Source organism: Pseudomonas sp. JL23 (assembly GCF_056933585.1).
This window is the reverse complement of sequence record NZ_CM167795.1, coordinates 6,730,418-6,786,279: the sequence shown is the minus strand read 5'-3', so window position 1 is coordinate 6,786,279 and position 55,862 is coordinate 6,730,418. Positions and strand designations below refer to the sequence as shown.

General features: G+C 60.3%; 54 protein-coding genes (2 of these 54 running past the window's edge). 26 read left to right on the top strand and 28 right to left on the bottom strand.

What is annotated here, in order from left to right:
- On the top strand, positions 1-766 hold the 3' portion of the coding sequence (locus AC1Z24_RS31035; protein ID WP_259100930.1) for an acetyl-CoA carboxylase biotin carboxylase subunit. 650 nt of this gene lie to the left of the window's left edge; only the last 766 of its 1,416 coding nucleotides appear in the window; its start codon lies off the left edge, out of view; it ends in the stop codon at positions 764-766.
- Positions 767-777: 11 nt separating this feature from the next.
- Positions 778-2,586 carry a sodium-extruding oxaloacetate decarboxylase subunit alpha gene (gene oadA, locus AC1Z24_RS31030; RefSeq protein WP_483744011.1) on the top strand — a complete coding sequence of 603 codons (1,809 nt, stop codon included), beginning with the start codon at positions 778-780 and terminating at the stop codon, positions 2,584-2,586.
- A 130-nt stretch (positions 2,587-2,716) separates the two neighbouring features.
- Here oadA and AC1Z24_RS31025 read toward each other — a convergent pair whose 3' ends face one another.
- From AC1Z24_RS31025 to AC1Z24_RS31015, 3 genes are read right to left on the bottom strand one after another with little or no spacing between them, the layout of a single operon-like run.
- Positions 2,717-3,394 carry a GNAT family N-acetyltransferase gene (locus AC1Z24_RS31025; protein WP_483744010.1) on the bottom strand — a complete coding sequence of 226 codons (678 nt, stop codon included), beginning with the start codon at positions 3,392-3,394 and terminating at the stop codon, positions 2,717-2,719.
- 11 nt (positions 3,395-3,405) lie between these two features.
- Positions 3,406-3,852 carry an N-acetyltransferase family protein gene (locus AC1Z24_RS31020; protein WP_483744009.1) on the bottom strand — a complete coding sequence of 149 codons (447 nt, stop codon included), beginning with the start codon at positions 3,850-3,852 and terminating at the stop codon, positions 3,406-3,408.
- Between the two features lie 14 nt (positions 3,853-3,866).
- Complete coding sequence (locus AC1Z24_RS31015; protein ID WP_483744008.1) at positions 3,867-4,493, bottom strand: FMN-binding negative transcriptional regulator; 627 nt, start codon at positions 4,491-4,493, stop codon at positions 3,867-3,869.
- 90 nt (positions 4,494-4,583) lie between these two features.
- Here AC1Z24_RS31015 and pdxR point away from each other — a divergent pair, with 90 nt between their 5' ends.
- On the top strand, positions 4,584-6,146 hold the full coding sequence (gene pdxR / locus AC1Z24_RS31010; protein WP_483744007.1) for a MocR-like pyridoxine biosynthesis transcription factor PdxR: 1,563 nt from the start codon (positions 4,584-4,586) through the stop codon (positions 6,144-6,146).
- Positions 6,147-6,271: 125 nt separating this feature from the next.
- Here the strand turns inward: pdxR and tkt are convergent, their stop codons facing one another.
- From tkt to AC1Z24_RS30975, 7 genes are all read right to left on the bottom strand, one after another.
- On the bottom strand, positions 6,272-8,347 hold the full coding sequence (tkt, locus tag AC1Z24_RS31005) for a transketolase (protein ID WP_483744006.1): 2,076 nt from the start codon (positions 8,345-8,347) through the stop codon (positions 6,272-6,274).
- A gap of 224 nt (positions 8,348-8,571) precedes the next feature.
- Complete coding sequence (locus AC1Z24_RS31000; RefSeq protein WP_483744005.1) at positions 8,572-9,672, bottom strand: polyamine ABC transporter substrate-binding protein; 1,101 nt, start codon at positions 9,670-9,672, stop codon at positions 8,572-8,574.
- 27 nt (positions 9,673-9,699) lie between these two features.
- Positions 9,700-10,731, bottom strand: coding sequence for a histone deacetylase family protein (locus AC1Z24_RS30995; protein WP_483744004.1), 1,032 nt, complete (start codon positions 10,729-10,731; stop codon positions 9,700-9,702).
- Between the two features lie 144 nt (positions 10,732-10,875).
- Positions 10,876-11,868, bottom strand: a complete 993-nt coding sequence (locus AC1Z24_RS30990) for an AraC family transcriptional regulator (RefSeq protein ID WP_483744003.1) — start codon at positions 11,866-11,868, stop codon at positions 10,876-10,878.
- A 94-nt stretch (positions 11,869-11,962) separates the two neighbouring features.
- A complete protein-coding gene (locus AC1Z24_RS30985; protein ID WP_483744002.1) occupies positions 11,963-12,958 on the bottom strand; it encodes an asparaginase in 996 nt (331 codons plus the stop codon).
- A 155-nt stretch (positions 12,959-13,113) separates the two neighbouring features.
- Positions 13,114-13,857, bottom strand: a complete 744-nt coding sequence (locus AC1Z24_RS30980) for an aspartate/glutamate racemase family protein (protein ID WP_483744001.1) — start codon at positions 13,855-13,857, stop codon at positions 13,114-13,116.
- The gene (locus AC1Z24_RS30975) at positions 13,832-15,289 is read right to left on the bottom strand and encodes an alanine/glycine:cation symporter family protein (RefSeq protein WP_483744000.1); all 1,458 of its coding nucleotides are present in this window, start codon (positions 15,287-15,289) and stop codon (positions 13,832-13,834) included. The genes AC1Z24_RS30980 and AC1Z24_RS30975 overlap by 26 nt, the downstream gene beginning before the upstream one ends.
- Positions 15,290-15,478: 189 nt before the next feature.
- Here AC1Z24_RS30975 and AC1Z24_RS30970 point away from each other — a divergent pair, with 189 nt between their 5' ends.
- Entirely contained in the window at positions 15,479-16,291 is an 813-nt protein-coding gene (locus tag AC1Z24_RS30970; RefSeq protein ID WP_483743999.1) for a helix-turn-helix domain-containing protein, read from the top strand.
- A gap of 198 nt (positions 16,292-16,489) precedes the next feature.
- Here the strand turns inward: AC1Z24_RS30970 and AC1Z24_RS30965 are convergent, their stop codons facing one another.
- On the bottom strand, positions 16,490-17,914 hold the full coding sequence (locus AC1Z24_RS30965; RefSeq protein WP_483743998.1) for an aspartate ammonia-lyase: 1,425 nt from the start codon (positions 17,912-17,914) through the stop codon (positions 16,490-16,492).
- Positions 17,915-18,216: 302 nt separating this feature from the next.
- On the opposite strand from AC1Z24_RS30965, the gene AC1Z24_RS30960 reads away from it, so the two are divergent.
- The 6 genes from AC1Z24_RS30960 to AC1Z24_RS30935 all read left to right on the top strand — a co-directional run bounded on the left by AC1Z24_RS30960 (position 18,217) and on the right by AC1Z24_RS30935 (position 22,704).
- Positions 18,217-19,116: a LysR substrate-binding domain-containing protein gene (locus AC1Z24_RS30960; RefSeq protein WP_483743997.1), complete on the top strand. Its 900-nt coding sequence runs from the start codon at positions 18,217-18,219 to the stop codon at positions 19,114-19,116.
- A gap of 158 nt (positions 19,117-19,274) precedes the next feature.
- Entirely contained in the window at positions 19,275-19,832 is a 558-nt protein-coding gene (locus AC1Z24_RS30955) for a M12 family metallo-peptidase (RefSeq protein WP_483743996.1), read from the top strand.
- A 213-nt stretch (positions 19,833-20,045) separates the two neighbouring features.
- Positions 20,046-20,537 carry a 5-(carboxyamino)imidazole ribonucleotide mutase gene (gene purE, locus AC1Z24_RS30950; protein WP_259100904.1) on the top strand — a complete coding sequence of 164 codons (492 nt, stop codon included), beginning with the start codon at positions 20,046-20,048 and terminating at the stop codon, positions 20,535-20,537.
- Positions 20,538-20,546: 9 nt separating this feature from the next.
- Positions 20,547-21,629, top strand: coding sequence for a 5-(carboxyamino)imidazole ribonucleotide synthase (locus AC1Z24_RS30945; protein ID WP_483743995.1), 1,083 nt, complete (start codon positions 20,547-20,549; stop codon positions 21,627-21,629).
- Positions 21,630-21,841: 212 nt separating this feature from the next.
- A complete protein-coding gene (locus AC1Z24_RS30940) occupies positions 21,842-22,087 on the top strand; it encodes a GlsB/YeaQ/YmgE family stress response membrane protein (protein ID WP_259100902.1) in 246 nt (81 codons plus the stop codon).
- An 83-nt stretch (positions 22,088-22,170) separates the two neighbouring features.
- A complete protein-coding gene (locus tag AC1Z24_RS30935; RefSeq protein ID WP_259100901.1) occupies positions 22,171-22,704 on the top strand; it encodes a DUF3299 domain-containing protein in 534 nt (177 codons plus the stop codon).
- A gap of 10 nt (positions 22,705-22,714) precedes the next feature.
- Here AC1Z24_RS30935 and AC1Z24_RS30930 read toward each other — a convergent pair whose 3' ends face one another.
- Together AC1Z24_RS30930 and AC1Z24_RS30925 are read right to left on the bottom strand one after the other, a co-directional pair.
- A complete protein-coding gene (locus AC1Z24_RS30930) occupies positions 22,715-23,623 on the bottom strand; it encodes a D-hexose-6-phosphate mutarotase (protein WP_483743994.1) in 909 nt (302 codons plus the stop codon).
- Between the two features lie 18 nt (positions 23,624-23,641).
- Positions 23,642-24,043: an acyl-CoA thioesterase gene (locus tag AC1Z24_RS30925; RefSeq protein WP_259100899.1), complete on the bottom strand. Its 402-nt coding sequence runs from the start codon at positions 24,041-24,043 to the stop codon at positions 23,642-23,644.
- A gap of 480 nt (positions 24,044-24,523) precedes the next feature.
- Here AC1Z24_RS30925 and AC1Z24_RS30920 point away from each other — a divergent pair, with 480 nt between their 5' ends.
- The 8 genes from AC1Z24_RS30920 (at position 24,524) to AC1Z24_RS30885 (ending at position 35,073) form a co-directional block, all read left to right on the top strand.
- Positions 24,524-25,810: an MFS transporter gene (locus AC1Z24_RS30920; RefSeq protein ID WP_483746753.1), complete on the top strand. Its 1,287-nt coding sequence runs from the start codon at positions 24,524-24,526 to the stop codon at positions 25,808-25,810.
- A gap of 154 nt (positions 25,811-25,964) precedes the next feature.
- The gene (locus AC1Z24_RS30915; RefSeq protein WP_259100898.1) at positions 25,965-26,936 is read left to right on the top strand and encodes a phosphate ABC transporter substrate-binding protein PstS family protein; all 972 of its coding nucleotides are present in this window, start codon (positions 25,965-25,967) and stop codon (positions 26,934-26,936) included.
- Between the two features lie 183 nt (positions 26,937-27,119).
- Positions 27,120-29,405: an ABC transporter permease subunit gene (locus AC1Z24_RS30910; RefSeq protein WP_483743993.1), complete on the top strand. Its 2,286-nt coding sequence runs from the start codon at positions 27,120-27,122 to the stop codon at positions 29,403-29,405.
- A gap of 69 nt (positions 29,406-29,474) precedes the next feature.
- Entirely contained in the window at positions 29,475-31,091 is a 1,617-nt protein-coding gene (gene pstA, locus AC1Z24_RS30905) for a phosphate ABC transporter permease PstA (protein ID WP_483746752.1), read from the top strand.
- Between the two features lie 59 nt (positions 31,092-31,150).
- On the top strand, positions 31,151-31,984 hold the full coding sequence (gene pstB, locus AC1Z24_RS30900) for a phosphate ABC transporter ATP-binding protein PstB (RefSeq protein WP_259100896.1): 834 nt from the start codon (positions 31,151-31,153) through the stop codon (positions 31,982-31,984).
- A 70-nt stretch (positions 31,985-32,054) separates the two neighbouring features.
- A complete protein-coding gene (phoU, locus tag AC1Z24_RS30895) occupies positions 32,055-32,819 on the top strand; it encodes a phosphate signaling complex protein PhoU (protein WP_259100895.1) in 765 nt (254 codons plus the stop codon).
- A gap of 210 nt (positions 32,820-33,029) precedes the next feature.
- Entirely contained in the window at positions 33,030-33,917 is an 888-nt protein-coding gene (locus tag AC1Z24_RS30890; protein ID WP_483743992.1) for a response regulator, read from the top strand.
- Between the two features lie 259 nt (positions 33,918-34,176).
- The gene (locus AC1Z24_RS30885) at positions 34,177-35,073 is read left to right on the top strand and encodes a M23 family metallopeptidase (protein WP_259100893.1); all 897 of its coding nucleotides are present in this window, start codon (positions 34,177-34,179) and stop codon (positions 35,071-35,073) included.
- A 140-nt stretch (positions 35,074-35,213) separates the two neighbouring features.
- On the opposite strand, the gene AC1Z24_RS30880 is transcribed toward AC1Z24_RS30885, so the two are convergent.
- The 3 genes from AC1Z24_RS30880 to phoB form a co-directional block, all read right to left on the bottom strand.
- A complete protein-coding gene (locus tag AC1Z24_RS30880; RefSeq protein WP_483743991.1) occupies positions 35,214-36,554 on the bottom strand; it encodes a hemolysin family protein in 1,341 nt (446 codons plus the stop codon).
- A 121-nt stretch (positions 36,555-36,675) separates the two neighbouring features.
- Entirely contained in the window at positions 36,676-37,941 is a 1,266-nt protein-coding gene (phoR, locus tag AC1Z24_RS30875) for a phosphate regulon sensor histidine kinase PhoR (RefSeq protein WP_483746751.1), read from the bottom strand.
- A 99-nt stretch (positions 37,942-38,040) separates the two neighbouring features.
- Positions 38,041-38,730: a phosphate regulon transcriptional regulator PhoB gene (gene phoB / locus AC1Z24_RS30870; protein WP_259100891.1), complete on the bottom strand. Its 690-nt coding sequence runs from the start codon at positions 38,728-38,730 to the stop codon at positions 38,041-38,043.
- Positions 38,731-38,889: 159 nt separating this feature from the next.
- Here phoB and AC1Z24_RS30865 point away from each other — a divergent pair, with 159 nt between their 5' ends.
- On the top strand, positions 38,890-39,270 hold the full coding sequence (locus AC1Z24_RS30865; protein ID WP_413298290.1) for a COG4315 family predicted lipoprotein: 381 nt from the start codon (positions 38,890-38,892) through the stop codon (positions 39,268-39,270).
- 33 nt (positions 39,271-39,303) lie between these two features.
- Here the strand turns inward: AC1Z24_RS30865 and ubiA are convergent, their stop codons facing one another.
- A complete protein-coding gene (gene ubiA, locus AC1Z24_RS30860; RefSeq protein WP_483743990.1) occupies positions 39,304-40,194 on the bottom strand; it encodes a 4-hydroxybenzoate octaprenyltransferase in 891 nt (296 codons plus the stop codon).
- A complete protein-coding gene (locus AC1Z24_RS30855; protein WP_483743989.1) occupies positions 40,194-40,751 on the bottom strand; it encodes a chorismate--pyruvate lyase family protein in 558 nt (185 codons plus the stop codon). The genes ubiA and AC1Z24_RS30855 overlap by 1 nt, the downstream gene beginning before the upstream one ends.
- Positions 40,752-40,930: 179 nt before the next feature.
- Between AC1Z24_RS30855 and AC1Z24_RS30850 the strand changes: the two genes are divergently transcribed.
- From AC1Z24_RS30850 to AC1Z24_RS30830, 5 genes are all read left to right on the top strand, one after another.
- The gene (locus AC1Z24_RS30850; RefSeq protein ID WP_081564703.1) at positions 40,931-41,098 is read left to right on the top strand and encodes a rubredoxin; all 168 of its coding nucleotides are present in this window, start codon (positions 40,931-40,933) and stop codon (positions 41,096-41,098) included.
- Between the two features lie 26 nt (positions 41,099-41,124).
- Positions 41,125-42,273: an NAD(P)/FAD-dependent oxidoreductase gene (locus tag AC1Z24_RS30845; RefSeq protein WP_483743988.1), complete on the top strand. Its 1,149-nt coding sequence runs from the start codon at positions 41,125-41,127 to the stop codon at positions 42,271-42,273.
- Between the two features lie 188 nt (positions 42,274-42,461).
- Positions 42,462-42,737, top strand: a complete 276-nt coding sequence (locus AC1Z24_RS30840; RefSeq protein ID WP_003213368.1) for an HU family DNA-binding protein — start codon at positions 42,462-42,464, stop codon at positions 42,735-42,737.
- 247 nt (positions 42,738-42,984) lie between these two features.
- Positions 42,985-43,425, top strand: a complete 441-nt coding sequence (locus AC1Z24_RS30835) for a hypothetical protein (RefSeq protein WP_259100876.1) — start codon at positions 42,985-42,987, stop codon at positions 43,423-43,425.
- 826 nt (positions 43,426-44,251) lie between these two features.
- The gene (locus AC1Z24_RS30830; RefSeq protein ID WP_259101661.1) at positions 44,252-44,635 is read left to right on the top strand and encodes a helicase; all 384 of its coding nucleotides are present in this window, start codon (positions 44,252-44,254) and stop codon (positions 44,633-44,635) included.
- A 4-nt stretch (positions 44,636-44,639) separates the two neighbouring features.
- On the opposite strand, the gene AC1Z24_RS30825 is transcribed toward AC1Z24_RS30830, so the two are convergent.
- The 10 genes from AC1Z24_RS30825 to AC1Z24_RS30780 all read right to left on the bottom strand — a co-directional run bounded on the left by AC1Z24_RS30825 (position 44,640) and on the right by AC1Z24_RS30780 (position 54,476).
- Positions 44,640-46,598, bottom strand: a complete 1,959-nt coding sequence (locus AC1Z24_RS30825) for a DUF7844 domain-containing protein (RefSeq protein ID WP_483743987.1) — start codon at positions 46,596-46,598, stop codon at positions 44,640-44,642.
- A complete protein-coding gene (locus AC1Z24_RS30820) occupies positions 46,595-46,918 on the bottom strand; it encodes a DUF2388 domain-containing protein (protein WP_259100871.1) in 324 nt (107 codons plus the stop codon). Before AC1Z24_RS30820 ends, AC1Z24_RS30825 begins: the two co-directional genes overlap by 4 nt.
- Positions 46,919-46,954: 36 nt before the next feature.
- The gene (locus tag AC1Z24_RS30815; protein WP_483743986.1) at positions 46,955-47,260 is read right to left on the bottom strand and encodes a DUF2388 domain-containing protein; all 306 of its coding nucleotides are present in this window, start codon (positions 47,258-47,260) and stop codon (positions 46,955-46,957) included.
- An 85-nt stretch (positions 47,261-47,345) separates the two neighbouring features.
- Entirely contained in the window at positions 47,346-47,663 is a 318-nt protein-coding gene (locus AC1Z24_RS30810; protein ID WP_259100867.1) for a DUF2388 domain-containing protein, read from the bottom strand.
- Positions 47,664-48,034: 371 nt separating this feature from the next.
- Positions 48,035-48,250 (bottom strand): DUF1127 domain-containing protein, encoded by a 216-nt coding sequence (locus AC1Z24_RS30805; RefSeq protein ID WP_259100865.1) that lies wholly within the window; start codon positions 48,248-48,250, stop codon positions 48,035-48,037.
- Positions 48,251-48,569: 319 nt separating this feature from the next.
- Positions 48,570-50,063: a succinyl-CoA:acetate CoA-transferase ScpC gene (gene scpC, locus AC1Z24_RS30800; RefSeq protein WP_483743985.1), complete on the bottom strand. Its 1,494-nt coding sequence runs from the start codon at positions 50,061-50,063 to the stop codon at positions 48,570-48,572.
- Positions 50,064-50,245: 182 nt separating this feature from the next.
- Positions 50,246-51,700 (bottom strand): NAD(P)(+) transhydrogenase (Re/Si-specific) subunit beta, encoded by a 1,455-nt coding sequence (locus AC1Z24_RS30795; protein WP_483743984.1) that lies wholly within the window; start codon positions 51,698-51,700, stop codon positions 50,246-50,248.
- Entirely contained in the window at positions 51,700-52,020 is a 321-nt protein-coding gene (locus AC1Z24_RS30790; RefSeq protein WP_483743983.1) for an NAD(P) transhydrogenase subunit alpha part 2, read from the bottom strand. The genes AC1Z24_RS30795 and AC1Z24_RS30790 overlap by 1 nt, the downstream gene beginning before the upstream one ends.
- Before the next feature lie 11 nt (positions 52,021-52,031).
- Positions 52,032-53,144, bottom strand: coding sequence for a Re/Si-specific NAD(P)(+) transhydrogenase subunit alpha (locus AC1Z24_RS30785; protein ID WP_483743982.1), 1,113 nt, complete (start codon positions 53,142-53,144; stop codon positions 52,032-52,034).
- 429 nt (positions 53,145-53,573) lie between these two features.
- Complete coding sequence (locus AC1Z24_RS30780; RefSeq protein ID WP_483743981.1) at positions 53,574-54,476, bottom strand: LysR family transcriptional regulator; 903 nt, start codon at positions 54,474-54,476, stop codon at positions 53,574-53,576.
- 167 nt (positions 54,477-54,643) lie between these two features.
- On the opposite strand from AC1Z24_RS30780, the gene AC1Z24_RS30775 reads away from it, so the two are divergent.
- Together AC1Z24_RS30775 and AC1Z24_RS30770 are read left to right on the top strand one after the other, a co-directional pair.
- Positions 54,644-55,825 carry an acyl-CoA dehydrogenase gene (locus tag AC1Z24_RS30775; protein ID WP_483743980.1) on the top strand — a complete coding sequence of 394 codons (1,182 nt, stop codon included), beginning with the start codon at positions 54,644-54,646 and terminating at the stop codon, positions 55,823-55,825.
- Positions 55,826-55,835: 10 nt separating this feature from the next.
- A protein-coding gene (locus AC1Z24_RS30770; protein ID WP_483743979.1) for a CaiB/BaiF CoA transferase family protein crosses the window boundary here: on the top strand, positions 55,836-55,862 show its start. Its footprint extends 1,179 nt past the window's final position; the window shows 27 of its 1,206 coding nt (coding positions 1-27); the start codon lies at positions 55,836-55,838; its stop codon lies beyond the right edge, outside the window.

Sequence of the window (55,862 nt, the reverse complement as noted above, 5' to 3'; positions counted from 1 at the left end):
CGGCAACGTCGTGCACCTGTTCGAGCGCGACTGCTCGATCCAGCGCCGTAACCAGAAGCTCATCGAAATCGCCCCAAGCCCGCAACTGACCCCGGAACAGCGCGCCTATATCGGCGACCTATCGGTGCGTGCGGCCAAGGCCGTGGGCTACGAGAACGCCGGCACCGTGGAGTTCCTGCTCGCCGAGGGCGAGGTGTACTTCATGGAGATGAACACCCGGGTGCAGGTGGAACACACCATCACCGAAGAAATCACCGGCATCGACATTGTTCGCGAGCAGATCCGCATCGCCTCCGGCCTGCCGCTCTCGGTCAAGCAGGAAGACATTATTCACCGTGGTTTTGCGTTGCAGTTTCGCATCAACGCCGAAGACCCCAAGAACAACTTCCTGCCCAGCTTCGGCAAGATCACCCGTTACTACGCCCCCGGCGGCCCAGGCGTGCGCACCGACACGGCGATCTACACCGGCTACACCATTCCGCCGTACTACGACTCGATGTGCCTGAAGCTGATCGTCTGGGCGCTGACCTGGGAAGAGGCGATGGATCGTGGCCTGCGCGCACTGGATGACATGCGCCTGCAAGGGGTCAAGACCACTGCTGCGTATTACCAGGAAATCCTGCGTAACCCGGAATTCCGTAGCGGCCAGTTCAACACCAGCTTCGTCGAAGCCCATCCTGAACTGACCAACTACTCGATCAAGCGCAAACCCGAAGAGCTGGCCTTGGCCATCGCCGCTGCTATCGCCGCCCACGCGGGCCTGTGAGGAATAGAACAATGAGCAAGAAAATCTTCGTCACCGATACCATTCTGCGTGACGCCCACCAATCGCTGCTGGCCACCCGCATGCGCACTGAAGACATGCTGCCGATCTGCGACAAGCTCGACAAGGTTGGCTACTGGTCCCTGGAAGTGTGGGGCGGCGCGACGTTCGATGCCTGCGTACGTTTCCTCAAGGAAGACCCGTGGGAGCGTCTGCGCCAACTGCGTGCGGCCCTGCCTAACACCCGTCTGCAGATGCTCTTGCGCGGGCAGAACCTGCTGGGCTATCGCCATTACAGCGATGACGTGGTCAAGGCGTTCGTGGCCAAGGCTGCGGACAACGGTATCGATGTGTTCCGCATCTTCGACGCCATGAACGACGTGCGTAACCTGCGCGTGGCTATCAAGGCGGTGAAAGCTGCGGGCAAGCACGCCCAGGGCACCATCGCCTACACCACCAGCCCGGTGCACACCATCGAGGCGTTCGTGGCTCAGGCCAAGGAAATGGAAGCCATGGGTTGCGACTCGGTGGCGATCAAGGATATGGCTGGTCTGCTGACCCCGTACGCTACTGGCGAACTGGTCAAGGCGCTGAAGGCCGAGCAGTCCCTGCCGATCTTCATCCACTCCCATGACACCGCTGGCCTTGCCGCCATGTGCCAGCTCAAGGCCGTCGAAAACGGTGCCAGCCATATCGACACCGCCATCTCCAGCTTCGCTTGGGGCACCAGCCATCCGGGCACCGAGTCCATGGTCGCGGCGCTCAAGGGCAGCGAGTTCGACACCGGTCTGGACCTGGAGTTGTTGCAGGAAATCGGTCTGTATTTCTACGCCGTGCGTAAGAAGTATCACCAGTTCGAGAGCGAATTCACTGCGGTCGATACCCGTGTTCAGGTCAACCAGGTGCCGGGCGGGATGATTTCCAACCTCGCCAACCAGCTTAAGGAACAGGGCGCCCTGAACCGCATGAGCGAAGTGCTGGCCGAGATCCCGCGCGTGCGCAAGGACCTGGGCTACCCACCGTTGGTGACCCCGACTTCGCAGATCGTCGGCACCCAGGCATTCTTCAACGTGCTGGCCGGCGAGCGCTACAAGACCATCACCAACGAAGTGAAGCTGTACTTGCAGGGCGGCTACGGCAAGGCGCCGGGTGTGGTCGATGAAAAACTGCGTCGCCAGGCCATCGGCAACGAAGAGCTGATCGACGTGCGTCCGGCCGACCTGCTCAAGCCGGAAATGACCAAGCTTCGCGCTGACATTGGCACCCTGGCAGCGTCCGAAGAGGACGTGCTGACCTTCGCCATGTTCCCGGACATTGGCCGCAAGTTCCTCGAAGAACGCGCCGCCGGCACCCTGGCGCCTGAAGCCCTGTTGCCAATCCCGGAAGCGGGCGGTGTGGCCAAGGCGGGCGGCGAGGGCGTACCGACTGAGTTCGTCATCGACGTACACGGCGAAAGCTACCGCGTGGATATCACCGGTGTCGGCGTCAAGGCCGGTGGCAAGCGTCACTTCTACCTGTCCATCGACGGTATGCCGGAAGAAGTGGTGTTCGAACCGCTCAACGAATTCGTCGGCGGCGGCGCCAGCAAGCGCAACCAGGCCACCGGCCCCGGCCACGTCAGCACCACCATGCCGGGCAACATCGTCGACGTGCTGGTCAAGGAAGGCGACATGGTCAAGGCCGGCCAGGCTGTACTGATCACCGAAGCCATGAAGATGGAAACCGAAGTACAGGCCTCCATCGCCGGCAAAGTCGTCGCCATTCACGTCGCCAAGGGCGATCGGGTCAATCCGGGCGAGATCCTGATTGAGATTGAAGGCTGATATCGCCTTCGACAAACCCGCTAACGATTAACCTCTTGGGGAGCTTTGGCTCCCTTTTTTTTGTCGGCCATAGGGGAACTGTATCTAGCCGCACATCCATGATTTGGAATGATTGTTGTAGGAGCCGGCATCAAGCCGACTCGCGGCACTCTTCCAGGGTTCTGACCTGGCCATCCGACTGTTGGTTGTCCGCCGCCAGCCAGCGCTCGAAGCCTGCGGCAATCGTCGGCCATTCGCTGTCCAGGATCGAATACCAGGCGGTGTCGCGGTTCACGCCCTTGACCACCATGTGCTGGCGGAAAATCCCTTCGAAGCTGAAGCCAAAACGTTCGGCTGCGCGCTTGGAGCGGGCGTTGTTGCCGTTGCATTTCCACTCCAGACGACGGTTGCCCAGGGCGAACGACGTCTTGCCCAGCAGGTAGATCGCCTCGGTGCCCTTGGGTGTGCGCTGCATGGCGGCGCTGAAGGTGACGTGGCCGATTTCGATACGGCCGTGGGCCGGGACGATGGACATCAGGCTGATGATGCCTTCGCACTTGCCGCTGACCTGATCGATCACGCTGTAGAACCACGGGTCGGTGTCCGCCGCATGCCTGGCCAGCCAGGCATCGAAGTCGCTGCGCTGCGGGAAAGGTCCGTAAGGCAGGTAGTCCCAGAGCTTGCGATCCGAGTCCGGGCCTTCCAGTGCCTGCCACAAGTCATCGCCATGACGCGCCGGGTCGAGTTTTTCCAGGCGGATAAAGCGCCCTTGCAGGGTCTGGCTGTCGGGGAGTTGGGCGGGCTGCCAATGCAATTCGGTATTCGACATCGGTGGATTTCCTAGAGCATTTTGCGGAATTGGATATAGCCGGGGCGCTCGGCGATGCGTTCGTACAACTGGATGGCCGTGGCGTTGGTCTCGTGGGTCAGCCAGTGCACCTTGTCGCAGTTGTTGGCCTTGGCCGTCACGTAGACGTGTTCGATCAGCAGGCGGCCGACGCCGGTGCCGCGCTGGTCCGGGGCGACAATCAGGTCCTGAAGATAGCAGGCATTCTTGATGCTCCAGTTGGAGCGATGATAGATGAAGTGCACCATGCCGATGGCCTTGCCGTCGTGCCAGGCCAAGGCGCCATTGGTGGTTTCGCTCGGGTCGAGCAAACGCTGCCAGGTGCTGGCGCAGACTTCGTCGCTCAGCTCGGTCTTGTAGAAGCGCAGGTACGCCTGCCACAGCGGCAGCCAGGCAGCGTGATCCTGTTCGGTAACGGGGCGAATCTGAACATCGGACACAGTGCTTCTCCTTCCTATGTGTTCATCAATTTGGCGAGTTCAAGGTCGCGGGCATCGGCCGTGGCGATCAGGCCTGCGCGCACGCCGGCAATATCTTCGGCGCTGCGGTTCTGGCTGAGCTTGCGCTTGCCTTCCAGGCTGCTGATCGGCAAGGCGAAGCCGACGATGGCGCTGAGCATCTTGTCGATGTACTCGGCTGGCGCATCCGCTACCGCCCAAGGCTGCGCGCGGCTGCCTTCGTGTTTGTCGGTCAGGGCGCTGACCAGGTTGAGCAGGCGCCCGGCGTCGGTGAAGACATCGGCGCGGCCATAGGCGTGCACCGCTTGATAATTCCAGGTTGGCACCACTTTGCCATGCTCGGCCTTGCTCGGATAAAACGCCGGGCTGACGTAGGCGTCGGCACCGGCAAAGATCACCATTGCTTCGGCGCGGGTCTGCAAGGTGCGCCATTGCGGATTGGCCTTGGCCATGTGGCCGTAGAGCGTGCCGAACGGCCCTTGCTCGGGGCTGAACAGCAGTGGCAAATGCGAGGCCTGTATGCCGTTTTCGTCATGGGTGACCAGAATCGCCAGGCGCGTCTGTTCGATCAGGCCGTGCAGGCTGGCAAGTTCTTCATCGTTGAAGGCACTGGGTGTGTACATGAAATTATTCCTTGGCGAATGAGTGAATCCTAGGCAGCCTATTGGTTCGATGTAAGAACCATTAAGAGCCAATTTGATAGGGCCAATTTCATGCCTGAACCGCTACCGTCATTTCCTTTCAACCTGGCCGGGATCGAGCTGGATCGCCGCCAGGGCCTGAGCCGCCAGCTGTATCAGGCGCTGCGCCTGCGTATTCTTGATGGCCGTCTGAGCAGCGGCACACGTTTGCCCGCGAGTCGCGACCTGGCCGAGTCTTTGTCGATCTCGCGCAACAGCGTGATGCGTGCCTACGACCAGTTGTACGCCGAGGGTTTTACCGACGGCCGGATTGGCGATGGGACCTATGTCGCGCAATTACCGAGTCGGCAGATGGCGTTGGAAAAAGCTTCGCCGAAAAAACTATCCACAAAAGTGTCCACAGGGTTATCACCAGGCTTACCCACAGGTTTATCCACAAAATCGACGAAAATACCTGGTATTTCATCCAGTGAAGTTATCCACAGTCCGGCGCTGGAATTGCTGCAAAAGCACCATTTAAACCCTCCTCTGGGTGGGCCGCCCAAGGCGTTTCGGGTGGGTGTGCCTGCGTTCGATCTATTCCCGTTTGCCGTGTGGGGCAAGCTGCACGCGGCTTTCTGGCGCAAACCAGACCTGCATCTGCTGGGCTACGGTGAGGCGGCAGGAGATGCACGTCTGCGCGAGCTGATTGCCGTTTATTTGCGCAGTTCACGCGGGCTGACCTGCACGGCTGAGCAAATTGTGATCACCAGTGGTGCACAGCAGGCCATCAGCCTTTGTGCACAGCTGCTGGTGCAGGCCGGAGATGGGGTGGCTGTGGAAAACCCGGGCTACAGGGCAGCGGGTCATGCGTTCGCCATCGCAGGGGCCAGGCTGCAGGGCATCGCGGTGGATGAAGAGGGCATGCAGAGCGCGGAACTGGCGCGCAGCGACTGCAAAATGGCCTACGTGACGCCTTCGCATCAGTACCCCACCGGCGTGGTCATGAGCCTGGCCCGGCGCCTCGACCTGCTGGCCTGGGCCGAACGCACCAAGGGCTGGATCGTCGAGGACGATTACGACGGCGAATACCGCTACAGCGGCGCGCCATTGGCACCTTTGGCGGCGCTGGATCGGCATGGGCGAGTGCTGTATGTCGGCACGTTCGGCAAGATTGCCTTTCCGGCGCTGCGCCTGGGTTATCTGGTTTTACCTGAGAGGTTGGTCAAGCCGTTCAGTCAGCGTCGCGCCGTGGACATGCGCCATTCCGAAATCGGTACGCAACGGGTGATGGCCGAATTCATTGCCAAGGGCCATTTCCAGCGGCATATCCGCCGCATGCGCCGGGCCGCGTTGAGCCGTCGCAACGCCTTGCTGGCCGGATGGCCTGCGGACATTCGCGGTTGTGAGGTGATGCCCAAGGTGGTGGCGGGGCTGCACTGCGCGATGCGGGTCGAGAGCCTGGCGCGGGAACAGGAGCTGGTGGCCAAGGCCGCAGGTGCAGGCGTCGAGATCAATGCCCTGAGCGATTATTGGCTGCCCGATTCCAGCGAGCCTGTGGATAACCGCGCCGGGCTGGTGCTGGGGTTTGCGGCGGTGCCCGAAGCGGAGATTGCCCTGGCGTTGGCCAGGCTGAAAGAGGCCTGGCGCGATTGAGATTCGGTGAGAGGTTTTGTGGGACCGGCTTTAGCCGGGAAGTTTTGGGCATGACCAATACGTATCTATTGTCTGTCCTGTAGCTTTCCCGGCTAAAGCCGGTCCCACAGGGTACGGCCAACGGATTAACCTGAGATTTGTGCCTTCGCCACCTTCACAATGTTCTCCACGGTAAAGCCAAACTTGGCCTGCAGCTTATCGATGGGCGCCGAGGCACCGAAGGTGTTCATCACTACTTTGGCCCCAGTGTTGCCGACATAGCGATCCCAGCCCAGCGGCCCGGCCTGTTCCACAGCGACCCGTGCGCTCACGGCAGGCGGCAAGACGCTGTCGCGGTAGGCCTGGTCCTGTTGCTCGAACAGTTCCCAACTCGGCATCGACACCACACGCGCGGCGATACCTTCGGCCTTGAGATGCTCGTAGGCCTGCACCGTCATGCCGACTTCGCTGCCGGTAGCAATCAAGATCACCGCAGGTTCGCCCGCTTTCGCGTCGGCCAGCACGTAAGCGCCTTTTGCCAGCCCCTCAGCCGCAGCGTATTGCTGGCGGTCCAGGGTTGGCATGGGTTGCCGCGAAAGGATGATGCACGACGGCCGATTGGTTTGGGCCAGGGCCACTTTCCACGCCTGAGCGGTTTCATTGGCATCGCCTGGGCGCAGGGTCAGCAGGCCGGGAGTCGAGCGCAGTTGCGTCAGTTGTTCGATGGGCTGGTGAGTCGGCCCGTCTTCGCCGACGCCTATGGAGTCGTGGGTGAAGACGAAGATCACCGGTAATTCCATGATCGACGCGAGGCGGATCGGCGGCTTCATGTAGTCGCTGAACACCAGAAAGGTCGAGGCATAGGGCCGCACGTAGCACAGCGCCATTCCGTTGGCGATGGAGCCCATGGCATGTTCGCGGATACCGAAGTGCAGGTTGCGGCCGCTATAGTTGTCGGCGGCAAAACTGCCCGCGCCGTCGAAGGTCAGGTTGGTTTTGGTGGACGGCGACAAGTCCGCCGAACCGCCCAGCAGCCACGGGATTTGCTCGGCAAAGGCATTAAGCACCTTACCGCCGGAAGCACGGGTGGCGAGGCCCTTGGGGTCGGCTTCGAAGGACTGCATCGAATCCTGCCATTGCTCCGGCATTTCCCCTGCACGCATGCGGCGCAGTTCATCGGCCAGCTTCGGCTCGCTGTTTTCAAGCGCCTTCAGGGTTTGCTGCCAGCTGTCGTAGGCCTCGCTGTTGCGTTGCAGCAGGCTGTCGCGCAGGCAGGTGCGGGCATCGTCGGGCACGAGGAAGCTGGAATTTTCGTCCCAGCCATAGAATTGCTTGGTCAGCTTGATTTCATCTTCGCCCAGGGGCTCGCCGTGGGCGGCGGAGGTGTTGTGCTTATGGGGGGAGCCATAGCCGATCACGCTGTCGACCACGATCAGGGTCGGCGCGTCATTGGTGTGCTTGAACACCTCGATGGCCTTGGTCAGGGCCTCGGTGTCGTTGGCGTCGGCCACATGCAGGGTGTTCCAGCCGTAGCCCTCGAAACGGGTCTGTACGTCTTCGCTGAAGGCCAGGTTGGTGTGGCCTTCGATGCTGATGGTGTTGTTGTCGTAGATCCAGCACAGGTTGGCCAGCTTGAGGTGCCCGGCAATCGACGCCGCCTCGCTGGTGACGCCTTCCATCATGTCGCCATCGCCGCACAGCACGTAGACGTTGTAGTCGAACAGCGTGCGCTGCGGGCCATTAAAACGCTCGCCCAACCAGCGTTCGGCCATCGCCATGCCGACGCTGTTGGCGCAGCCCTGGCCCAGGGGCCCGGTGGTGGTTTCCACGCCCGTGGTCATGCGGTATTCCGGGTGGCCGGGCGTCTTGGAGTCCAGTTGGCGGAACTGTTTGATGTCTTCCAGGGCGACCGCCGGCTTGCCCGAAGGCTTGCCGTGCTCGTCGATCTCGACCACGCCGGCCAGGTGCAGCAGCGAATACAACAGCATCGAGGCATGCCCGACCGACAGGACGAAACGGTCGCGGTTAGGCCAGTCCGGATGCTCGGGGTGATAGCGCAGGAAGCGGTTCCACAGCGTATAACCCACCGGAGCCAGGGCCATGGGCGTACCGGGATGGCCGGAATTGGCCTTCTGCACGGCATCCATGGCCAGGGTGCGGATGGTGTTGATGCAAAGTTGGTCGCGTGCGCTGTGCTGTTCGATGGAAGAAGACGAACCCATTGAATTAACCCTCGGTGGCGTGGCGGTGAGCATCCAGATAAGAGTTGAGCACAGGCAGACTAGGTTGGTTCCGGGGAAATAGTCGCTGAGTTTCTGATGAGACCAAATCTGTGGGAGCGCGGCTTGCCCGCGAAGAGGCCCGTACAGCCTCCAGATTCTTTGAACCTTAAAGATCGTCTTCGCGGGCAAGCCGCGCTCCCACAGTATCTATGCTTGCCTTTTAATCAGGTCCCCGACTTGATCTTGGTCCACGCCCGTGTCCGTGCACGCTCGGCATCGTGGGGCAGGGGTTGCAGGGTGTAGAGGGTTTTCATTGCCTCTTCGGTCGGGTACAGGTTGGGATTGCTGCGGATCGCCGGGTCGACCAGCTCGGTGGCGTCCTTGTTCGGGTTCGGGTAGCCGACGAAGTCACTGATCGGCGCGATCACCTTGGGTTGCAGCAGGTAGTTGATAAAGGCGTGGGCGTCTTCGGTGTTTTTGGCGCCTTTGGGGATGGCGAGCATGTCGAACCAGATCGGTGCGCCTTCCTTGGGCAGGCGCATGTCCACGACTACGCCGTTCTTGGCTTCCTTGGCGCGGTTGGCGGCCTGGGAGAAGCTGCCGGAGTAACCGACGGCCACGCAGATGTCGCCGTTGGCGATATCGGCCATGTACTTGGACGAGTGGAAGTAGCTGATGTACGGTCGGATCTTCAACATCAGCGCTTCGGCCTTTGCGTAGTCCGCAGGCTTGGTGCTGTTGGGTGGCAGGCCCAGGTGCTGCAAGGCCAGCGGCATGATTTCCGACGGCGAGTCGAGCAGGGCGACGCCGCACTGCTTGAGCTTGCTGATGTTCTCTTCCTTGAAGATCAGGTCCCAACTGTCCACCGGCGCCTTGTCACCCAGCACGGCCTTGACCTTGTCCGGGTTGAAGCCGATCAGGATGGTGCCGTACATGTAGGGCACGGCGTATTTGTTGCCCGGATCGTTGGCCTCCAACAGCTTCATCAGCTTGGGGTCCAGATGCGAGTAGTTGCTCAACTTGCTGCGATCCAGGGGCTGGAACACCCCGGCTTCGATCTGCTTGGCCAGGAACACGTTGGACGGCACCACTACGTCATAGCCGGAGTTGCCGGTCAGCAGCTTGGCTTCCAGCGCTTCGTTGGTGTCGAAGATGTCGTAGATCAGGTTGACCTTGGCGTCTTGCTTGAAGTCCACCAGGGTTTGCGGGGTGATGTAGTCGAACCAGTTGTAGACGCGCAGCGTGCGCTGTTCATCGGCCTGGGTCGCGGCGCAGAACAGCGAGGCGCAGAGTACGGGAGCCATAAGACGCTTGAATGGATTCATCGTGTTCGCTCTTGTAATAAGGTCGGATCAGACGGTTTCGAAGCCTTCCAGCACATTCACGGCATTGATGCCGATTTCCTCGACGGCATAGCCGCCTTCCATCACGAACAGCGTCGGTTTACCGAGCCGGGCAATGCGTGCGCCCATGCTCAGGTAATCGGGGCTGTCCAGTTTGAACTGGGAGATGGGGTCGTCCTTGAACGTATCGACACCCAGGGAAACCAGCACCACGTCCGGGTCGTAGGCCTCGATCTGCGCGCAGGCCTGTTCCAGCGCCTGGCTCCAGGCGGCCCAGTCACTGCCCGCAGGCAATGGATAGTTGAAGTTGTAGCCCGCGCCCGGACCTTCGCCGAGTTCGTCGGCGTAACCGAGGAAGAACGGGAATTCGATGGCCGGATCGCCGTGGATCGAGGTGAACAGCACGTCGCCGCGTTCGTAGAAGATCGACTGCGTACCGTTGCCGTGGTGGTAATCAACGTCGAGGATCGCCACTTTCTTACGGCCCTGATCGAGGAAAGCCTGGGCAGCGATGGCGATATTGTTCAGGTAGCAGTAGCCGCCCATTAGATCGCCAGCCGCGTGATGGCCCGGCGGACGGCACAGGGCGAAGGCGCTGGCTAGACCATCCTGCTGGATGGCGTTCTGCGCGGTCAGGGCGACCTGTGCGGCGCTGTAGGCGGCCTGCCAGGTGCCTGCAGTGATCGGTGCCCCGGCGTCGAAGCTGTAGTAGCCGAACTCGCCGTGCAAGCTGGTGGGTTTTATCGAGCGCAGAGTGCGGGCCGGCCAGGTGAAGGGCAGCAGATCGCCCTCGCTGCCCATGGCGGCCCAGCGCTGCCAGGCGCCCTTGAAGAACTCCAGGTAGTCGGCGCTGTGCACCCGTTGTACCGGGGCCAGGCCGAAGTCATCAGGCGCCAGCACCGGGCCGAGATTGCGCGCCTTGACCCGTTCCAGCACATGGTCGGCGCGGGACGGCATCTCGAAGCAGGGCTTGAGTTGCCCGTCGATCAGCTCGCAGCGGCCATGGTGCAGGCGATGATCGTCCGAATAGATCGTCAGCATTTGTTGTTTTCCTCTTGGCTGTCGGTGTTCCATTTTTGGCGTGCAGGGACGCTGGCGGGAACGACGGGAACGGCCAAAAGGGGATTTATTCGGCCATAAAGACTGGCCGCATATCGCCTCTTAATGAGGCATCAGTGCCCCGTTTCAGGGCCTGAACTGGCTCGGCGCCACGCCGCTCCAGCGGCTGAACGCATGACGAAAGCTCGCGGTCTCGCTGAAGCCCAGCTCTTCGGCGATGCGGTAGATGGGCAGTTGGTCCTCTTGCAACATCTGCTTGGCGCGCTCGAAACGCAGCTCGTCGAGCAGTTCCTGATAGCTGCTGCCGTTGGCCTGCAGATGCCTGCGCAGGGTGCGTTCGGAGCAATTCATTTGCGCGGCCAGGGCGCCGAGACCGGGGGCTGAGTGCAACTGGCTGGCGATCAACTGACGGATACGCCCCAGCCAGGCCTGGCGCCCGGTGAACTCGATGTTCTGCCGACGACAGCGCTCGTGCATGTCGCGATGGGTGATGCGGTCGGCCAGTGGCAGGGGCTGGTCGAGCCAGTGGCGGGAAAAGGCAAAGGCGTTGTCGGCCTGCTCGAATTGCACGGTGCAGGGGAAGTTTTCGGCGTAGCGCTGTCGGTAGTCCGGGGCCGGATAAGCGAAACGTGCGCCGAGCAGGGGCAGGGCGTGGCCGAGCAGGTCGTCGCAGATGACTTTCAGGGAGGTCATGCACAGTTCGCTGTTGAAGGCGGTCAAGGCTTCGTTGTCGCGGTAGTCGCTGGCGCTGAGCCAGATCGTGTCGCCGTCTTCGATCAGACACAGTTCGAACAGGGTGCCGAGCAGCGCCGGGTAGGTCAGGGCCAGGCGCAGGGCGTCACCGAAAGTGGCACTGGTCAGCAGGGCGTAACCGAGAATCCCGTAGGACGACACATGCATGCGCCGTCCCAGCTCCAGGCCGATGTCCCGGCGCAAGGCCACTGCGTTGACGCAGACCTGCATTTCCTGGTGGGTGGCGATGCGGATATCGGCCCGGTCCAGCTCGGCCAGGCTGATGCCGCTGCCTTCAAGCAAGGCTTCGCGGGGCAGGCCTTCGGCGGCGAAGGTTTCCAGGACCAGGGAGACGGCGTTGAGGGTGGTCAGGTGGGAGTGCAGCATGGGGGTTATCCGGCGCGATTGGCCGGATAGGGGGGAGCAAATCTTGTGCCGCGTCGCAGCGCAAAGCTGTAGGACCGGTCCTACGGCACCTCACTCAGCGCAGCTCGCCGCACAGATCCAGTTCAACCAATCGCCGCACTTCTTCGGTCGGCAAGCCTGAACCCAACAACGCATGCAGTTTGCCGAACGCTGCTTCGCGGGTCATGCCGCCGCCGGACAGCACGCCGACGCCACGCAGGCGGCTGCCGGCTTCGTAGACGTCCAGTTCCACACCGCCTTCATGGCATTGGGTGATGGCGACCACCACCAGCCCCTTGTCCTGCGCGCGCTTGAGGCTGGCGAGGAAGTCCGGGTTGTCGCTGGGGCCGGTGCCGCTGCCGAAGCATTCGAGGATCAGCGCGTGGATGCCGCTGTCGACCAGGCCATCGACCTGTGCCGCAGCGATGCCGGGAACCAGTGGCAATACGCCGACACTGGCCAGGCATTTCGGTTGGCGATAGTCCAGCGCTGCCGGGCGGGCGATGACCGGTTGGCCATTGCGCGAGCGTTGCAGCGCGGCGAAGGGGTGACGGCCGAAGCTGCGGATTTTCGCGCAACGGGTCGGCGCCAGCAGTTCGCCGTGGAAATACAGATGCACACCCGAGGCCAGGCCTTTGCTCAGGGCCAGCAGCGAGCCGTTGACGTTTTCCCAGGCATCGCTGTCTGCCACACCGGCAGGCAGCATGGAGCCGGTGAACAGCACCGGCGCGCTCAGACCCAGCAACTGGAAGCTCATGGCCGCCGCACTGTAGGCCAGGGTGTCGGTACCGTGCAGGATCAGCACGGCATCGCAACCTGCATCCACGGCTTCGATCACCGCTTCACGCAGGCGCTGCCAGTAGGTGGGGGTCATGTTGGCGCTGTCGATCAGTGGCGCCATTTCGCGAAAGCGCCACTGCGGCACTATCAGCTCAGGCTGCGCCGCCAGTTGCTCGGCCATGCGCGCCTCGAAACCCGAGGCCGGGGCCAGGCCATTGGCGCTGGCCTGCATGCCGATGGTGCCGCCGGTATAGAGCACCATGACCTGGCGGGCGGGTGTGACTGGGTTCATGGGTGTCTCCTGGAAAGTTGAGCGATAAGCCTTGGCCCTGTTGGAGCGAGCGGGCGGCGTTCCGACTTGCCCGCGAATACGGTCTTTCGATCTCTAAATATGTGTCGGATGTAACGGCCTCTCGCGGGCAAGCCTCGTTCCCACGGTCCGGATCGTCATATACACCGATCCAACATCGCCTCAGCCACCAGTTGGGTGACATCCACCAGCGTCTTGTCGGTCACGATATCGGCCACCAACGGCAGTTCCGTACAGGCCAGCAGCACTGTAGCGGATTCGATGGAGGCCAGCAGTTCCGCGAAACGCGAGCGCACGCCCGGATCTGCTGCGCCGAATACCTTGATGTCGTAGATCAACTGATGCAAAGCCTCGCCCTGCACAACGGGCTCAAACTCGACCGCTTCGCGCAAGTCGCTGTAGGGCGACCACTCGCCCAGTTCCGCCACCGGGCGGGCACCGAGCAGGCAGACCCGTTCCACACCACTGCGTTGCAGGTAGTCGTGCAACACGTCACGGAAGGAGATGAACTCGCTTTGCAGTGGCAGTTCGCGGATGCGTCCGGCAAACAGGTTGAGGGTGTTGCAGGCGATGCTGAAGGCGGCGACCTGGCCGTCCAGCGCGAGAATGTCGGCGTGCAGGGCACGCCAGACGGTCTCGGCGGTTTTCTCCAGCTCCATCGACAGACCCAGTTCAGGGTCTGAAACGATGGTCACTGCCGGGGCGTCGATATCACCGCGAAACGCCGGGCCGAGGCGCCGACGGTTCTCTTGCAGCAGCTTGGCCCACATATCCATACCGGCTTCGGGGCCGGAGCCGGTGATGATGCCCAGACTTGGCCGTGCGACATAGTCGCAACGGCTCAGGTCAGTGGACTCAGCGTTGGGTTTGCGCGGCGCCATGAGGCTGCGACTCGGGCTGAGTGGTCGCAGCGGGTGCGCTCGGGTTGGCAGGCCAGGCTTTGAGGTCGATATCCAGGTCGGCGAACTTGCTGGAGTCGAACACCGGCGTCTTGATCCCGGCTTTGCGCTGGTCATCGTAGTCACGCAGGATGCGCATGCCGACCTTGAACAGCAGCGCCAGGGCGATCAGGTTGACGAACGCCAGCAGGGTCATGGTGATGTCAGCGAAGGCGAACACGGTGCTCAGGTTCTCGACCGCACCCCAGAGGATCAGGGCCAGGACCAGTGCGCGGTAGCCGATCAGCGCCTTGCGGTTTTCACCGAGGATAAAGCGCAGGCTGTTTTCACCCAGGTAGTAGTTGTAGAGGATCGAGGTGAACACGAACAGGGCCAGGGCCACGCTGATGAACATCCGGCCCCATTCACCGACCACGGCGGCCAGGGAGTTCTGGGTCAGGGCAATACCGTCGCCTTCGAAGCCAGGGGTGTAGAAGCCCGACAGCAGGATTAGCAGGGCGGTACAGGTGCAGATCACGAAGGTATCGAGGAACACGCTGAACGCCTGGACCACGCCCTGTGCAACCGGGTGTTCGACCTGTGCGACAGCGGCCACGTTGGGCGCACTGCCCAGGCCCGCTTCGTTGGCGAATACGCCGCGTTTCACACCCATGACGATGGCGCTGCCGATCAGGCCGCCGAACGCCTGGTCAAGGCCGAAGGCGCTCTTGACGATGGTCGCCAGCATGGCCGGAACATGGTCGAACTGCAGGACGATCACGTAGATGGTCACGGCGATGTAGATCAGGGTCTTGACCGGCACCAGCAGGTCAGCGACCGCCGCGATGCGCTTGATCCCGCCGATGAATACCAGACCCAGCAGCACGGCCAGGCCGATACCGCTGTAGGTGGCGTCGATGCCGAAGGCGTTGTTCAGCGAGTGGGTCACGGCGTGGGATTGCAGGCCGTTGAAGGCGAAGCCGAAGGTCACCAGCAGCAGGACCGCCATGACCATGCCCCAGCCGCGATGGCCCAGGCCATGCTGGATGTAGTAGGACGGGCCGCCACGGAATTGCCCTTCGGAGTCGCAGCGCTTGTACAGCTGGCCCAGGGAGCATTCGAAGAAGCTGCTGGACATGCCGACCAGCGCGGTCACCCACATCCAGAATACGGCGCCAGGGCCACCCAGGGTCACGGCGATGCCGACACCGGCAATGTTGCCTGCACCGACCCGGCCGGCAAGGCTGAGCATCAGCGCCTGGAAGGAGCTGAGCTGGCCGGAGCTGCTGCGCAGGCTGTCACGGAACACCGCGAACATGTGGAAGAAGTGGCGCAATTGTACGAAGCGCGAGCGGATGGTGAAGTAGCTGCCGAGCCCGACAATGAGCACGATCAGTACTTTTCCGGAGAGGAAGTCGTTGATGACTTCGAGCATGGATGATTCCTCGCTGTTTTTCTTTTTTGGGCGAATGTGAACGGTTCGGGACGTTGCGCCACGACCCCGTTTTCCAGGGTGCAAATGGTTGGCGATCGCCGCGATCAGAGCAATTTCGCTGGTTGAGTGAAAGTGATGCGTGTTGATGCTATCTTCGCGTCTTCTAGCGCCATTCCGACGAGCTGTGCCATGCGTGAATACTTCCCCGCCAATTTGCAGTTGCTGTGTCGTCATTACCGCTCCATTGCCGAGGTCTGTCGCCAGCTGGGTATCAACCGCGCCCAGTTCAACAAATACCTCAGCGGGCAAAGTCTGCCGACGCCCTATAACCTCAAGCGCATCTGCGACTTCTTTGGCGTAGAGGAGTACGAGATCGGCCTGCCGGCTGAGCAGTTCGCCCGCTTGATCGGCGCCAAGGCCAAACCGAGCAGCGATGCCGCAGAGATGAGGGCGCCGCAGCAGATGCTCGAGCACCTGCGCCAACGCTCTTCCAACGAGTTACAGGTGCATGTGGGCTACTACCACGAGTACTACCACTCGATGTCGATGCCCGGTCATATCCTGTGTTCGCTGGTCCACCTGCGCGAAGAGGGCGGGCACTATACCTATGAGCGCACCGAACGTCTGCAAACTCGCGCCGCTCGCGGTGAGGACTACGAGCGCTATCGCTACCTGGGCGTGGCCTATTACCTGCAAAACCGTCTGTTTTTTGTTGATTACGAGTCACTGACCTCCAATGAAATCTGTCAGACCGTTTTGATTCCCAGCTACAAGAGCCGCATCACCCGTCTCAATGGCCTGAAGATCGGCGTGTCTTCCGCCGATCACCGCGCGCCGGCCTGTTCCCGGGTGGTCTGGGAATTTCTCGGCACCCAGATCAACCGCGTCAGCGCCTACCGCAAGGTGCGCCTGTACCTGCCGGACGACCTGGAGCTCGATGACGATCTGCGCGAGCGTCTGGCCCAGACGCAGATGGTTGATGGGTTGTTTCAGATCGCCTGAACCGCGGGATGCCTGACTCTATATTCCCTTCTGTGGGGCCGGCTTTAGCCGGGAATACGCCTTCCCGGCTAAAGCCGGTCCCACATTTGCCGTGCGTTTGGCTTTATATAAAAAAAGGGCCTGGAGCATGCGCTCCGGGCCCTCGAAAAGGTGAGAGGTGTCTAGTCCCTCAGCCTGGTGAGTGGTTTGCTGCGTCGGTCAGGCCTTGAGAGGCACCAGACGCGGGGCGATCATGTTTTCCGGGCGCAGGATGTCAGCGAGCATGGCGTCGTCCAGCAGGCCTTCTTCGCGCACCAGCTCCAGTACGCCACGGCCACTTTCCAGGGCGATGCGGGCGATACGGGTAGCGTTTTCATAGCCGATGTACGGGTTCAGCGCGGTGACCAGGCCGATGGAGTGTTCGACCAGCTCGCGGCAGCGATCTTCGTTGGCGGTGATGCCGACGATGCAGTGCTCGCGCAGCATGTCCATGGCGCGTTGCAGCAGGCGGATCGAGTCGAAGATCTTGTAGGCGATCAGCGGCTCCATCACGTTCAATTGCAGCTGGCCGCCTTCGGCCGCCATCGTCAGGGCCAGGTCGTTGCCGATGATTTCGAACGCCACCTGGTTGACTGCTTCCGGGATAACCGGGTTGACCTTGCCGGGCATGATCGAGCTGCCGGGCTGACGCGCTGGCAGGTTGATTTCATTGATGCCGGTACGTGGGCCGCTGGACAGCAGGCGCAGGTCGTTGCAGATCTTCGACAGCTTGACTGCAGTACGCTTGAGCATGCCGGAGAACAACACGAAGGCGCCCATGTCGGATGTGGCTTCGATCAGGTCGGCCGCCGGAACCAGTGGCTGACCGCTGATGATTGCCAGACGATCCACAGCCAGTTGCTGGTAGCCAGGGTCGGCGTTGATGCCGGTACCGATGGCGGTGCCGCCCAGGTTGACTTCGGTCAGCAGCTCCGGCGCCAGGCTACGCAGGCGATTGAGGTCTTCGTTCAGGGTGGTGGCGAAGGCGTGGAATTCCTGGCCGAGGGTCATCGGCACGGCGTCTTGCAGCTGGGTACGACCCATTTTCAGGACGTGGTTGAATTCCAGGCTCTTGGCCGAGAACGCCTGAATCAGACTGTCCAGACTGGCCAGCAGGGCGTCGTGGCCGAGCAGCAGACCCAGGCGGATCGCGGTTGGATAGGCGTCGTTGGTGGACTGCGCCATGTTCACGTCGTTGTTCGGGTGCAACTGTTTGTAATCGCCTTTTTCCAGACCCATGGCTTCCAGGGCAATGTTGGCGATGACCTCGTTGGCATTCATGTTGGTCGACGTACCGGCGCCGCCCTGAATCATGTCGACGACGAACTGCTCGTGGAAGTCGCCACGGATCACGCGGGCACAGGCTTCGCTGATGGCAGCGTGCTTGGTCGCGTTGAGGTGACCCAGCTGGTGGTTTGCGTCAGCCGCCGCCTGCTTGACCATGGCCAGGGCCACGACCAGTTTCGGGTAGTGCGAGATCGGCACACCGGAAAGATGGAAGTTATTCACTGCGCGCAGGGTCTGGATACCGTAATACGCATGGGAAGGTACTTCGAGAACACCGAGCAGGTCTTTTTCGATGCGCGATGATGCAGGCGAGGACATGATAGAGATAATCTCAGAATGGACACGGGAAGTGTCGGAACACCGCTGATACTGGGCTTTGCGAGCAATATTGACCAATGCTGTTAAACGCTGCCCCATGCCGGAACGGCATAATGTTGGTGTGACGATCTGGTTGTGATGGGCGTATGGGTTTATTTTAGGCAAAGGGCACACCGGGCCGATCATGCTCCATTCCTGACACTGCCCCATCGTCCTGTAAATACCGACCTGTAGGAAAACCGCATTTCAATTCAGATAGTGATGTTTTGTTTGATGAGCGCGACCATTTCACCGAGGACACCATGAATCTGGAAAGCAAATGGCTGGAGGACTTCAGCGCCCTGGCTGCCACCCGCAGCTTTTCCCAGGCGGCGGAGCGGCGCTTCGTTACCCAGCCGGCCTTCAGCCGACGCATCCGCAGCCTGGAGGCAGCGCTGGGCCTGACCCTGGTCAATCGTTCGCGCACCCCGATCGAGCTGACGGCGGCGGGCCAGCTGTTCTTGGTAACAGCACGCACGGTGGTCGAGCAACTGGGTGAAGTGCTCAGGCATTTGCATCATCTGGAAGGCGGCCAGGGTGAAGTCATTCAAGTTGCTGCGGCGCATTCCCTGGCCCTGGGCTTCTTCCCGCGCTGGATCGCCCAGTTGCGTAACGACGGTCTGAATATCGCCACACGCCTGGTGGCCACCAACGTCGGCGAGGCGGTGCATGCCCTGCGCGAAGGCGGCTGCGACCTGATGCTGGCATTCTACGATCCGGATGCGGCCTTGCAGATGGACAGCGAGATTTTCCCGTCGCTGCACCTGGGCCACACCGAAATGCTGCCGGTTTGCGCGGCGGATACCACTGGCCGACCGATGTTCGATCTGGAAAACGATGCCAGCGTGCCCTTGCTGGCCTACAGCGCCGGTGCCTTTCTCGGGCGTTCGGTGAATCTGCTGCTGCGCCAGCGCAATCTGCGTTTTACCACTGTTTATGAAACCGCCATGGCCGACAGTCTCAAAGGCATGGCGCTGGAAGGATTGGGGATTGCCTGGGTGCCGCGGCTGAGCATTTCGGCGGAACTGGCTCGCGGTGAGCTGGTGGTCTGCGGCGGCTTGCAGTGGCATGTGCCGCTGGAGATCCGCCTGTATCGCTGCGCCTTGGTGCGCAAGGCCAATGTGCGCCTGCTGTGGCGCAAGTTGGAGCAGGCCAGCGAGTGAATAAGGTGCGTGGTTTCCTACATATTCAAATGGAGGGGACTACGTTTCCTGCTTCTGCGGTCTGGATGTTTTTGCCCCGACTGTCTTGTAGCTTTTGATTCGAGCAACCTGCCATGGTGGCGGGCGCGCAGATTCAACCGTCTATAAGGAAATGAAATATGGCAAGGAAGCCTGTGAAGCTGTTTGTTTTTTATCACGATGATGTCGATACCGGGATACGCCGGATCGTCCCGCGCAATTACCTGCAAAGCTGCGTTCATGAGCTGGAAAAAGTCTGCGACCGTGAGTTCGTCATTGAATATCTGAGTTCCGTTCCAGGGATGACCGATATCGATTACAAGGGCGGCGAAGAATTCGTGCTTAAAGACTGGAGTCGTCGCGTCAGGGCGTTCGCGGGGCAGCGCGGATTGTCATTGGACCGGACTCATCGTTATTTGCTGGTGACCGGCGACAAGTTGAGCGAGTCGATTCTGGGGGTTACTTACGCAGGGCATTACGCCGTGATTGCGTCCCTGTATTCCTATCAGGTCATCGCCCATGAATTGGGCCATAGCTTCGGCGCGACCCACGAAGATGCCGAGTTGCAGTACAACGCGTTCGGGCTTGTCTGTGAAACCTATGTCTACCCTGATCGGCAGGTATCCAGGGCAAACTGTTACCAGTACAGCCTCAAAAATCGCCAGAATATCGCGGCCTTTCTGGGAGCGGTGGACTGAGATCGCCCCCGTCTCATCGGGCTCGAACGGACGCTGACGTTTCCCGCTGACTAATGGTCGCCAAAGGGGCTGTCTTCGCGCCGCTTTACGGTATACTGCGCGGCCTTTGGCCGGCTCGACCGGTCATTATTCGTACAGCAAGCCACGCCGGTCCTCCCGCGTGGCTTGTTTGTTTTTTGATGCGCCTGCGGGCGCCCGATGAGAGGCACGACGATGAGCGCACTGGTTGGCGTGATCATGGGCTCCAAGTCCGATTGGTCCACCCTTAGCCACACCGCCGATATGCTGGAAAAGCTCGGCATTCCGTACGAAGTCAAAGTGGTTTCGGCCCACCGTACGCCGGACCTGCTGTTCCAGTACGCCGAACAGGCCGAGGAGCGCGGGATTGAGGTGATCATCGCCGGTGCCGGTGGTGCCGCTCACCTGCCGGGCATGTGCGCAGCCAAGACCCATTTGCCGGTGCTGGGCGTGCCAGTCCAGTCGTCGATGCTGTCGGGTGTCGATTCGCTGCTGTCCATCGTACAGATGCCAGCGGGCATTCCGGTTGCTACCCTGGCCATCGGCAAGGCCGGTGCGATCAACGCCGCGCTGCTGTCGGCGAGCATCCTGGGCGCCAAGCATCCGCAATTCCACGCAGTGCTGAAGAAGTTCCGCACTGAGCAGACAGACAACGTCCTGGACAATCCAGACCCGCGCGACGCCTGAGGTTTTTCCATGAAGATCGGTGTAATCGGTGGCGGCCAGCTGGGTCGTATGTTGGCCCTGGCAGGTACGCCGCTGGGGATGAATTTCGCTTTTCTCGACCCTGCGCCGGACGCTTGCGCCGCTGCCCTGGGCGAGCATCTGCGTGCCGATTACGGCGATCAGGATCATCTGCGCCAGTTGGCCGATGAAGTCGATCTGGTGACCTTCGAGTTCGAAAGCGTGCCAGCGGAAACCGTCGCCTTCCTGTCGCAGTTCGTGCCGGTCTACCCGAGCGCTGAGGCGTTGCGCATTGCCCGCGATCGCTGGTTCGAGAAGAGCATGTTCAAGGACCTGGGCATTCCGACGCCCGAGTTCGCCGATATCCAGTCCCAGGCCGACCTGGACGCTGCGGTCGCCCGCATCGGCCTGCCTGCAGTACTGAAAACCCGGACTCTCGGTTACGACGGCAAGGGCCAGAAAGTCCTGCGCACGGCCGCTGATGTGGTCGATACCTTCGCCGAACTGGGCAGCGTGCCTTGCCTGCTGGAAGGCTTCGTGCCGTTCACTGGCGAAGTGTCGCTGATCGCGGTACGGGCCCGCGATGGCGAGACCCGTTTCTACCCGTTGGTGCACAACACCCACGACAACGGCATCCTGCGCCTGTCCATCGCCAGCACCGATCACCCGCTGCAGGGCCTGGCCGAAGACTATGTCGGTCGCGTGCTGCAAAAGCTCGATTACGTTGGTGTGATGGCTTTCGAATTCTTTGAAGTCGACGGCGGCCTCAAGGCCAACGAAATCGCCCCGCGAGTACACAACTCCGGGCACTGGACCACCGAAGGCGCCGAGTGCAGCCAGTTCGAAAACCACTTGCGGGCGGTCGCGGGCTTGCCACTGGGCTCCACGGCCAAGGTCGGCGAGAGCGCCATGCTCAACTTTATCGGTGAAGTGCCTGCGGTGGAGAAGGTCATTGCCATTGACGACTGCCACCTGCATCACTACGGCAAGGCGTTCAAGGTCGGCCGCAAGGTGGGTCATGCCACCGTACGCAGCGCCGATCGCGCGACTCTGGATCGTCATGTGAAGCTGGTTGAGGCGTTGATCAAGGGTTGATCGAGACTATAGGTTGGCCTCGTGTAGATACCTGTGGGACCGGCTTTAGCCGGGAATGCGTCTTCCCGGCTGAAGCCGGTCCCACAGGGTGTTCACAAAGTCTGCCTCACCGGGCCTGACATTGAACCATTTTGTTCCCAAGCCCCTCTGATAGCGTGCAGCCGTTGGCTGGCTAAGCTTGGGCCTTATTACTTCTTTCAGAGGAACATCGCATGGGTATCATCGGAACCATTTTTATTGGCTTGATCGTTGGCCTGCTGGCGCGGTTCCTGAAACCGGGCGATGACAGCATGGGCTGGATCATGACTATCCTGCTGGGCATCGGCGGTTCGCTGGCGGCTACTTATGGCGGTCAGGCGCTGGGTATCTATCAGGCAGGGCAGGGCGCGGGCTTTCTCGGCGCGCTGGTCGGTGCGATTATCCTGTTGGTCATCTACGGCATGATCAAAAAGAACTGATTCCCCTCATCTGGCGCTCTGCGCAGACCCGCGCAGGGCGCTAAGATAGCCGGCAATTTCAACTCCCCTTTGCCGAGCTCCTCATGCGTCGTCTTCTCTTTGTTTCCCTGTTGCTGGTGTCCGGGCTGGTGCATGCCGAACTGCCGGAAACCGACTGGCTGGAACTGATGCCCAAGTCGGATCAGAAAGCCCTCGAAGCCATGCCCGAAATCGACCACAACTCGCCTGAGGCGCAGGGGCGCTTTGACAGCAAGGGTGGCTTGAAACAGGCCAAGGGCCTGCCTGCGGTGATGTATTCGACCAAGACCGTGGCGGCAATGGACGGCAAGAATATTCGTCTGGGCGGCTATCCGGTGCCGCTGGAGACCGATGCCAAGGGTCGTAGCACGCTGTTCTTCCTTGTGCCTTACCCTGGCGCCTGCATTCATGTACCGCCACCGCCGCCCAATCAGATGGTGCTGGTGCGCTATCCGAAAGGCTTGAAGCTGGACGATATCTATACACCGCTGTGGGTGGTCGGCACGCTGAAGGTCGAGAAAGTCAGCAATGATCTGGCCGATGCGGCCTATGCGCTGGATGCGGGCAAGGTCCGCGTCGTCACCGAAGCGGACCTTTAAGCGCCGCTGCTTACAACGGTTCGGACCAGATACTCACGCCCATCACCTGCATGGCGCCCGGCTCGATGACCGCGACGTCTTCCAGGACGTTGGCGGTCTCGATGCAGACCATCCCTTGCCAGCCATCGGCCGCCATATCGCTGAAAGTCGCGGTCTTGGCGGTCCAGGGGTTCCAGATCACTGCCGACTGCGAGCCGAGGGCGCGAATGAAGATGCGCCGGTTCCAGGCCGGGTCATTGATCGCCAGGTGCTCCGGCGTGTCGAGGTAGATACGGTCGGTCTCGCCGGTAAACGTCAGCGCACCGGCCTGTTGACGTTCTTCTTCCCAGCTTTGCAGGGTGTCGAGGTAGTCGAGACCGTCGAGGCCTTCGACGCTGATCTCGCGCACATCGCTCACCGCGAAGTAGGTATGCAGGGCCTGACTCAAGGTCACGGCTTGGTCGCCCGCGTTATAGCTGACCAGGCTGACGTGCAACGCCTGATCCATGCGGATGCTCAGCTTCAGTGCGACATTGTGCGGCCAGCCCGGTAGCTTGCCTTCAGCCTGGGGCGCGATGAAGTCGATCAGCAGGGCATCGCCGTCCAGGCCCATGCCCATCAATTCCCAGTTCAGCGCCCGTACTTCACCGTGAGCCTTGGCCGCATCGTCGCTCTGGCGCATGGCCTGAACGCTGTCCGGGTTGCGCTCCAGGTTGCCGAACCAGGGCCAGCACACCGGCATGCCGCCGCGGATGGCCTTGCCCTGCTTGAATACCGCCGCAGGGTTGGACCAGATCAACGGCTCATGGCCGTCGCGTTGGTAGCTGACGATGTGCGCGCCCTGTTGGGCAATCACCAGCTCGGCGCCGTCGTGGCGGATACGCCAGGCGTTCAGTTCACCCAGCTGGATGGATTCGACTTCAGGTTGGGCTATGGACATGGAACCTTCTCTCTTTCTTTATCGACGGGCCGGGACCGAGCGGGTGCGACCGCTGCCATCGATGGCGACGAAGACGAAGACTGCTTCGGTCACTTTGCGCCATTCGCTGGACAGGGGGTCGTCGCTCCAGACTTCGACCATCATCTGGATCGAGCTGCGGCCGATTTCCAGGGTCTGGGTATAGAAGGACAGCTGCGCGCCTACTGCAACCGGGACCAGGAAGGCCATGCGGTCAATTGCAACGGTGGCCACGCGACCGCCGGCGACACGGCTGGCCATTGCGGTGCCAGCCAGGTCCATCTGGGATACCAGCCAGCCGCCGAAAATATCGCCGAAACCGTTGGTTTCACGGGGCAATGCGGTGATTTGCAGGGCAAGGTCGCCTTGCGGGATGGGATCTTCTTGTTCGAGCTCGATCATGCCTAGGGTGCCTCTGACCCATGACTCTTGGTGTTCTTGCTGCGGTTGAAAGGCGCCAGTCAATACGATTCATGTGAACGTGATGCGTTCACCACTGATGGCCGCGCTTAAGGGAGAAACTCTGCCAAGACGGCTCTGGAAGTGGCCTTGGCACAGCATCTACGGAAACAGGATTCGCTACGTTTTCACCCAACCCTGTCTAGCCCGGCGGTTGCCGAGTATATCGGGGCAGACGTCACAGGACGACTGTCGGGTAGGGTTTTCGGCCCATCGGCCGCTTATGCCTGTGTGCTTTTTGAAACAATTTGCTATCGTGCCGGACCTATTCAAGGCTACAGCGCTTCTTTTGTACGCAATTTTGGTGCCGATATACCCATTGGCCGAAATAATCTTGCCCGCAAACCGTTCGGTTATCCCCGACGCTGCTGATGGCCAGCAAACTCAAAAGTGCCTCACAGAGAAACCATTTTCATGTCTTCCGTGCCTTCAAGTAACGCGCAGCAGTCGCGTCCATTGACCCGTAATGACTACAAGACGCTGTCGCTGTCCGCGCTGGGCGGCGCCCTTGAGTTCTACGACTTCATCATTTTCGTGTTCTTCGCGGCAGTGGTCGGCAAGCTGTTCTTCCCGGTCGATATGCCCGAGTGGCTGCGCATGATGCAGACCTTCGGCATCTTCGCCGCTGGCTACCTGGCCCGTCCGTTGGGCGGCATTGTCATGGCGCACTTCGGTGACCTGCTGGGCCGCAAGAAAATGTTCACCCTGAGCATTTTCCTCATGGCTGTGCCGACGCTGATCATGGGCCTGCTGCCGACCTACGCGCAGATCGGCCTGTGGGCCCCGGTGTTGCTGCTGTTGATGCGCATCATCCAGGGCGCGGCCATCGGTGGTGAAGTGCCGGGCGCCTGGGTGTTCGTCTCCGAGCACGTTCCGGCGCGGCATATCGGCTACGCCTGCGGCACCCTGACCAGTGGCCTGACGGCGGGGATCCTCCTCGGCTCGCTGGTCGCGACCCTGATCAACAGCCTCTACAGCCCGGCCGAAGTCTCGGACTACGCCTGGCGGATTCCTTTCCTGCTTGGCGGTGTGTTTGGTCTGCTGTCGGTTTACCTGCGCCGCTGGCTGCACGAGACCCCGGTATTCGCCGAGCTGCAGCTGCGCAAGCAACTGGCCGAAGAAGTGCCGCTCAAGGCTGTATTGCGTGACCATCGCGGTGCGGTGGTGCTCTCGATGCTGCTGACCTGGCTGCTGTCGGCAGGTGTGGTGGTGGTGATCCTGATGACCCCGACCCTGCTGCAGACGCCGGTATACGGCTTCTCGGCGGCCACGGCCCTCAAGGCCAACAGCCTGGCCATCGTGTTCCTGAGCCTGGGTTGCATCGGTGCCGGAGCCCTGGCGGACCGTTTCGGCGCCGGACGGGTGTTCCTGTTCGGTGGTCTGGGGCTGCTGCTCAGCTCCTGGACCTTCTATCACACCGTCGCAGCCAGCCCTGATCTGCTGTTCCCGCTGTATGCCGTGACCGGCCTGTTTGTCGGCACCATCGGTGCAGTGCCTTACGTGATGGTCAAGGCGTTCCCGCCAAAGGTGCGCTTCACCGGTCTGTCGTTCTCCTACAACCTGGCCTACGCGATTTTCGGCGGGCTGACGCCGATGGTAGTGACGCTGATGCTTAAGACCAGTCCTATGGGACCAGCCTGGTATGTCGCCATTCTCTGCGGTATGGGTGTAGGAATCGGCCTGTATCTGATGGCGAAAGAGCGTCGCTGACACATCGCGTTTCACTCTCGCTGCAAAATAAGGCTATCCAGCGCCCGTCGTTGGATGGCCTTTCATTTAAATGTCACAAACTATTCATAGAGTGTTCATCCGGCAAACCAAGACCCACGGCCGGACTATTCATTTTTGTTGCCAGGAGATTGGCATGACACTCAAGAGTTTGATAACCGCACTGGCTTTCAGTATTGCCGGGGTTATCGCCACCAACGCAGTCGCTGCTGTCGACCCTGCCATTGCGTCCTACGTGAAAACGCCGGGTGTCTCGGGCAATCTGTCCAGCGTTGGTTCGGATACGCTCGCCAATCTCATGACCCTGTGGGCCGAGGCTTATAAAAAGGAATACCCAAGCGTCAACATTCAGATTCAGGCGGCCGGTTCTTCCACTGCGCCCCCGGCCCTGACCGAAGGCACTGCCAACCTCGGCCCGATGAGCCGCAAGATGAAAGACGGCGAACTGTCGGCATTCGAGCAGAAGCACGGGTACAAACCGACGGCGATTCCGGTGGCGGTTGATGCCCTGGCGATCTTCGTGCACAAGGACAACCCCATCAAGGGCCTGACCATGCGCCAAGTCGACGCGATCTTTTCCGCGACCCGCCTGTGCGGCGCCAGGAACGAGGTCAAGACCTGGGGCGATCTGGGCGTGACCGGCGCCTTGGCGATCAAACCGGTGCAGCTGTTCGGGCGCAATTCGGTATCGGGCACCTACGGCTATTTCAAGGAAGAAGCGCTGTGCAAGGGTGACTTCAAGGCCAACGTCAATGAACAGCCGGGGTCGGCCTCGGTGGTGAGTTCGATCAGCAGTTCGCTCAACGGTATCGGTTATTCAGGCATCGGTTACAAGACCTCCAGCGTACGCACGGTGCCTCTGGCCCGGCAGGAAGGCGGGGAGTTTATCGAGGACAACGAAGTCAACGCGCTCAATGGCAGCTATCCACTGGCGCGTTTCCTTTATCTCTACGTGAACAAGGCGCCGAACAAGCCCTTGGCGCCGCTGGAAGCGGAGTTCGTCAAACTGGTGTTGTCGCGCCAGGGCCAGGAAGTGGTGACCAAAGACGGTTATATTCCGCTACCGGCCAAGGTTGTCAGCAAGGCGCTGGCTGATCTGGGGTTGTAGAACGCGCTGCGATATCGCGACAAATACATAATCTGTGGGAGCGCGGCTTGCCCGCGAAATTGGCAGCGCATAGTGTCAGGCATATCGCGTCGAGCCATTCGCGGGCAAGCCTCGCTCCCACCGAAGCCTTTGATGTCATCAACCAGTAATGTTTTTGTAACAAGGGATCTCTAGGGTGTGCGGATGAATGAGCTGGCCAACTCCACAATGACTCAGGATTCGTCACCGCAGCGCATCGACTTCAATACCCCGGAGCTAAAACGCAAGCGTCGTGTTCGTGCCTTGAAAGATCGCCTGACCCGTTGGTACGTCGCCATCGGTGGCCTTGCCGTGCTCGCCGCAATTACCCTGATTTTCTTCTATCTGGCCTACGTGGTGGCACCGCTGTTCCAGGGTGCGAAGCTGACCAGCGCCAATGAGCTGACTCCCGGCTGGCTGCAGGACAGCGGCAAACCGCTGATGCTTTCCCTTGAGGAGCAGAATCAGGTTGGCATGCGCATCTCCGACAAGGGCGAGGCTATTTTCTTCAATCTGGATGATGGTGCGCTGCTCAAACGCGTCAGCCTGCCGCTGCCCGCAGGCACGTACGTCAGCTCCATCGCCCAGGATCAGCCCGGCTCGCCGCTGGTCGCGCTGGGTTTGTCCAATGGCCAGGTGCTGGTGCTCAAGCACACCTATCCGATTTCCTACCCCGACAACAAGAAAACCATCACGCCGACCATCGCCTGGCCCTATGGCCTTGCGCCGTTGGTGCTGGATGACGAAGGTCGGCCCGTGGAGCACATCAGTCTCAACGCGGGAGTGAATTCCTTGCTGTTGGCGGGCACCACCGGTTCGCAGCTGCATGTGCTGGCGCTGGAACAGAAAGAAAACCTGCTGACCGGTGATACGGCGGTCCAGCAGGTCAGCATCGACTTGCCGCAAGTCTCGGCCATCGTCAAAGCCCTTTATATCGACCCGCGTCAACAGTGGCTGTATGTGATCAATGGCCGCGCCCAGGCCGATGTCTTCAACCTGCGCGACCGTACCCTCAATGGCCGTTACAAGCTGGTCGAGGATGCCAATACCGAAATCACCGCCAGTGCTCAACTGGTTGGCGGCGTATCGTTGCTGCTGGGTAACTCCCGGGGTGGCCTGGCCCAGTGGTTCATGGCGCGCGATACCGACGGCGAACAACGCCTGATGCATATCCGCGACTTCCAGCTGGGTACCACGCCCATCGCGCAGATTACCGCCGAGCAGCGGCGCAAGGGCTTTATCGCTCTGGATGTGACCGGCGCACTGGGTGTGTTCCACAGCACCGCCCACCGCACCCTGCTGACCGAGCAGGTGGCCAACGGAGCTGGCGTGCTGGCCATGTCGCCGCGTGCCGACCGGGTTGTCCTCGAAGCTGCAGGCAAGTTGCAGCCGATGACGTTGAAGAATCCGCACCCGGAAGTGTCCTGGAGCGCGCTGTGGGGCAAGGTCTGGTACGAAAACTACGACTCGCCGCAGTACGTCTGGCAGTCGACGGCTTCCAACAGTGATTTCGAACCCAAGCTGAGCCTGGCGCCGCTGACCTACGGCACGTTGAAAGCTGCGTTCTACGCCATGTTCCTCGCCGCGCCCCTGGCGATTGCCGCTGCGATTTACACTGCCTACTTCATGGCCCCCGGCATGCGCCGCAAGGTCAAGCCGGTGATCGAGCTGATGGAAGCCATGCCTACGGTCATTCTTGGCTTCTTTGCCGGGCTGTTCCTGGCGCCCTACCTGGAAGCGCACCTGCCGGGTGTCTTCAGCCTGCTGCTGTTTACGCCGCTGGGCATTCTGCTGGCGGGCTTTGCCTGGAGCCGCCTGCCGGACTCCATTCGCCTGCGAGTGCCCGATGGCTGGGAGAGCGCGATTCTGATCCCGGTAGTGCTGCTGGTGGGTTGGGTGTCCCTGGGCATGAGCTCGCATCTTGAGAACTGGTTCTTTGGCGGCGACATGCGTCAGTGGATCACCGACGATCTGCGCATCACCTACGACCAGCGCAACGCCCTGGTGGTAGGTCTGGCCATGGGCTTTGCGGTGATTCCGAATATTTACTCGATTGCCGAAGACGCCATTTTCAGCGTGCCGCGCGGCCTGACCCTGGGCTCCCTGGCTCTGGGTGCCACACCGTGGCAGACCCTGACCCGGGTGGTGATCCTCACCGCCAGCCCTGGCATCTTCTCGGCGCTGATGATCGGCATGGGCCGTGCCGTCGGCGAAACCATGATCGTGCTCATGGCTACGGGCAATACGCCGATCATGGATATGAACCTGTTCGAAGGCATGCGGACCCTTGCCGCCAACGTCGCCGTGGAAATGCCGGAATCGGAAGTGGGGGGCAGCCACTATCGCGTGCTGTTCCTCGCCGCGTTGGTGTTGCTGGTCTTCACCTTTGTGATGAACACCGTGGCAGAGCTGATTCGTCAGCGCCTGCGCAAAAAATACTCGTCTCTCTAAGGAAGCTAAGCGTCAGTGAAACAGGACTCCCTCAAGAGCTGGATCAAAAGCGGCGCCCCTGGCGTGTGGATGAGTGCGGGCGCTGTTTCCATCGCCGTGATCATGACCCTGGGCCTGCTGCTGATCATTGCCGTGCGCGGCCTGGGGCACTTCTGGCCGGCTGATCTGCTGTCCGCGCAATACACGGTGCCGGGCCTGCAGGCGCAGCCGGTGATCGGCGAGGTGGTGCAGCAGGAACTGGTGCCGCGGGCGCGGCTCAAGGCGGCGGGCATGCCGGTGTCCGAGCAGGGTCCGGAGTTGATGACCCGTGAGCTACTGAAGGTCGGCAATCGCGACAGCAACCCCAGCGACTTCACCTGGGTGGTGGGCGAGTGGCTGAGCGATCAGCAACATCCTGCCGAGTTGATGACCCTGGAGCGCCGCGAGTGGGGCAACTTCTACGGCTATCTGGTGAATATCAAGGAAGGTGGCAAAGTCATCGCCGAAGGGCAGGCCGCATGGCCGATCCTGCAAGAGCGGATCAAGCGCGTGGCTGATCTGGCCGAGCAGTTGAACAAGCTGGAAAAGAAAGACATCGGTGCCATCAACCACAGCATCGAACAGCTGCGCCTTGAGCGGCGCAAACTGGAGTTGAAAGGTACGCTCGACGCCGCCGCACAGGCGGACCTGGACGCCGAGCGTGCCGAGCTGGATGCCCGCTACAAAGTCATCGAGGCGCAACTGGGCGGTCTGCATGAAGCGGTCAACCGCGACAGCCTGACCGCCCGTGAGGCCGATGGCCGGGAAGTCGAGGTCAACCTGGGCAAGGTGGTGCACGCTTATCAGCCCAATGCCATGGGCACGGCGGCCAAGACGGGTTTCTACTTCAGCAAGCTGTGGGAATTCCTCAGTGAAGACCCGCGTGAGGCGAATACCGAAGGCGGTATCTTCCCGGCGATTTTCGGCACGGTAATGATGACGCTGATCATGGCGATCATTGTCACGCCCTTTGGTGTACTGGCCGCGATCTACCTGCGTGAGTACGCCCGGCAAGGCCCGGTGACCCGCTTGATCCGTATTGCCGTGAACAACCTGGCCGGGGTTCCGGCCATTGTCTACGGCGTGTTCGGCCTGGGCTTTTTCGTCTATGTGCTGGGCGGCTCTATTGACCGGTTGTTCTTTGCCGAGTCCCTGCCCGCGCCGACTTTCGGTACGCCGGGCCTGTTATGGGCCTCGCTGACTTTGGCGCTGCTGGCCGTGCCGGTGGTCATCGTCGCCACCGAGGAAGGCCTGGCGCGTATCCCCCTGACCATCCGCGAAGGCTCGCTGGCCCTGGGCGCCACCAAGGCCGAGACGCTGTGGAAGATCGTTCTGCCCATGGCTACCCCGGCGATGATGACGGGTCTGATCCTCGCCGTGGCCCGCGCCGCCGGTGAAGTGGCGCCGCTGATGCTGGTCGGGGTAGTCAAGCTGGCGCCATCGCTGCCGGTGGATGGCAACTACCCTTATCTGCATCTGGATCAGAAGATCATGCACCTTGGGTTCCATATTTATGACGTCGGTTTCCAGAGCCCCAACGTCGAAGCCGCACGGCCGCTGGTGTACGCCACCGCGCTGTTGCTGGTGCTGGTGATTGCCCTGCTTAACCTGTCGGCCGTAGCGATCCGCAATCATTTGCGTGAGAAGTACAAGGCGCTGGACAGCTGATCGTAGTGGCCGCGACTGCGCGGTCAAACCCAATGAAGGTTTGGCAGAGGGAGGACTCGATGCCGCAAGACACTCACACCCCAGGCATCAATATGTCGGCCCTGGGGCGCCACAAGGCAGAGCTGGGCATGGCCGAGGAAACCATTGCCATTGAAGTGCCCGGCCTGAACCTGTTCTACGGTGGCAAGCAGGCGTTGTTCGATATCGGCCTGAATATTCCCAAGCAGCGGGTGACGTCGTTCATCGGCCCGTCCGGCTGTGGCAAATCTACTCTGCTGCGCACCTTCAATCGTATGAACGATCTGGTCGACGGCTGCCGCGTAGAGGGTGCCATCAACCTCTACGGCCACAATATCTATCGCAAGGGCGAGGACGTCGCTGAATTGCGGCGTCGCGTCGGCATGGTGTTCCAGAAGCCCAACCCGTTCCCCAAGACCATCTACGAAAACGTGGTCTACGGCTTGCGCATCCAGGGCATCAACAAAAAGCGCGTACTCGATGAGGCTGTCGAGTGGGCTTTGAAGGGCGCGGCCTTGTGGGAGGAGGTCAAGGACCGCCTGCACGAGTCGGCGCTGGGTTTGTCCGGTGGCCAGCAGCAGCGTCTGGTGATCGCCCGGACTATCGCCGTGGAGCCGGAAGTCCTGCTGCTCGACGAGCCCTGTTCGGCTCTTGATCCGATCTCGACGTTAAAAGTCGAAGAGCTGATCTACGAACTGAAATCCAAATACACCATTGTGATCGTTACCCACAATATGCAGCAGGCGGCACGGGTCTCTGATTACACAGCTTTCATGTACATGGGCAAGTTGGTCGAGTTCGGTGACACGGATACGTTGTTCACCAACCCGGCGAAAAAACAGACTGAAGACTACATTACCGGTCGTTACGGCTAGGACGTGCTTCGTCAGCCCTGAACCACCGCGGCGTTTTCGCACTTAACCGGACGTTCCAAGGACACCGAGCATGATCCATAAAGACAGCCATACCCATCACATCTCTCAACAATTCAACGCCGAGCTCGAAGACGTTCGCAGCCATCTGCTCGAAATGGGTGGTTTGGTCGAGAAGCAGGTCAACGATGCCGTGACGGCGTTGATCGAAGCCGACTCGGGCCTGGCCCAGCGAGTTCGTGAAGTCGACGACCGCATCAACCAGATGGAACGCAACATCGACGAAGAATGCCTGCGCATTCTCGCCCGTCGCCAGCCAGCGGCTTCGGACCTGCGTCTGATCATCAGCATTTCCAAGTCGGTGATCGACCTGGAGCGCATCGGTGACGAGTCCACCAAGATCGCCCGTCGCGCCATCCAGCTGTGCGAAGAAGGCGAGTCGCCGCGTGGTTACGTGGAAGTGCGTCATATCGGCGATCAGGTGCGCAACATGGTCCGTGATGCCCTGGACTCGTTCGCCCGCTTCGACGCCGAGCTGGCGCTGTCGGTCGCTCAGTACGACAAGGTCATCGACCGCGAGTACAAGACCGCCCTGCGTGAGCTGGCGACTTACATGATGGAAGATCCGCGCTCGATCTCTCGCGTGCTCAACGTGATCTGGGTCCTGCGTTCGCTGGAACGTATCGGCGACCACGCCCGCAACATCTCGGCATTGGTCATCTACCTGGTACGCGGCACCGACGTGCGTCACCTGGGCCTCAAGCGCATGAAGGAGGAAGTGCACGGCATCAGCAGCGACGAAAGCGCTAATGTTCCGGGCGACGCTGACGATAAGTAATATTGCCTGCGGCCTTTTGCACAAAAAAGCCCAGCGCATTGCTGGGCTTTTTTCGTTATAAAGGTCCCCTAATTTCGGTCGCCGGGCATTTAAATGCGTCGGCGGCTCATTCAGTTTGGACGCTGGCTTTGCGCCAGCGTTATGCTTGCCGAATTAAAGGGCGTGCGTCGTATCAACCAAGTTGTGGTTAACACGCCCGCAGGAGCGTCGATGAGTAAAGTCAGTGTATTGATTGTGGATGACGCGACTTTCATTCGCGATCTGGTCAAAAAAGGTCTGCGTAATTATTTCCCCGGTATTCATACCGATGACGCCGTCAACGGCCGCAAGGCTCAGGTTCTGCTGACCCGCGAGGTCTACGACCTGATTCTGTGCGACTGGGAAATGCCGGAGATGTCCGGTATGGAGTTGTTGACCTGGTGCCGCCAGCAAGACAACCACCTCAAGACCGTACCTTTCATTATGGTCACCAGCCGTGGCGATAAAGAGAACGTGGTGCAGGCGATTCAGGCCGGCGTCAGCGATTTTGTGGGCAAACCGTTCACCAACGAACAGCTGTTGACCAAGGTCAAGAAAGCCCTGGCCAAGGTCGGCAAGCTCGATGCGGTAATGAGCACCGCGCCGCAGCGCATGAGCTCGCCATTGAACGACTCGCTCAACGCCCTGACCGGCGGCAAGGCCGAAGTGCTCAAGCCAGCCGGTGGCGGCATTGCCAACCCGCCGCCGGTGCCAAGCCCTGAGGTCAAGACCGCCGCCCCTGCCGGACGTGGCCAGGGCCAGTTGCGCCTGCCAAGCGGCAATCAGCCGTGCATCATCAAGGCGCTGACCCTCAAAGAGGCGTCGCTGCTGGTCAAGCGCAACGAGAAGCTGCCGCAGATCCTCGAAAGCGCCGTGCTTGATCTGGAGCAGGGAGATAACGCCGAGATTGCCCGTCTGAACGGTTACTTGCACGGCATCGTTGCCTTCGAGCCCAAGCCCGACAGTGACTGGCTGCAGATCACCTTCCGCTTTGTCGACCAGGATGCGCAGAAGCTTGACTACCTGTCGCGCCTGATCGCCCGTGGTACGGCGCAGAAGCACTTCGTGCCTGGCGCCTGATCAACCGCTGTGGGATTGACTGGGTTGTACGGACCTCTGTTGGAGCGAGGCTTGCCCGCGAAGAGGTCTGTATATCCGGCAGATATTTTGCAATCGACCTATCGCATTCGCGGGCAAGCCTCGCTCCAGCGGTAGTCGTCTCAGCAGTTTTGGCGTGCATTCCTTGACGCTCCTTATGTTGCCGATTGAAACCGCTGCATCCCAATCCTTACAGATCACTGGTAGGCTTGCCTCACTTCTCTTACAGGCCAGTCTCCCTATGCTCCAGCGCCTGACAACCCTCTGTGTTTTGCTGCTGACTGCGCAATCCGCTGCGGCGCTGACCATCTACAAGTTCACCGACGCCAATGGCGTGGTCTCCTTCACTGATCGCCCAACGCCCGGTTCTGCCGTGGTGGTGTTTCGTGATCGCATGGTCGAGCACTTCGAGCGCCAGGTGCATCTGGATGTAAAGAAGGCCAACGGCATTGACAGCCTGTACGTGCGCAACGATCTGTATGCGCCCGTTGAGGTCGAGTTGAAGCTGTCCGGGCTGCAGAACGTGCTGGGCGCTACCGAGGGCACCCTGCGTCGTGTCCTGCCTGCACGCAGCAACGAGCGGCTGATGGTGCTCAGCCCCAAGGTGCCGGGCAAGGCGATGAGCTACAAGTCCAACCTGACCTACGTGCCTGGCGACCCCCATGGCTCCTCCCTGGCCTATCGCTACCCGCTGCCCTGGGTTGGCGGCCCATTCCGTCTCAGCCAGGGGCCTAATGGTCGCTACAGTCATTTCGGAGTCAAGAGTCGCTATGCCATGGACATCGCCATGCCTGAGGGCACGCCGATCATTGCCGCGCGGGGCGGGGTGGTGATGAAGATCGAGAATGGCCAGAGCGGGCGCGGCTCTGAACCGTCAGGCAATTTCGTGCGCATCCTGCATGACGACGGCACCATGGGCGTCTACCTGCACCTCAAGCAAGGCTCGGTGAAGGTCAAGGAAGGCGATCGTGTGGGCGTGGGCAGCGCCCTGGCGCTATCGGGCAACACCGGCAACAGCAGCGGCCCGCACCTGCACTTTGTCGTGCAGCGCAATACTGGCCTGGCGCTGGAATCGATTCCCTACGAATTCAACCAGCCGGTGCAGAGCCTGCCCAATTTTGCCGTGGGCGGGAATTGAACGGTTTGTGATCGCACGGCAAACCTTGCTCCTGTGGGAGCGCGGCTTGCCCGCGAAGGGGCCGGTACAGCCGATACAGACTCTTAGCCAAGAAGATCGCTTTCGCGGGCAAGCCTCGCTCCCACGGATCGCTCTGGCGATCAATCGATCTTGAGCACCTTGGCCAACACGATCTTCGGCCCTTTCATCTTCTTGATGATGATGCGCAGGCCTTCGACTTCCATGACTTCCTCTTCTTCCGGCACCCGCTTGAGGGTTTCGTAGATCAGGCCTGCCAGGGTCTCGGCTTCGACGTGGTCCAGATCGATGCCCAACAGGCGTTCGATCTTGAACAGCGGCGTGTCGCCACGTACCAGCAGCTTGCCCGGCTGATAGGCCAGGATGCCGCGTTCTGCCTTGCGGTGTTCGTCCTGAATGTCGCCGACCAGCACTTCCAGTACGTCTTCCATGGTCAGGTAGCCCACAACCTTGCCGTCGGCTTCTTCGACCACAGCAAAGTGCGCGGCGCCCTGGCGGAATTGCTCCAGCAGGCGCGACAGCGGCATGTGCTTGGAGACGCGCTCCAGGGGGCGGATCAGCTCCAGCAGATTGAACGACTCAGGGATGTGATCCAGCGCCGCCAGTTCCAGCAACAGATCCTTGATGTGCAGCAGGCCGATGAACTCGTTCTTTTCGGCGTCGTACACCGGGTAGCGGCTGTACTTGTGGCGGCGGAACAAGGCGAGGATTTCCTTGAGCGGCGCGTTGCAATCCAGGGTGATCAGGTCTTCGCGGGAGTTGGCCCAGTCGACCACTTCCAGTTCGCCCATCTCCACCGCTGAAGCCAATACGCGCATGCCCTGATCGCTGGGGTCCTGGCCACGGCTGGAGTGCAGGATCAGTTTCAGTTCTTCACGACTGTAGCTGTGCTCGTGATGCGGGCCGGGTTCGCCCTGGCCAGCGATGCGCAGGATGCCGTTGGCGCTGGCGTTGAGCAGGTAAATGGCCGGGTACATGGCCCAGTAGAACAGGTACAGCGGCACGGCCGTCCACAGGGACAGCAGCTCGGGTTTACGGATGGCCCAGGATTTGGGAGCCAGTTCGCCAACCACGATGTGCAGGTAGGAGATCATGAAGAAGGCGGTGAAGAACGACGCGCCCTTGATGATTTCCGGCGAAGTCACACCCACGGCGGCGAGCACGGGCTCAAGCAGGTGGGCGAAGGCCGGTTCACCGACCCAGCCAAGGCCCAGGGAGGCGAGGGTGATACCCAACTGGCAGGCCGATAGGTAGGCGTCCAGCTGGCTGTGTACGGTGCGCAGGATGTGTCCGCGCCAGCCGTTTTTCTCGGCGATGGCTTCAACACGGGTTGAGCGCAGCTTGACCATGGCGAACTCTGCGGCAACGAAGAAACCGTTGAGCAGGACCAGAACAAGTGCAAAAAGAATCATGCCGAAGTCGGCGAAAATCGAGGCGATGCTAAGACTAGGGGAAGGGTCCATGGTGGGGTTTTACAGGTTCCGTTTTAATCAGGGAGACGAATGAGGCGCCCAAATTCCAGGGCACAAGTGGGCCAATGTAGCGGCTGAAAGCCAGCTTGCCTAGAGGCGCAAGTGTCGCGCTTTAAACGTTACTCAACTGAACAGCGGCGAAATGGCAGGTAAAGACGCTGCCTTTGCCCATTACGCTGCTGATCTCCAGCGTGCCGCGATGACGCAGCAGTACGTGCTTGACGATGGCCAGGCCAAGGCCGGTGCCACCGGTGTTCGACGCCCGGCTCGAATCGACGCGGTAGAAGCGCTCGGTCAGACGCGGCAGGTGCTTGCTCTCGATGCCGATCCCGGAATCCTTCACGCTCAGGTGCGCGCCCTTGGCGTCGGTCCACCAGCGGATATGGATCTTGCCTTCGGCCGGGGTGTATTTCACGGCGTTGAAGATCAGGTTGGAGAAGGCACTGCGCAGCTCGGTTTCACTGCCTTTGAGGCGTGCACTACCTTCGATATCCAGGTTGATTTGCTGATTCTTGTTGCCAGACAGGGCCTGGGCATCGCTGGTAATGGTTTGCAACAAAGTGCTGACGACGACCGGCTGATTGTCCGATGGATAGTCGGTGGCCTCGAGTTTGGCCAGCAATAACAGGTCATTGAGCAGCGTCTGCATGCGTCCACCCTGCTGATGCATCTGTTGCAGCGCCCGCACCCAGCGTGGATTGACCTCTTCGACATTGTCGAGCAGGGTTTCCAGGTAGCCGAAAATCACCGTCAGCGGCGTGCGCAGTTCGTGAGAGACGTTGGCGACGAAGTCTTTACGCATTTGTTCCAACTGATGGATGCGCGTGACATCCCGAACCAGCATCAGGTGCTCGTTGTTGCCGTAGCGGGTGATGAGCATCTGGATGCGCATGCGGTCGTTGGTCGGCGACGGGATCTCCAGGGGCTCCTGATAGTTTTCCTGGGCGAAGTATTCCTTGAAGCGCGGGTGACGGACCAGGTTGGTCACCGGCTGGCCGCTGTCCTGGGGCGTCTTGAGGCCCATCAGGGTCTCGGCGGCGCGGTTCCACCACTCAAGGTTGCCTTCGCTGTCGAGCATGATCACCGCGTCGCGCAGAGCGGCGGTGGATTCCTGTACACGGTCGATAACAGCTTGCAGACGCCCTCGGACTCGTTGGTCACGGCGTTGCAGGTGATAGATGCTGTCGAAGACCTCGCCCCACAGGCCATAGCCATCCGGAGGCGGCTCGTCGGCTTTGTGTTTGCTCAGCCAGGCATGAAGGCGCAGCAACTGCTTGAGGGTCCAGGCCAGATACAGACCCAGGCCGATGGCCAGGCTCCAGCCATAGTGGCCGCTGATCAGCCCGACCACGAGGCAGCCGGTGATCAGCAGCAACATATGGCGGATCAGGGTGCCATGCCAGTTCTGATTCAATTAGGAACGCATCCTTGTCCGGTGTCCGGCGAGCCGTACACGCTGTCTGTTCACGCGGGGCTGTCAGCTTTTCGTGGAAAAGCGATAGCCCGTACCGCGAACGGTTTGTACCAGATTTTCGTAGGCGTCGCCGAGGGCTTTGCGCAGACGGCGGATGTGTACGTCCACGGTGCGCTCCTCGACGTAGACGTTGCCGCCCCAGACCTGATCCAGCAACTGGCCACGGGTATAGGCGCGTTCCTGGTGGGTCATGAAGAACTGCAACAGGCGGTATTCGGTGGGGCCCATTTCCGCAGGCTTGCCATCGATGGTCACGCGGTGACTGATCGGGTCGAGCAGCAGGCCGCCAACTTCAATCGGCGATTCGCCATCAGTCGGCCCGGCGCGGCGCAGTACGGCCTTGAGGCGGGCGACCAGTTCGCGAGGCGAGAACGGCTTGGTGATGTAATCGTCAGCGCCGACTTCCAGGCCCTGGATCTTGTTGTCCTCTTCGCCCTTGGCGGTGAGCATGATGATCGGGATATCCCCGGTCAGCTCGTCACGCTTGAGACGACGGGCCAGCTCGATGCCGGAGGTGCCGGGCAGCATCCAGTCGAGCAGGATCAGGTCGGGTTTGCGGTCGACGATGATGGCATGTGCCTGCTGGGAGTTTTCGGCTTCCATGCAGTCATAGCCGGCCATTTCCAGCGCGACGGCGATCATTTCGCGGATGGGCGCTTCGTCGTCAACGATCAGGATGCTCCTGCCGGCCATGCTTGAACCTCTTGTCATTTAACTGTCTTGGGGCGCATTAGATAACGGAATTATTGCAGTCGTGTGACAACTTGCGAGGGTGCTGGCAGTTATAGCCGAGAACGGTCTAAGCTTGGTGGCTTGTCCTACAAGAAATTTCATAACAAGAGGATTCATCCGATGCTTAAGTTTTCTTCGACGCTGATGGGCCTGCTGGCCGCTGCCGCGTTGGCATCCTCGGGCCTGGCCTTCGCTGCCGAGCCTGCCATGACCAAGGACGGCGTGCTGGTGGACCACAAGGGCATGACCCTCTACACCTTCGACAAGGACACCTCTGCCGGCAAATCCGTGTGCAATGACGCCTGCGCTACCAACTGGCCGCCATTGACTGCAACCGCCGCTGACAAGGCCTCGGGCGACTGGACCATCATCAAGCGTGACGACGGTGCTTCGCAGTGGGTCTATAAGGGCAAGCCGCTGTACTTCTTCAAGAATGACAAGGCTGCTGGCGACAAGACCGGCGAAGGCAAGGGCGACGTCTGGCACACCGTCAAGCCGTAACCCTGTGGCTGGCCGTCAGTGCACTGCTGACGGTCAGCGCATCGCGTAGTCCACGGCTATCCCGGCGAAAATCGCCAAACCCGCCCAATGGTTATGCAGGAACGCCTTGAAACAGGCGTCGCGGTCGCGCTTGTAGGTGGTCTGGTACTGCCAGACAAAGCACGCACCAGCGGCCAGCAGCCCCAGTTTGAAATACCCGCCCAGTTCGAAGCTCCAGCCCGCCAGCAACAGCAGCACCAATGCCAGTAGCTGCAAGCCAAGGATGATCTGACGGTCATGGTTGCCGAAGGCGATGGCGGTGGATTTCACCCCGATGCGCAGGTCATCGTCACGGTCGACCATGGCGTAATAGGTGTCATAGCCCACGGTCCACGACAGGTTGGCGATATACAGCAGCCAGGCAGCAGCAGGCAGCGAACCCGTCTCGGCCGTGAAGGCCATCGGAATACCCCAGGCGAATGCGGCGCCCAGTACCACTTGCGGGTAGTTGGTGTAGCGCTTCATGAAGGGGTAACAGGCCGCCAGGGCCACGCCGCCGAACGACAGCCAGATGGTGGCCTTGTTGGTCAGCAGCACCAGCAGGAAGCTCAGGCCGACGAGAATGGCGAACAACACCAGAGCTTCCTTGGAGCGGATCTTGCCGCTGGCCAGTGGCCGTTGCTCGGTGCGTTTGACGTGGCCGTCCACCTTGCGGTCGGCGAAGTCGTTGATCACGCAGCCTGCCGCGCGCATCAGGAATACGCCCAGCACGAAGATCAGAAAATTGCCCAGGGACGGTGCGCCTTTACCGGCGATCCACAGCGCCCACAGGGTCGGCCACAGCAGCAGATAAATGCCGATGGGCTTGTCTATGCGCGTCAGTTGCACGAAGTCCCAGGCCCTTGGGCTCAGGCGATTGAGGGATTTGAGCAGGGTCAGGTACATCAGAAGGGCTCCGCATTCTTGATTGCACGTAACAGGTCCGGCAGGAAGACTTCCGCCACCAACACGCCGAGGCCGCCGCGACTGAAGCACGAGCGACGTCCCCACAGGCCTTCGGCACAATCTTGCTCGGGCAGCCATTGTGCGGGGTAGCGGCAGGCCTGGAGTTCGCCGCGATCGAAGGCCGGGTCGCTGAACAGCAGCAGGCCCAGGGAGCGCGTACCTAGCTCGCCCATGTTCAGGCCGCTGGCCATCAGGGCATCCCGGGAGGCGACGCTACGGGCAAACACCCAGTTTTCGCCATGACCATGCAAATGCACTTCGCGCACCCAGCCTTCGGCGCCTGCGGGCAAGCCCAACGCCAGGCATTCGTCATCACGCAGCAACTGCCAGCCTTCGAACAATACGGTGATGCTGAAGTGGTCGGCAGACAGGCGGGTCAGGCGTCGGGTAAGGGAGTCCTGATGGAACAACCAGTGCAGGATCGCCGGCTCGCAGGCCGCAGGCATCTGGGCACGGTCGAGCCAGTCAGGAGCAATGAGAGCGGAGGTGGGCTGCATTACGTTAGGCAATAGGGCTGATCATTGAGGCGGCGAGCTTATCAGGTCAGACCTGCCTATTGTGACAAACACACTTGCATCCGCGCGTGTCGGTCAGTACAAGACCCCTGAGCCCGGCGGCAATTGCAGCACCATCGACTGCCGGGACAACTTAAAGCCTGAACCGAGAGAATTGAGCGATGAAGAAGTGGCAGTGCATTGTCTGTGGCCTGATTTACAACGAAGCTGACGGCTGGCCGGATGACGGCATCGTCCCTGGTACGCGCTGGGAAGACGTCCCCGAAGACTGGCTGTGCCCGGACTGCGGCGTCGGCAAGATGGATTTCGAAATGATCGAAATCGCCTGATTTACTGAATAATTCTGGAGAGTTTCATGAGTGCACCTATCGTCATCATCGGCACCGGCCTGGCGGGCTATAACCTAGCTCGCGAGTTTCGCAAGCTCGACAGCGAGACGCCGCTGTTGCTGATCACCGCCGACGATGGTCGCTCCTACTCCAAGCCGATGCTTTCAACGGGCTTCGGCAAAAACAAAGAGGCCGATGGCCTGACTATGGCCGAACCGGGCGCCATGGCCGACCAGCTCAAGGCCGAGATCCGCACGCACACGCGTATAAGCGGTATCGATCCGGGCCACCAGCGCCTGTGGATCGGTGAAGAAGCGATCTACTACCGCGATCTGGTGCTGGCCTGGGGCGCCGAGACGGTGCGGGTGCCGGTGGAAGGCGACGCCCCTGAGGCGATATTCCCGATCAATGACCTGGAAGACTACGCACGTTTTCGTGCCGCAGCGGCAGGTAAAAAGCGTGTGCTGATCCTCGGTGCGGGCCTGATTGGCTGCGAATTCGCCAATGACCTGATCCTTGGCGGCTACGAGGTCGAGCTGGTGGCGCCGTGCGAGCAAGTCATGCCGACCCTGCTGCATCCGGCGGCTGCCGCTGCGGTGAAGGCCGGGCTTGAAGGCTTGGGTGCGCGTTTCCATCTCGGCCCTGTGTTGACGCGCCTGTTGCGCAACGGCGAGGGCCTGGAGGCACATCTGTCTGATGGCCAGGTGATTGCCTGCGATGTCGTGGTATCGGCCATTGGCCTGCGCCCGCGGGTCGATCTGGCTGCGGCTGCGGGTCTGCAGACCGGTCGCGGGGTGATTGTCGACCGTGAGCTGAAAACCTCCCACGCGCATATCTATGCTCTGGGCGACTGTGCCGAAGTCGATGGCTTGAACCTGCTGTACGTGATGCCTCTGATGAGCAGTGCCCGGGCGCTGGCGCAGACGTTGGCCGGTACGCCGACGGCGGTCAAATACGGGCCGATGCCAATCACCGTGAAGACCCCGATCTGTCCGTTGGTGGTATCGCCGCCGCCCCGTGGGACTGAGGGCGTGTGGAGCGTCGAGGGAGAGGGCGCCGATATCAAGGCGCTTTGCCACGATGCCGGTGGCAATCTGCTCGGTTACGCTCTGACCGGTGCGGCTGTCATGGAAAAGCTGGCCTTGAACAAGAGCCTGCCGCCCTTGCTGGCGTGAATACGGGTCATTCTGTCGGATAAGTCGCGCTTTTGTTCTCACAAACACGCGGCACGCACTGGCGCGGGCCTTTGCGGCATGCCATCCTCATCTCCGTCTGCCGCAACGTAGAGCTGTTGCGGCACATTAGTCGCTGCTCGCGACGAGCAGTACGACCATAACAACAAAAAACCGTAAAGAGGCTTCATATGCGTAAACCAGAACTCGCAGCTGCAATCGCTGAAAAGGCGGACCTCACTAAAGAACAAGCCAATCGCGTCCTCAATGCCGTTCTCGAAGAGATCACCGGCGCATTGCATCGCAAAGACAGCGTTACGCTGGTCGGCTTCGGTACTTTCCTGCAACGTCATCGCGGTGCCCGCACCGGCAAAAACCCGCAAACGGGTGAGCCAGTGAAGATCAAGGCGAGCAACACCGTGGCATTCAAGCCAGGCAAGTCACTCAAAGACAGCGTCAACCCGTAATACCGTTGCCGGACGCCTTGCGGAGGGCGGATGGCCAACAACGACGGGCACACCAACACGGTTGGGTGCCCGTTTTTTTATGCCTGGGGAAAAGTTGTTAGGGTTTGCAGATAGTTAGGAAATTTCATACAGAACAATAAGAAAATACCCGCGCCAAGTAGGACCTTTCCTAACGAATTACTTGGTCGATTTCCTTAGAGTGCCGTCGCTGTTTTACCCCAGTGAACTTGAACTCTAGGAATGACCAATGAAAAAACTATGGATGTCTGCTGCCCTTATCGCCTTGATTGCGAGCACCACCGGCTGCGTCAGCTACAACGTAAGCCAGCCGACCGCACCGCTGGAAGGCGTCGTCAAAAGCGATTTGAAAGCGGATGTGAAGGTCGGTGAAGCGATCTCCGGGCAGTCGTCTACCAATATCCTGTTCAATTTCCTGACCTTTGGTGGTGATAACCAGTTCGCTGACGGCGTTGCCTACAGCGGCGGCGCAACGGGCGGTCTTGGTGCTTTTTTGCCCGATCCGATCTCCACCACCAAGGCCGCAGCGGCTTACAAAGCGGTCAAGTCCTCCGGCGCTGATCTGATTGTTGCGCCGCGTTACGAAGTGACCGTTGACAACTATTTCATCTTCAAGAAAGTCGACGTCAAAGTTACCGGTAACAAAGGCAGCATTACCAGCATTCGCTGATAATGGTTTGGGCACCGCCTCTTGTTGAGGCGGTGTTTTCGGGCCGTCTGCCTCAATGAGCAAGTTTGAATACCATCTCGCATCTTACTCAATGTCTTGCAGCCCTATCATCAACACTTACTGCTTACCCTCCTTAAACCGCCACCTGAATGGATTCCCGACAGCCGATTCATGGTGGATCCGGTCTCGCCACACTCATTAATGCCAAGCCAGGATGGCGAATCATCAAGCCAGCCTCCACATCACGTATTGCTCGCCCTGAATGACTTTATTGGGTAATGGCCAAATGCGCGGCACGCTGCAACTTATGTGGTGAGTAGGCAGGATATCGCCCTGGTTGAAATGACGGGTAAACATTGTGGTTTTCCATGGTCGCGACCTCCCGCCACCCTCAATATCGATGGCAGCTCGGCTTAAGAAAATCAGACTTCTTGAGGTGACAAGGACAGTCTCTGTCGAGGGTTTGCCTTGTCTCAGGCGCGAAACAGTGGAGGATCGGACAGGCCTAATCCAGACCTCGGAATGACTTTCGGAAAAGTCCTTACTGGTTTCAGAAATACCCTACAAAGTTTGGCTGTGCATTCAGTACGCTGACGCAGGAGCGAACTTATTCCTGATGGCACCAGGCGGGCTTTCTTGTCTCCCATCAAAGCTTTATCGACACAACGCTTACGCTCGTTGGTCTTTGCATTAGTGACTGATCAGTCATAAAAATGCAGGTATTTGCGGCGAAAATGTCCACTTCGTTGCTGAAATCTCAATCTTGAATCGCTACACTGCCGAGCCGGTCAATTCCGCCGGATCGATTTTCGTTGAGGCTGTGTGCATGAAGTTTCGCTTTCTACTCTGGATGCTGGGCCTGTTGATGGCGCGCGCCAGCCGCAATAATCCGGCGTTCCAGCAGCAACTGGCAGGCAAGGAATTGACCTTTCAGTTGCAGACCCTCGACGGCAAGGTGGCGCGGCATTTCATCGTCAGTGGCCAGCGTATTCGCAGCGCAGCGGGCGTCGTGGCTGAGCCGGGCTTTGCCATCGCCTTCAAGGATGCCGCTTACGGCTTTGCCACCCTGCAGGCGAAAAACAAGCAACTGGCGTTCATGCAGGGCATTCAGGACAAGGATATCCAGATCAAGGGCAACCCCGGTCTGGTGATCTGGTTCCAGGGGTTGACCAAGTACCTCAAGCCGCGCAAGCCAAAAAAAGCCAGCTGACGGCTTAGAGTTGCAAGCCACCTGAGGCCTTGTGCAGGGCGCGCAGGTGCTCGCCGAGCTGCTTGAGGTTGGCTTCGCTGGCGGCAATTTCCGCTGCGCGCTGAGGCTTGAGCAGGGCGCGCACTTCCTTGTCCAGGTCGCCACTCAAGTGTTGCAGCTGTTGCTGGCGCTGACTGCTTTCCTGTTCCAGGCGCTGCCACTCCCCGGCCTGGGGCAGGCCGTAGCCACCGCTGTCGAGCAGTTCTGCCGGGCGACTGAGAAAGCCGCTGCTGGCAAGAATCTGTTGCAGTGTGCCAGTGGCCTTGGAAACGCTGCCATCCTTCTGTTCCCGGGCGCTGAGATAACGCTGTTTGACCTCGTCCTGAGCCAGCAATAGCTGTCTGCGCAGGCCTGCCTGTTCCAGCAGCAGCATCGCCGCACTGGTGCGCAGATCGGCCTTGGCAAACCAGGGCGCCCGCTCGCTGGCCGGTAGCGATAGCCAGTCTTCGACGGTGGTCTGCTTGACCGGCATGTACTTCTTCAAGACCTCGAACATCGCCTGATAGCGGTCGCGATACGAGTCGAAACGGTAACCCAGACGTAGCGCCTCGCGGGGATCGTCCAACACGTTGGTGTCGGCCATGCCGCGGCCCTTGAGCACTTCCAGCAGGCCGTTGGGCAGGATGCTGTCCAGATCGGCCAGTTTCGGATTGTGCGTGCCGCTGCGCAGCAGCTTGAGGTTTTCCACCGCGCAGTTGTTCGACAGGAAGTAGTAGTTGCCGTCGTAGCTCCAGTGCATCTCCGCAGCGTGCTGGACCAGCCCCTCGATTTCAGTGCGCGACAGCTTCAGCGGCACCGAAGCCAGGCTGCGCAATTCGGTCTTGGTGTATTCGTCGATCACTTGCGCCAAAGGCAGCACGAACAGCCGTGACGGATAAGCGCCCATCAGGCCATCCCAACTGGATAGCTGCACATCGCCGACGAAGGCGCGGTAAGACAGCACCAGATGCTGATCCAGGTCCAGGCGGCAGTCCGGACCGCGCGGTCGCCCTGGCTTGCAGATCACCAGGCGCAGCATGCTGTGGCCCCAGCGGCTGACCCAATTTTGATTGGCTTCGGCCAGCAGGTAGTCGACGGCGTAGACGCGTTCCGGATCGAGCTTGCCCAAGGGCTGTCGGCCGAAGTCGCTACCGGCGTTCAGGTAAGGCAGGAACGACGGGCATTCGTCCTTTTTCGCCGGAGCCCAGCCGAAGTGCGCCTTGTAATAGCCGTAAAGAGCCGGGCGCCGGCAGGCGTAGGCCGGGTCGAGGAGGAAGTACTCCATATTGACCGCGACGAACTCCAGCGGGCTGGTGGTTTCGTAGATGTCCGGGCTGCGGGCGACCTGGTGATTGAATTCCTCGCGCTCGCCGCGGCGGCCGACGTATTGCGGCCAGCCGGCCAGATCCAGCAGGCGCGGGTCGTCACTGAGGGTGAAGCGGCGATCGGTCTGACCCCGGCAATCCTGGGGCAGGCCGATCTTGCCTAGCGTGTTGCCCTGGCGCTGGCATTTCAGGATCAGCGAGCGCTCGTCGTCGGACCACAGGCGCGAGCGGTCATAAATGTGAGTCAGCTCGTGCAATACGGTGGCCAGCAACTCTTCGCGCACGGTGCCGTGGGGACGATGGGTCTGGGTGGTGGCTGCGCTGCCGTCAACCAACGAGGGCAGCAGGCGTCGATTCAATTGCAGGCGGTAAGGGCCGACGGCCTCGCCATAGGCGTTGGCCTGCATATCGGCGTCCCAGCGCACCTCGACCTTGCGGTCCAGCTGTTGTACGAAGCTGGGGGGCAGGGCGAGCAGCGCCTGGTCGAGCAGTATCTGGCTGGCTTTCTGTTCGTCGACGCTGAGCCCGTCGCTCATGAGCGACAGACTCAGGCTGGCCCAGGCCTGGCCGCCAAAGAGCGACAAGGCCGCAGCCAGTAGCCAGGCGCCGAGGTATTTCACAGGGCGAGGATGGCTTCGGCAAGATCCTGATCGCTGGCAGTGCGGGCTTCCGGCAGGCGGGTGCGCAAGGTGTCGAAGGCGGCATCCAGTTGTGCGCCATGGATATCCCCGCCGCTGGCGACGTAGCTGGCGGCATCGTCCTTGGCCTGCAGGACGACCTTGGAGTCGCGTACCGAGGTCGTAGTGTCCGAGGTGAAATCAATACTGCGGCCAAAGGCCCTGACAACGATGTTACTGGTGGCTTTGACGGTCTGGGCTTCTGCCACGCCTGCCAGCAACAGCAGGCCAAGGGTGGTGGCAGCGATCAACGGAATGCGCATGAAACGTCTCCAGGATGCACGAGATACAAAAAGTGACTATTGGACGAGGATTGCCTGCGCCAGTTCAAGGTCGCTGGCATGAAGATTTTGCAATCTTTGGCGTAGCTGAGTCAGGGCTGACTCCAGCTGTGCTCCTCGCAGTTGGCCATCACTGGCGACGAACGCCGCTGCATCATCCTGGGCGGCAAGTATGAGTTTTTTGTCGAAAGGCCCGGTCGTCACCTGGCTGGTGGCATAGCCGAGGATGACCAGCCCTTGTGTCGTTGCATCGAAGGCCCAAGCCTGGGCGCTGAACAACAGGCCGACGGTGCTTGCGAGAAACGAGAGTGGCAATAAACGCATGGGCTTTCTAACGCTGCGAAACGAGCCGCAAGGCTAGCGCAATGCCCGGGCCAGAGCCAGCCCGGACACAATTTGTCATCTGGCGTCAGATCGTCAGGATCGCCTGGGCCAGTTGGGCATCGCTGGCTTGCAGCTGAGGCAGGGTTGCGCGGATGTGCTGGAAGGCATTTTCCAGCTGTACGCCACGGATCTCACCGGCGCTGGCAACGAAGCTGGCGGCATCGTCGCGGGCAGCGCGCACGATCTTGTCGTCGTGGAACGAGGAGGACACGTCAGAGGTAGCGTTGGTCGAAGCGTCAAAGGCGCCGACCAGGGCATCGGTGGTGGCCAGGAAGCTGGTGGCGTTCGCGCTGGTGGCGAGAACCAGAAGGGTTGCAGCGCCCAGCAGGCGGAGGCGGTTCATGGGTGAACTCCATCAGGTAAGGACATGTACAGTTGAATAAAATGGCGATCTGTACAGATTGCACAGACAGATCGGCTGCAAGCCTAACACGGGCCTGTGGGAGCGAGGCTTGCCCGCGAATTGGACTTCAGGGTTTTTCGCTCATGCCGCGTTATCGTTCTTCGCGGGCAAGCCTCGCTCCCACGGTTAAAACAGTTCTTACGATATATTCAAATTGAATAATCTGTACTGTTTTCTCGCAGTTGCCTCCATCCCGCAAAAAATCGCTCCCAAAACGACAAAACCCGTCAGCAGTCACCTGCGACGGGTTTTGTTTGCACAATTCGGGTTGCTGGTGAGTGACCCTTGGGTCAGGACCAGCGAGCGCTAAATCAGCGCCAGAACGGCTTGCTCAGCTCTTCGTAACGCTGCGATTCGCTGATACCGGCGTCAGCCAGCAGACGTGCATCCAGACGAGCCAGTTGATGGCGGCTGGAGAGACGACGCTGCCAGAGCATCAGGTTAGCGAAAGCGCGCAGAGGCCATGCAGCCTGGGCTTGTGGAGCGGTGTTGTCGTAGAACATGTCGGAACTGATTGTGCGTTCCATGGTGCTTCTTCCTTCCGCTTGTGGCGGGATTAGATAGTGATTTAACTGGTGCCCATATTCCTCCTCTTTGCCTAGTCTCTACAGACACAGTTCAACTGTATTGTGAGGGTTCAGTTAACTGTATAACGGCACTGTTTTGTTCGTAAATGGGGCAACTGTACTGGTAAGCACCTTGTTGGTGCGTTTTGTGCTCGAAAACAGGGAAAAGTCTGATTTAGACCCCAAAAACCACCGGTACAGAAGTACAGTTTTCTCCGGCAGACAAAACACAATTAAAAAAAAGGCCACGAAAATCGAGGCCCTTTGCCAACTGTTGCTTTTAGCGTGGCAGCATCTGCCCGGTTTCCTCCAGGTTGAAGTGCCAACTGAGTGCATCGCGCAGTACATGCGGAGTGTGTCCACCCTTGGCGCAGGCGGCAGTGAAGTAGGCATTGAGGGCTTCGCGGTAATCCGGGTGCACACAATTGTCGATAATCACCCGGGCGCGCTCACGGGGCGCGAGGCCGCGCAGGTCGGCCAGGCCCTGTTCGGTAACGAGGATATCGACGTCATGCTCGGTATGGTCCACATGGCTGACCATGGGCACGACGCTGGAGATGGCGCCGCCCTTGGCGATGGACTTGGTGACGAAGATCGCCAGATGCGCGTTGCGCGCGAAGTCGCCAGAGCCGCCAATGCCATTCATCATCCGTGTGCCACAGACGTGAGTAGAGTTGACGTTACCGTACAGGTCGAATTCCAGCGCAGTGTTGATGCCAATGATACCCAGGCGGCGAATCACTTCCGGGTGGTTGGAGATTTCCTGCGGACGCAGCACCAGGCGCGACTTGTAACGACCGAAGTCAGCGAACACCTCGGCATGCTTGGCGGCGGACAGGGTCATGGAGCTGCCGGAGGCGAAGCTCAGCTTGCCAGCGTCGAACAGGTCGAAGGTCGAATCCTGCAACACTTCCGAATACATGGTCATGTCGTGGAACGGCGAGTCGAGCAAGCCATGCATCACCGCGTTGGCGATGGTGCCGATGCCGGCCTGCAGCGGCATCAACTGGTTGGTCAGGCGATCCTCGCGCACTTCCTTTTTGAAGAACTCCACCAGGTGATTGGCAATGGCCTGGGTTTCATCGTCCGGCGGCAGGATCGTCGAGTTGGAGTCCGGCTGGTTGCTGATGACGATACCGACGATTTTTGCCGGGTCGATCTTCACCGCCGTGCTGCCGATGCGCGAGTCGGCCTTGAGTACCGGAATCGGCAGGCGGGTCGGGCGATAGCTGGGGATATAGATGTCGTGCAGGCCTTCCAGCTCCAGTGGCTGGGCGAGGTTGATCTCGACGATCACCTGCTTGGCGAGGATGGCGAAGCTGGCTGAGTTACCGACCGAGGTACTCAGTACCAGATGGCCTTCGTCCGTGATCGCCACGCATTCGATCACGGCCAGGTCGACAGCCTTGATCTGACGGTTGCGCAGCTGCTCAACGGTATCGGACAGATGCTGATCAATGAACATCACGCTGCCGTCGTTGATGGCCTTGCGCAGTGTACTGTCGACCTGGAACGGCATGCGTCGGGACAATACGCCCGATTCGGTCAGTTGCTTGTCCAGGTCGTTGCCCAGGCTGGCACCGGTCATCAGGCTGATTTTCAGAGGATGCAGCCTGGCTCTTTCGGCCAATGCATGGGGTACTGCTTTGGCTTCGCCAGCGCGGGTGAAGCCGCTCATGCCGACGGTCATGCCGTCTTCAATCAGGGCGGCGGCGTCGGCCGCACTCATGATCTTGCTCATGAGCGAAGGCAAGCGAATACGATCACGGTACATGGGGATATCTCGGAAGGTGAAAGCGAGGGCTCAGTCTAGAGTTTTGGATTTATTTCGTCCCGCTACCAAGGTCGCATTTAGAGGCTCTAATTAGCGGCTTTCAGCGCAAAACACTATTACGCGGAATGTAAAAAGCCCCAGCCGGATCACCGCGCTGGGGCTTCTTTCAAAGCGTGTGGAGACTATGCGTTATCGACCGCCTTCACCATGTCCTCGATCACCTTTTTGGCGTCTCCGAACACCATCATGGTCTTGTCGAGGTAGAACAGTTCGTTATCCAGGCCGGCATAACCACTGGCCATGGAGCGCTTGTTGACGATGATGGTCTTGGCCTTGAAGGCTTCAAGTATCGGCATCCCGGCAATCGGCGACTTGGGATCGTTCTTCGCCGCCGGGTTGACCACGTCGTTGGCGCCCAATACCAGCACCACGTCGGCCTGACCGAATTCGGAGTTGATATCCTCCATCTCGAACACCTGGTCGTAGGGTACTTCGGCCTCGGCCAGCAGCACGTTCATGTGCCCCGGCATACGCCCGGCGACCGGGTGAATCGCGTACTTCACGGTGACGCCGTGATGGATCAGCTTCTCGGTCAGCTCTTTAAGCGCATGCTGCGCCCGTGCTACCGCCAGGCCATAACCCGGCACGATGATCACGGTGTCGGCGTTGGTCAGCAGGAAGGTCGCGTCGTCAGCCGAACCGGATTTGACCGGGCGGGCTTCTTGCGAGCCCGCAGGCCTTGCCGCGTCCGTCGCACCGCCAAAGCCGCCGCCGATCACATTGAAGAACGAGCGGTTCATCGCCTTGCACATGATGTAGGACAGGATCGCGCCCGAAGAGCCCACCAGGGAGCCGGCGATGATCAGCATCGAGTTGTTCAGCGAGAAGCCGATACCCGCCGCCGCCCAGCCCGAATAGCTGTTGAGCATCGACACCACCACCGGCATGTCGGCACCCCCGATCGGGATGATCAGCAGTACACCGATGACGAAGGCCAGGGCCAGCATGATGGCGAAGGCGTTGAGGCTGCCGGTGAACATGAAGGTCAGGCCGAAAAACAAGGTAGCCAGACCAAGGATCAGGTTCAGTTTGTGTTGCCCTGCGAACTGTACTGGTGCGCCTTGGAACAGGCGGAATTTGTACTTGCCCGACAGTTTGCCGAATGCGATCACGGAGCCGGAGAAGGTCACTGCGCCAATCGCCGCGCCAAGGAACAATTCCAGACGGTTACCGGCCGGAATGGCATCGCCGAGGTTCTTGACGATATTCAGCGACTGCGGCTCGACCACGGCAGCAATGGCAATGAACACCGCTGCCAGGCCGATCATGCTGTGCATGAAGGCGACCAGTTCCGGCATCTTGGTCATTTCCACACGCTTGGCCATGATCGAGCCAGCCGTACCACCGACCAGCAGGCCAATGAGGATGTAGCCAATGCCGGCGCTGGTGCCTTCCACGGTCGACAGCGCCGCCAGCTTGAACACCAGGCCGATGGTGGTGACCACGGCCAAGCCCATGCCGAGCATGCCGAACAGGTTGCCGCGTCGCGACGTCGTCGGGTGCGACAGGCCCTTGAGTGCCTGGATAAAGCAGATAGCCGAAACCAGGTACAACAGGGTGACGAGGTTCATGCTCATTATTTGGCCGCCTCTTCTTTTACTTTGGGGGCTTTCTTCTTGAACATTTCCAGCATGCGCCGGGTGACCAAAAAGCCACCGAACACGTTCACGGCTGCCAAGGCCACGGCCAGGGTGCCCATGGTCTTGCCCAGAGGCGTAACAGTCAGGGCTGCAGCCAGCATGGCGCCGACGATGACAATGGCGGAGATCGCGTTGGTCACGGCCATCAGTGGGGTGTGCAGGGCGGGCGTAACGTTCCAGACCACGTGATAACCGACATAAATGGCCAGCACGAAGATGATCAGGTTATAGACCCCGGGGGAGATGAGCTCTTCCATTATTTTTATCCTCAGCCGTTCTTGCGGATGACTTGGCCGTCGCGGCACATCAGGCACGCGGCGACGATGTCGTCTTCGAGGTTGATCTCGAACTGGCCTTCCTTGGTGAAGACCAGCTTCATGAAGTCCAGCAGGTTGCGGGCGTACAGCGCCGAAGCATCGGCTGCGACCAGCGCAGGGAGGTTAGTGTGCCCGACGATGGTCACGCCATTCTCGACCACCACCTGGTCAGCCACGGTCAGCGGGCAGTTGCCGCCTTGGGCTGCGGCCAGATCGATGACCACGGAACCTGGTTTCATCTGCGCAACGGTCTCGGCACTCAACAGTACCGGGGCCTTGCGGCCAGGGATCAGGGCGGTGGTGATGACGATGTCCGACTGCTTTGCGCGCTCGTGCACGGCCACTGCCTGGCGCTGCATCCAGCTGGCAGGCATTGGCCGGGCATAGCCGCCGACACCCACTGCGCATTCACGTTCTTCGTCGGTCTCGTAAGGCACGTCGATGAACTTGGCGCCGAGGGACTCGATCTGCTCCTTGACCGCCGGGCGGACGTCGGACGCCTCGACCACGGCGCCCAGGCGCTTGGCTGTGGCAATGGCCTGCAAACCGGCAACGCCAGCGCCGAGTACCAGCACGCGGGCAGCCTTAACGGTACCGGCAGCGGTCATCAGCATGGGCATGAAGCGTGGGTAATGATGAGCGCCCAGCAAGACCGCTTTGTATCCGGCGATGTTGGCTTGCGAGGACAGTACATCGAGGCTCTGCGCGCGGGATGTGCGCGGTGCGGCTTCAAGGGCGAATGCGGTTATGCCGCGCTCGGCCATCTTTGCCAGCCCCTCGTTATTGAATGGATTGAGCATGCCGACCACAACTGTGCCGTTGTTGATCTGTGCCAGTTCGGTGTCGCTGGGGGCAGCGACCTTGAGGATCAGCTCGGCGCAAAACGCATCACCGATACTGGCGCCCGCGGCTTCATAGGCACTGTCGGTAATGCTTGCGCCGATGCCGGCTCCGCTCTGTACCGTGACCCGATGGCCTTGGCCGACCAGTTTCTTGATGGTTTCCGGGGTTGCAGCAACCCGCGACTCACCTATGTGGGTTTCGAGAGGGACACCGATGTGCACGTTGAATCTCCTGCGCGATCTTCTTGTCTTTATTGAATAGACCTTGGCCACGGAGCAGTGGGAATCCGTGGCGGCCGATCAGCACGACCCCGCGTATTCAGGGCGGGGCGCGGCATTTTGCAGGCGATAACAGGGGGCTTCAATAGGTTCTGTAAGGAGGTTTTAATTTAACTACATATTTCCCTGCGACCGATTGTCGCCCATGTTCGCTACAGGCCTTTATATACAAGGCCTTCAGAGAATAGGTGGACGAAACATGTTTTTTTGTAATTTCTGCGCCGAATAAGCCGCGTGAATCCTGCAGGCATCGAATCATATGGCTTTCAGCGGGAATTTCAGTGGTTTTTACGCTTGTCTATACAGTGTCCTACAGGCGACAAATAGTTATATCTGTAGGCATTTTTCTATATCCACTACATTCGTGGGCCTTTAGCGCGACGGCAGTTCGTAGGCGTGGGACTGCTCGATCAGCCAGTCGCGAAACGCTCGCAGCGACGCGGACTCGACCTTGCGCTCCGGAATCATCAGGTAGTAAGCCTTGGGGCTGGAAAGGGCATGGGGGTTGGCGACCACCAGGCGCTTCTCCTTCAGTTCGCGCTGAATCAGGAAGGGTGGGATCAGAGCGATGCCCATTTCGTGCATGGCAGCCTGGGCTAGCATCGAGAACAACTCATAGCGCGGGCCGGTCATGTCCCGCGGCACATTCAGCTCTACGTCATTGAACCACTGGCGCCAGGCATAGGGGCGCGTGGTCTGTTGAAGCAACGGTAGTTCGGCGATCTGTTCGGCGCTCAGTTGTTGCTGATTGCCCATCAGCGCGGGGCTGCATACCGGCAGCGGGTTCTCGCTCATCAGGCGATGAGCCGCAGTACCGGACCAATCGGCATCGCCAAAGTAAATGGCGGCATCAAAATTGGTATCGGCGAACAGGAAGGGGCGAGTGCGGTTAGTCAGATTGACCGTCACCTCTGGATGGCGCTGTTGGAAGTCCTTGAGCCGGGGCAGTAGCCATTGCGTGCCGAAGGTCGGCACCAGGGCGAGTTCGATGACATTGGCGCCCTGCTGGCCCATCACTGACAGGGTGTCGCGTTCTACGGCGTCAAGCTGCTGTGCCACACGGCGGCTGTAGGAAAGCCCTGCTTCGGTCAACTTCACCCCACGCTTGGAGCGTCGGAACAGCTCTACATTGAGAAACTCCTCAAGACTGCCGATCTGTCGGCAAATGGCGCTCTGGGTCAGGGAAAGCTCTTGGCCGGCCTTGGTAAAGCTCTCGTGGCGGGCGGCGGCTTCGAAGCTGATCAGGGCGGCGGTACTGGGGATTTTGCGGCGCATGTACGCGGACCTCACTAATACGTGGGCCATTTTGGTCATTACAGGCCCACGGAGTGAGAAATTAGCACAAGACTATGCGAAATCCTCGTTTGTCGAAGGTGCAGGGCGGGTCTAGGATCAAGGCACTCGATTTTTCTTTACTGCGTTCCCTGACCAAGGAGTGACTCATGGCTGCCAAGGCAAGCTTCAACTGGATCGACCCGCTGTTGCTGGATCAACAGCTCACTGAAGAAGAGCGCATGGTTCGCGACAGCGCCGAACAGTTCGCCCAGGACAAGCTGGCTCCGCGCGTGCTTGAAGCGTTCCGCCATGAGCGCACCGACCCGGCAATCTTCCGCGAGATGGGCGAAATCGGCCTGTTGGGCGCGACCATTCCTGAAATCTACGGCGGCAGTGGCCTGAATTATGTCTGCTATGGCCTGATCGCCCGTGAGGTCGAGCGTGTCGACTCCGGCTATCGCTCCATGATGAGCGTGCAGTCCTCGCTGGTCATGGTGCCTATCAACGAATTCGGTACTGAAGCGCAGAAGCAGAAGTACCTGCCCAAGCTGGCCACCGGTGAATGGATCGGCTGCTTCGGCCTGACCGAGCCTAACCACGGCTCGGATCCGGGCGCGATGATCACTCGGGCGAAGAAGGTCGAAGGCGGTTATCGCTTGTCGGGCAGCAAGATGTGGATTACCAACAGCCCGATCGCTGACGTCTTCGTGGTCTGGGGCAAGGATGATGCGGGTGATATTCGCGGCTTCGTTCTGGAAAAGGGCTGGGCGGGTCTGAGTGCTCCGGCTATCCACGGCAAGGTCGGCCTGCGCGCATCGATCACCGGCGAGATCGTCATGGATAACGTCTTTGTGCCGCAAGAGAACATCTTCCCGGATGTGCGCGGTCTGAAAGGCCCGTTCACCTGCCTGAACTCGGCGCGCTATGGCATCTCGTGGGGCGCATTGGGTGCGGCGGAATTCTGCTGGCACACCGCTCGGCAATACACCCTGGACCGTCAGCAGTTCGGTCGCCCTCTGGCCGCCAACCAGCTGATCCAGAAGAAGCTGGCCGATATGCAGACCGAGATCACCCTGGCCCTGCAAGGTTGCCTGCGTCTGGGGCGGATGAAGGATGAAGGTACGGCGGCAGTGGAGATCACTTCGATCATGAAGCGCAACTCCTGCGGCAAGTCTCTGGATATCGCCCGTATGGCGCGCGACATGCTCGGGGGTAACGGCATCTCTGACGAGTTCGGTATCGCCCGCCATCTGGTCAACCTGGAAGTGGTCAATACCTATGAAGGCACCCACGATGTTCATGCCCTGATCCTTGGGCGTGCGCAGACCGGTATCCAGGCCTTCTATTAAGGAGAGAGTCATGGGCGCGCTTTCTCATCTGCGGGTG

Excerpts from the sequence above, each read along its gene's own strand:
- tkt (WP_483744006.1), bottom strand. The coding sequence starts at position 8,347 with ATGGGTTCGTCTTCTTCCATCGAACAGCACAGCGCACGCGACCAACTT.
- AC1Z24_RS30935 (WP_259100901.1), top strand. The coding sequence starts at position 22,171 with ATGCGTCGTCTTCTCTTTGTTTCCCTGTTGCTGGTGTCCGGGCTGGTG.
- AC1Z24_RS30945 (WP_483743995.1), top strand. The coding sequence starts at position 20,547 with ATGAAGATCGGTGTAATCGGTGGCGGCCAGCTGGGTCGTATGTTGGCC.
- AC1Z24_RS30885 (WP_259100893.1), top strand. The coding sequence starts at position 34,177 with ATGCTCCAGCGCCTGACAACCCTCTGTGTTTTGCTGCTGACTGCGCAA.
- AC1Z24_RS30855 (WP_483743989.1), bottom strand. The coding sequence starts at position 40,751 with ATGCAGCCCACCTCCGCTCTCATTGCTCCTGACTGGCTCGACCGTGCC.
- oadA (WP_483744011.1), top strand. The coding sequence starts at position 778 with ATGAGCAAGAAAATCTTCGTCACCGATACCATTCTGCGTGACGCCCAC.
- AC1Z24_RS31000 (WP_483744005.1), bottom strand. The coding sequence starts at position 9,672 with ATGAATCCATTCAAGCGTCTTATGGCTCCCGTACTCTGCGCCTCGCTG.
- AC1Z24_RS30970 (WP_483743999.1), top strand. The coding sequence starts at position 15,479 with ATGCGTGAATACTTCCCCGCCAATTTGCAGTTGCTGTGTCGTCATTAC.
- AC1Z24_RS30955 (WP_483743996.1), top strand. The coding sequence starts at position 19,275 with ATGGCAAGGAAGCCTGTGAAGCTGTTTGTTTTTTATCACGATGATGTC.
- AC1Z24_RS30775 (WP_483743980.1), top strand. The coding sequence starts at position 54,644 with ATGGCTGCCAAGGCAAGCTTCAACTGGATCGACCCGCTGTTGCTGGAT.
- AC1Z24_RS30940 (WP_259100902.1), top strand. The coding sequence starts at position 21,842 with ATGGGTATCATCGGAACCATTTTTATTGGCTTGATCGTTGGCCTGCTG.
- AC1Z24_RS30910 (WP_483743993.1), top strand. The coding sequence starts at position 27,120 with ATGAATGAGCTGGCCAACTCCACAATGACTCAGGATTCGTCACCGCAG.
- AC1Z24_RS30960 (WP_483743997.1), top strand. The coding sequence starts at position 18,217 with ATGAATCTGGAAAGCAAATGGCTGGAGGACTTCAGCGCCCTGGCTGCC.
- AC1Z24_RS30990 (WP_483744003.1), bottom strand. The coding sequence starts at position 11,868 with ATGCTGCACTCCCACCTGACCACCCTCAACGCCGTCTCCCTGGTCCTG.
- AC1Z24_RS30815 (WP_483743986.1), bottom strand. The coding sequence starts at position 47,260 with ATGCGTTTATTGCCACTCTCGTTTCTCGCAAGCACCGTCGGCCTGTTG.
- AC1Z24_RS30890 (WP_483743992.1), top strand. The coding sequence starts at position 33,030 with ATGAGTAAAGTCAGTGTATTGATTGTGGATGACGCGACTTTCATTCGC.
- phoR (WP_483746751.1), bottom strand. The coding sequence starts at position 37,941 with ATGTTGCTGCTGATCACCGGCTGCCTCGTGGTCGGGCTGATCAGCGGC.
- AC1Z24_RS30965 (WP_483743998.1), bottom strand. The coding sequence starts at position 17,914 with ATGTCCTCGCCTGCATCATCGCGCATCGAAAAAGACCTGCTCGGTGTT.
- AC1Z24_RS30840 (WP_003213368.1), top strand. The coding sequence starts at position 42,462 with ATGCGTAAACCAGAACTCGCAGCTGCAATCGCTGAAAAGGCGGACCTC.
- AC1Z24_RS30795 (WP_483743984.1), bottom strand. The coding sequence starts at position 51,700 with ATGAGCATGAACCTCGTCACCCTGTTGTACCTGGTTTCGGCTATCTGC.
- AC1Z24_RS31025 (WP_483744010.1), bottom strand. The coding sequence starts at position 3,394 with ATGTCGAATACCGAATTGCATTGGCAGCCCGCCCAACTCCCCGACAGC.
- AC1Z24_RS30820 (WP_259100871.1), bottom strand. The coding sequence starts at position 46,918 with ATGCGCATTCCGTTGATCGCTGCCACCACCCTTGGCCTGCTGTTGCTG.
- ubiA (WP_483743990.1), bottom strand. The coding sequence starts at position 40,194 with ATGTACCTGACCCTGCTCAAATCCCTCAATCGCCTGAGCCCAAGGGCC.
- AC1Z24_RS30845 (WP_483743988.1), top strand. The coding sequence starts at position 41,125 with ATGAGTGCACCTATCGTCATCATCGGCACCGGCCTGGCGGGCTATAAC.
- pdxR (WP_483744007.1), top strand. The coding sequence starts at position 4,584 with ATGCCTGAACCGCTACCGTCATTTCCTTTCAACCTGGCCGGGATCGAG.
- AC1Z24_RS30780 (WP_483743981.1), bottom strand. The coding sequence starts at position 54,476 with ATGCGCCGCAAAATCCCCAGTACCGCCGCCCTGATCAGCTTCGAAGCC.
- pstA (WP_483746752.1), top strand. The coding sequence starts at position 29,475 with ATGAGTGCGGGCGCTGTTTCCATCGCCGTGATCATGACCCTGGGCCTG.
- AC1Z24_RS30880 (WP_483743991.1), bottom strand. The coding sequence starts at position 36,554 with ATGGACCCTTCCCCTAGTCTTAGCATCGCCTCGATTTTCGCCGACTTC.
- AC1Z24_RS30980 (WP_483744001.1), bottom strand. The coding sequence starts at position 13,857 with ATGGCGCCGCGCAAACCCAACGCTGAGTCCACTGACCTGAGCCGTTGC.
- AC1Z24_RS30865 (WP_413298290.1), top strand. The coding sequence starts at position 38,890 with ATGCTTAAGTTTTCTTCGACGCTGATGGGCCTGCTGGCCGCTGCCGCG.
- purE (WP_259100904.1), top strand. The coding sequence starts at position 20,046 with ATGAGCGCACTGGTTGGCGTGATCATGGGCTCCAAGTCCGATTGGTCC.
- AC1Z24_RS30930 (WP_483743994.1), bottom strand. The coding sequence starts at position 23,623 with ATGTCCATAGCCCAACCTGAAGTCGAATCCATCCAGCTGGGTGAACTG.
- pstB (WP_259100896.1), top strand. The coding sequence starts at position 31,151 with ATGCCGCAAGACACTCACACCCCAGGCATCAATATGTCGGCCCTGGGG.
- AC1Z24_RS30985 (WP_483744002.1), bottom strand. The coding sequence starts at position 12,958 with ATGAACCCAGTCACACCCGCCCGCCAGGTCATGGTGCTCTATACCGGC.
- AC1Z24_RS30810 (WP_259100867.1), bottom strand. The coding sequence starts at position 47,663 with ATGAACCGCCTCCGCCTGCTGGGCGCTGCAACCCTTCTGGTTCTCGCC.
- AC1Z24_RS30915 (WP_259100898.1), top strand. The coding sequence starts at position 25,965 with ATGACACTCAAGAGTTTGATAACCGCACTGGCTTTCAGTATTGCCGGG.
- AC1Z24_RS30995 (WP_483744004.1), bottom strand. The coding sequence starts at position 10,731 with ATGCTGACGATCTATTCGGACGATCATCGCCTGCACCATGGCCGCTGC.
- AC1Z24_RS30850 (WP_081564703.1), top strand. The coding sequence starts at position 40,931 with ATGAAGAAGTGGCAGTGCATTGTCTGTGGCCTGATTTACAACGAAGCT.
- phoU (WP_259100895.1), top strand. The coding sequence starts at position 32,055 with ATGATCCATAAAGACAGCCATACCCATCACATCTCTCAACAATTCAAC.
- AC1Z24_RS30975 (WP_483744000.1), bottom strand. The coding sequence starts at position 15,289 with ATGCTCGAAGTCATCAACGACTTCCTCTCCGGAAAAGTACTGATCGTG.
- AC1Z24_RS30790 (WP_483743983.1), bottom strand. The coding sequence starts at position 52,020 with ATGGAAGAGCTCATCTCCCCCGGGGTCTATAACCTGATCATCTTCGTG.
- phoB (WP_259100891.1), bottom strand. The coding sequence starts at position 38,730 with ATGGCCGGCAGGAGCATCCTGATCGTTGACGACGAAGCGCCCATCCGC.
- scpC (WP_483743985.1), bottom strand. The coding sequence starts at position 50,063 with ATGTACCGTGATCGTATTCGCTTGCCTTCGCTCATGAGCAAGATCATG.
- AC1Z24_RS30925 (WP_259100899.1), bottom strand. The coding sequence starts at position 24,043 with ATGATCGAGCTCGAACAAGAAGATCCCATCCCGCAAGGCGACCTTGCC.
- AC1Z24_RS31015 (WP_483744008.1), bottom strand. The coding sequence starts at position 4,493 with ATGTACACACCCAGTGCCTTCAACGATGAAGAACTTGCCAGCCTGCAC.
- AC1Z24_RS30805 (WP_259100865.1), bottom strand. The coding sequence starts at position 48,250 with ATGGAACGCACAATCAGTTCCGACATGTTCTACGACAACACCGCTCCA.
- AC1Z24_RS30830 (WP_259101661.1), top strand. The coding sequence starts at position 44,252 with ATGAAGTTTCGCTTTCTACTCTGGATGCTGGGCCTGTTGATGGCGCGC.
- AC1Z24_RS30835 (WP_259100876.1), top strand. The coding sequence starts at position 42,985 with ATGAAAAAACTATGGATGTCTGCTGCCCTTATCGCCTTGATTGCGAGC.